This is a genomic window from Burkholderia sp. Ax-1724, from assembly GCF_011752995.1.
Classification (GTDB): Bacteria; Pseudomonadota; Gammaproteobacteria; order Burkholderiales; family Burkholderiaceae; genus Paraburkholderia.
In genome coordinates, this window is record NZ_VWWL01000001.1 from 229,258 (window position 1) to 286,928 (window position 57,671).

49 protein-coding genes (2 of these 49 only partly in view) are annotated in these 57,671 nt (G+C 65.1%); 37 read left to right on the top strand and 12 right to left on the bottom strand.

Features of this window, described 5'->3' with window-relative positions:
• A protein-coding gene (locus F3J19_RS00950; protein ID WP_167036283.1) for a hydroxymethylpyrimidine/phosphomethylpyrimidine kinase crosses the window boundary here: on the bottom strand, positions 1-59 show its 5' portion. Its footprint begins 802 nt before the window's first position; only the first 59 of its 861 coding nucleotides appear in the window; it begins with the start codon at positions 57-59; its stop codon lies beyond the left edge, outside the window.
• Between the two features lie 374 nt (positions 60-433).
• Here F3J19_RS00950 and F3J19_RS00955 point away from each other — a divergent pair, with 374 nt between their 5' ends.
• The 8 genes from F3J19_RS00955 to F3J19_RS00990 all read left to right on the top strand — a co-directional run bounded on the left by F3J19_RS00955 (position 434) and on the right by F3J19_RS00990 (position 8,076).
• Positions 434-604, top strand: a complete 171-nt coding sequence (locus F3J19_RS00955) for a rubredoxin (RefSeq protein WP_006047743.1) — start codon at positions 434-436, stop codon at positions 602-604.
• A 483-nt stretch (positions 605-1,087) separates the two neighbouring features.
• Complete coding sequence (locus tag F3J19_RS00960) at positions 1,088-2,521, top strand: hypothetical protein (protein WP_167036286.1); 1,434 nt, start codon at positions 1,088-1,090, stop codon at positions 2,519-2,521.
• Positions 2,522-2,991: 470 nt separating this feature from the next.
• Positions 2,992-3,570: a YqgE/AlgH family protein gene (locus F3J19_RS00965; RefSeq protein ID WP_167036289.1), complete on the top strand. Its 579-nt coding sequence runs from the start codon at positions 2,992-2,994 to the stop codon at positions 3,568-3,570.
• Between the two features lie 10 nt (positions 3,571-3,580).
• Entirely contained in the window at positions 3,581-4,021 is a 441-nt protein-coding gene (ruvX, locus tag F3J19_RS00970) for a Holliday junction resolvase RuvX (protein WP_167036292.1), read from the top strand.
• Positions 4,008-4,535, top strand: coding sequence for a bifunctional pyr operon transcriptional regulator/uracil phosphoribosyltransferase PyrR (gene pyrR / locus F3J19_RS00975; RefSeq protein WP_167036295.1), 528 nt, complete (start codon positions 4,008-4,010; stop codon positions 4,533-4,535). The genes ruvX and pyrR overlap by 14 nt, the downstream gene beginning before the upstream one ends.
• 271 nt (positions 4,536-4,806) lie before the next feature.
• The gene (locus tag F3J19_RS00980) at positions 4,807-5,832 is read left to right on the top strand and encodes an aspartate carbamoyltransferase catalytic subunit (protein ID WP_167036298.1); all 1,026 of its coding nucleotides are present in this window, start codon (positions 4,807-4,809) and stop codon (positions 5,830-5,832) included.
• 70 nt (positions 5,833-5,902) lie between these two features.
• Positions 5,903-7,183, top strand: coding sequence for a dihydroorotase (locus F3J19_RS00985; RefSeq protein WP_167036301.1), 1,281 nt, complete (start codon positions 5,903-5,905; stop codon positions 7,181-7,183).
• A 56-nt stretch (positions 7,184-7,239) separates the two neighbouring features.
• Positions 7,240-8,076: a lysophospholipid acyltransferase family protein gene (locus tag F3J19_RS00990; RefSeq protein ID WP_167036304.1), complete on the top strand. Its 837-nt coding sequence runs from the start codon at positions 7,240-7,242 to the stop codon at positions 8,074-8,076.
• Between the two features lie 86 nt (positions 8,077-8,162).
• Here F3J19_RS00990 and F3J19_RS00995 read toward each other — a convergent pair whose 3' ends face one another.
• Positions 8,163-9,032, bottom strand: a complete 870-nt coding sequence (locus tag F3J19_RS00995; RefSeq protein WP_167036307.1) for a symmetrical bis(5'-nucleosyl)-tetraphosphatase — start codon at positions 9,030-9,032, stop codon at positions 8,163-8,165.
• Between the two features lie 196 nt (positions 9,033-9,228).
• On the opposite strand from F3J19_RS00995, the gene F3J19_RS01000 reads away from it, so the two are divergent.
• The 13 genes from F3J19_RS01000 (at position 9,229) to F3J19_RS01060 (ending at position 24,008) form a co-directional block, all read left to right on the top strand.
• Positions 9,229-10,140, top strand: a complete 912-nt coding sequence (locus tag F3J19_RS01000; protein ID WP_167036310.1) for a GDP-mannose 4,6-dehydratase — start codon at positions 9,229-9,231, stop codon at positions 10,138-10,140.
• A 319-nt stretch (positions 10,141-10,459) separates the two neighbouring features.
• Positions 10,460-11,521, top strand: a complete 1,062-nt coding sequence (gene rfbB / locus F3J19_RS01005; RefSeq protein ID WP_167036313.1) for a dTDP-glucose 4,6-dehydratase — start codon at positions 10,460-10,462, stop codon at positions 11,519-11,521.
• 20 nt (positions 11,522-11,541) lie between these two features.
• The gene (gene rfbA / locus F3J19_RS01010; protein ID WP_167036925.1) at positions 11,542-12,435 is read left to right on the top strand and encodes a glucose-1-phosphate thymidylyltransferase RfbA; all 894 of its coding nucleotides are present in this window, start codon (positions 11,542-11,544) and stop codon (positions 12,433-12,435) included.
• Positions 12,420-12,971 (top strand): dTDP-4-dehydrorhamnose 3,5-epimerase, encoded by a 552-nt coding sequence (gene rfbC, locus F3J19_RS01015; RefSeq protein ID WP_167036316.1) that lies wholly within the window; start codon positions 12,420-12,422, stop codon positions 12,969-12,971. Before rfbA ends, rfbC begins: the two co-directional genes overlap by 16 nt.
• A gap of 11 nt (positions 12,972-12,982) precedes the next feature.
• Positions 12,983-13,909 (top strand): dTDP-4-dehydrorhamnose reductase, encoded by a 927-nt coding sequence (gene rfbD / locus F3J19_RS01020; protein ID WP_167036319.1) that lies wholly within the window; start codon positions 12,983-12,985, stop codon positions 13,907-13,909.
• A gap of 332 nt (positions 13,910-14,241) precedes the next feature.
• The gene (locus tag F3J19_RS01025; protein WP_167036322.1) at positions 14,242-15,657 is read left to right on the top strand and encodes a mannose-1-phosphate guanylyltransferase/mannose-6-phosphate isomerase; all 1,416 of its coding nucleotides are present in this window, start codon (positions 14,242-14,244) and stop codon (positions 15,655-15,657) included.
• Between the two features lies 1 nt (position 15,658).
• The gene (locus F3J19_RS01030) at positions 15,659-16,477 is read left to right on the top strand and encodes an ABC transporter permease (protein WP_167036325.1); all 819 of its coding nucleotides are present in this window, start codon (positions 15,659-15,661) and stop codon (positions 16,475-16,477) included.
• Positions 16,478-16,481: 4 nt separating this feature from the next.
• Complete coding sequence (locus F3J19_RS01035; protein WP_167036328.1) at positions 16,482-17,258, top strand: ABC transporter ATP-binding protein; 777 nt, start codon at positions 16,482-16,484, stop codon at positions 17,256-17,258.
• Positions 17,259-17,515: 257 nt separating this feature from the next.
• Positions 17,516-18,898, top strand: a complete 1,383-nt coding sequence (locus F3J19_RS01040; protein WP_167036331.1) for a phenylacetate--CoA ligase family protein — start codon at positions 17,516-17,518, stop codon at positions 18,896-18,898.
• Positions 18,895-20,472, top strand: coding sequence for a polysaccharide deacetylase (locus tag F3J19_RS01045; RefSeq protein ID WP_167036333.1), 1,578 nt, complete (start codon positions 18,895-18,897; stop codon positions 20,470-20,472). The genes F3J19_RS01040 and F3J19_RS01045 overlap by 4 nt, the downstream gene beginning before the upstream one ends.
• Positions 20,469-21,590 (top strand): UDP-N-acetylglucosamine 2-epimerase (non-hydrolyzing), encoded by a 1,122-nt coding sequence (gene wecB, locus F3J19_RS01050; RefSeq protein ID WP_167036335.1) that lies wholly within the window; start codon positions 20,469-20,471, stop codon positions 21,588-21,590. Before F3J19_RS01045 ends, wecB begins: the two co-directional genes overlap by 4 nt.
• 61 nt (positions 21,591-21,651) lie before the next feature.
• Complete coding sequence (locus F3J19_RS01055) at positions 21,652-22,872, top strand: glycosyltransferase (RefSeq protein WP_345890992.1); 1,221 nt, start codon at positions 21,652-21,654, stop codon at positions 22,870-22,872.
• On the top strand, positions 22,869-24,008 hold the full coding sequence (locus tag F3J19_RS01060; protein ID WP_167036338.1) for a glycosyltransferase: 1,140 nt from the start codon (positions 22,869-22,871) through the stop codon (positions 24,006-24,008). The genes F3J19_RS01055 and F3J19_RS01060 overlap by 4 nt, the downstream gene beginning before the upstream one ends.
• Before the next feature lie 5 nt (positions 24,009-24,013).
• On the opposite strand, the gene F3J19_RS01065 is transcribed toward F3J19_RS01060, so the two are convergent.
• From F3J19_RS01065 to F3J19_RS32485, 4 genes are all read right to left on the bottom strand, one after another.
• On the bottom strand, positions 24,014-24,427 hold the full coding sequence (locus tag F3J19_RS01065) for a GtrA family protein (protein WP_345890990.1): 414 nt from the start codon (positions 24,425-24,427) through the stop codon (positions 24,014-24,016).
• Positions 24,420-25,370 carry a glycosyltransferase family 2 protein gene (locus F3J19_RS01070; protein ID WP_167036341.1) on the bottom strand — a complete coding sequence of 317 codons (951 nt, stop codon included), beginning with the start codon at positions 25,368-25,370 and terminating at the stop codon, positions 24,420-24,422. Before F3J19_RS01070 ends, F3J19_RS01065 begins: the two co-directional genes overlap by 8 nt.
• Positions 25,371-25,556: 186 nt before the next feature.
• Positions 25,557-27,794 (bottom strand): YfhO family protein, encoded by a 2,238-nt coding sequence (locus tag F3J19_RS01075; protein WP_167036344.1) that lies wholly within the window; start codon positions 27,792-27,794, stop codon positions 25,557-25,559.
• 143 nt (positions 27,795-27,937) lie between these two features.
• Positions 27,938-28,156 (bottom strand): hypothetical protein, encoded by a 219-nt coding sequence (locus F3J19_RS32485; RefSeq protein WP_240158608.1) that lies wholly within the window; start codon positions 28,154-28,156, stop codon positions 27,938-27,940.
• A 366-nt stretch (positions 28,157-28,522) separates the two neighbouring features.
• On the opposite strand from F3J19_RS32485, the gene F3J19_RS01085 reads away from it, so the two are divergent.
• From F3J19_RS01085 to F3J19_RS01100, 4 genes are read left to right on the top strand one after another with little or no spacing between them, the layout of a single operon-like run.
• Positions 28,523-29,512, top strand: a complete 990-nt coding sequence (locus F3J19_RS01085) for a glycosyltransferase family 4 protein (RefSeq protein ID WP_167036347.1) — start codon at positions 28,523-28,525, stop codon at positions 29,510-29,512.
• A gap of 49 nt (positions 29,513-29,561) precedes the next feature.
• Positions 29,562-30,590 carry a glycosyltransferase gene (locus F3J19_RS01090; RefSeq protein WP_240158610.1) on the top strand — a complete coding sequence of 343 codons (1,029 nt, stop codon included), beginning with the start codon at positions 29,562-29,564 and terminating at the stop codon, positions 30,588-30,590.
• 5 nt (positions 30,591-30,595) lie between these two features.
• On the top strand, positions 30,596-31,186 hold the full coding sequence (locus tag F3J19_RS01095; RefSeq protein ID WP_167036353.1) for a histidine phosphatase family protein: 591 nt from the start codon (positions 30,596-30,598) through the stop codon (positions 31,184-31,186).
• The gene (locus F3J19_RS01100) at positions 31,183-32,073 is read left to right on the top strand and encodes a hypothetical protein (protein WP_167036356.1); all 891 of its coding nucleotides are present in this window, start codon (positions 31,183-31,185) and stop codon (positions 32,071-32,073) included. The genes F3J19_RS01095 and F3J19_RS01100 overlap by 4 nt, the downstream gene beginning before the upstream one ends.
• 73 nt (positions 32,074-32,146) lie before the next feature.
• On the opposite strand, the gene F3J19_RS01105 is transcribed toward F3J19_RS01100, so the two are convergent.
• The 4 genes from F3J19_RS01105 to F3J19_RS01120 all read right to left on the bottom strand — a co-directional run bounded on the left by F3J19_RS01105 (position 32,147) and on the right by F3J19_RS01120 (position 39,204).
• Positions 32,147-33,196 carry a glycosyltransferase family 4 protein gene (locus F3J19_RS01105; RefSeq protein ID WP_345890991.1) on the bottom strand — a complete coding sequence of 350 codons (1,050 nt, stop codon included), beginning with the start codon at positions 33,194-33,196 and terminating at the stop codon, positions 32,147-32,149.
• A 71-nt stretch (positions 33,197-33,267) separates the two neighbouring features.
• Positions 33,268-35,958, bottom strand: a complete 2,691-nt coding sequence (locus F3J19_RS01110; RefSeq protein ID WP_240158612.1) for a glycosyltransferase family 4 protein — start codon at positions 35,956-35,958, stop codon at positions 33,268-33,270.
• Positions 35,959-36,055: 97 nt separating this feature from the next.
• Positions 36,056-38,227: a glycosyltransferase family 2 protein gene (locus F3J19_RS01115; protein WP_167036365.1), complete on the bottom strand. Its 2,172-nt coding sequence runs from the start codon at positions 38,225-38,227 to the stop codon at positions 36,056-36,058.
• Positions 38,224-39,204 (bottom strand): glycosyltransferase, encoded by a 981-nt coding sequence (locus F3J19_RS01120; RefSeq protein WP_167036368.1) that lies wholly within the window; start codon positions 39,202-39,204, stop codon positions 38,224-38,226. Before F3J19_RS01120 ends, F3J19_RS01115 begins: the two co-directional genes overlap by 4 nt.
• Before the next feature lie 537 nt (positions 39,205-39,741).
• Between F3J19_RS01120 and F3J19_RS01125 the strand changes: the two genes are divergently transcribed.
• From F3J19_RS01125 to F3J19_RS01135, 3 genes are read left to right on the top strand one after another with little or no spacing between them, the layout of a single operon-like run.
• A complete protein-coding gene (locus F3J19_RS01125) occupies positions 39,742-40,701 on the top strand; it encodes an NAD-dependent epimerase/dehydratase family protein (protein WP_167036371.1) in 960 nt (319 codons plus the stop codon).
• A gap of 48 nt (positions 40,702-40,749) precedes the next feature.
• The gene (locus tag F3J19_RS01130) at positions 40,750-41,772 is read left to right on the top strand and encodes a glycosyltransferase family 4 protein (RefSeq protein WP_167036374.1); all 1,023 of its coding nucleotides are present in this window, start codon (positions 40,750-40,752) and stop codon (positions 41,770-41,772) included.
• Between the two features lie 11 nt (positions 41,773-41,783).
• Complete coding sequence (locus F3J19_RS01135; protein WP_167036376.1) at positions 41,784-43,664, top strand: nucleoside-diphosphate sugar epimerase/dehydratase; 1,881 nt, start codon at positions 41,784-41,786, stop codon at positions 43,662-43,664.
• 163 nt (positions 43,665-43,827) lie between these two features.
• Here the strand turns inward: F3J19_RS01135 and F3J19_RS01140 are convergent, their stop codons facing one another.
• Positions 43,828-44,928, bottom strand: a complete 1,101-nt coding sequence (locus F3J19_RS01140) for a glycosyltransferase (RefSeq protein WP_167036379.1) — start codon at positions 44,926-44,928, stop codon at positions 43,828-43,830.
• Positions 44,929-45,272: 344 nt separating this feature from the next.
• On the opposite strand from F3J19_RS01140, the gene F3J19_RS01145 reads away from it, so the two are divergent.
• From F3J19_RS01145 to gmhB, 6 genes are all read left to right on the top strand, one after another.
• Positions 45,273-46,853: a methyl-accepting chemotaxis protein gene (locus F3J19_RS01145; protein WP_167036382.1), complete on the top strand. Its 1,581-nt coding sequence runs from the start codon at positions 45,273-45,275 to the stop codon at positions 46,851-46,853.
• A 796-nt stretch (positions 46,854-47,649) separates the two neighbouring features.
• Positions 47,650-48,786: a DegT/DnrJ/EryC1/StrS family aminotransferase gene (locus tag F3J19_RS01150; RefSeq protein WP_205192457.1), complete on the top strand. Its 1,137-nt coding sequence runs from the start codon at positions 47,650-47,652 to the stop codon at positions 48,784-48,786.
• A 343-nt stretch (positions 48,787-49,129) separates the two neighbouring features.
• On the top strand, positions 49,130-50,164 hold the full coding sequence (locus F3J19_RS01155; RefSeq protein ID WP_167036936.1) for a dehydrogenase: 1,035 nt from the start codon (positions 49,130-49,132) through the stop codon (positions 50,162-50,164).
• On the top strand, positions 50,161-50,748 hold the full coding sequence (locus F3J19_RS01160; RefSeq protein WP_167036385.1) for an SIS domain-containing protein: 588 nt from the start codon (positions 50,161-50,163) through the stop codon (positions 50,746-50,748). Before F3J19_RS01155 ends, F3J19_RS01160 begins: the two co-directional genes overlap by 4 nt.
• Entirely contained in the window at positions 50,745-51,482 is a 738-nt protein-coding gene (locus tag F3J19_RS01165; RefSeq protein ID WP_167036388.1) for a nucleotidyltransferase family protein, read from the top strand. Before F3J19_RS01160 ends, F3J19_RS01165 begins: the two co-directional genes overlap by 4 nt.
• On the top strand, positions 51,472-52,101 hold the full coding sequence (gene gmhB, locus F3J19_RS01170) for a D-glycero-beta-D-manno-heptose 1,7-bisphosphate 7-phosphatase (RefSeq protein ID WP_167036391.1): 630 nt from the start codon (positions 51,472-51,474) through the stop codon (positions 52,099-52,101). Before F3J19_RS01165 ends, gmhB begins: the two co-directional genes overlap by 11 nt.
• On the opposite strand, the gene F3J19_RS01175 is transcribed toward gmhB, so the two are convergent.
• On the bottom strand, positions 52,079-53,383 hold the full coding sequence (locus F3J19_RS01175; RefSeq protein WP_167036394.1) for a hypothetical protein: 1,305 nt from the start codon (positions 53,381-53,383) through the stop codon (positions 52,079-52,081). The genes gmhB and F3J19_RS01175 overlap by 23 nt on opposite strands.
• A 176-nt stretch (positions 53,384-53,559) precedes the next feature.
• Here F3J19_RS01175 and F3J19_RS01180 point away from each other — a divergent pair, with 176 nt between their 5' ends.
• The 3 genes from F3J19_RS01180 to F3J19_RS01190 form a co-directional block, all read left to right on the top strand.
• Complete coding sequence (locus tag F3J19_RS01180) at positions 53,560-55,767, top strand: polysaccharide biosynthesis tyrosine autokinase (protein WP_167036397.1); 2,208 nt, start codon at positions 53,560-53,562, stop codon at positions 55,765-55,767.
• Between the two features lie 93 nt (positions 55,768-55,860).
• On the top strand, positions 55,861-57,297 hold the full coding sequence (locus F3J19_RS01185; RefSeq protein ID WP_240158617.1) for a DUF6418 domain-containing protein: 1,437 nt from the start codon (positions 55,861-55,863) through the stop codon (positions 57,295-57,297).
• Positions 57,294-57,671 carry the beginning of a hypothetical protein gene (locus F3J19_RS01190; RefSeq protein WP_167036401.1) on the top strand. Its footprint extends 858 nt past the window's final position, so the window shows 378 of its 1,236 coding nt (coding positions 1-378); its start codon is at positions 57,294-57,296; the stop codon falls past the right edge of the window. Before F3J19_RS01185 ends, F3J19_RS01190 begins: the two co-directional genes overlap by 4 nt.

The following is a 57,671-nucleotide window of genomic DNA, read 5'->3' on the forward strand; positions in this document are numbered from 1 at the left end:
CCGCCGGTGGGGTCGGAAAGGCCGAAGGTGAGAACGATCGGAGGCGTATCGCTGGGCATGAAATGGATAAAAAGAGGCAGGATTCCGGCGCGCAGTGCGCAATTGGCTCAATTATGCGGCCTAAACCGGCGCGGGAGCTTTTTTTCGCACGTCGCGCGAGGTTCGTGGCGGCAAGCAGCACAGCGGCGTACGGTTTGTGCGCGTCGCGCAATCCTGGGCATGAACGGGCTGCTCTCAAACACGGGCGGGCTCGCGAGCCCGCCCGTCATCCGCTGCCGCCGATGTTCACGCACCCGCGCGCGGCACCGCCACGGCCGCCCGGCCACAGGCCGGCGCACGCTACGGTTGCGCGTTTTCGATTGCTAGGCATGGGGGCGGCAACACGGTACCATCATGGCTCCCGTTTCCACGGACTCAACGACGCGACACAAGAATGGAATATCAAAGCTGGATGTGCCTGATTTGCGGCTGGATTTACGACGAGGAAGCCGGGTTGCCGGACGAGGGCATTGCGCCGGGCACGCGCTGGGAAGACGTTCCCATTAACTGGACCTGTCCCGAGTGCGGAGCGCGCAAGGAAGACTTCGAGATGGTCCAGATCTGAGATTTGGGAAACCGCCGGCCTGGGCCGGCGGTGTCGTCTGGATTCGCTGGATCGTGCGGTTTCACGGGCTTCACTCACCGGTTTCGTTGAACGCCGGGGAGCCGTTGGAGCAGGGAGCCTGCCACGCTTCCTGCTGAAATTGCCTTGCCGAGGCCGGCTCCGCAAACCGGCTTCGGACATGGGCCACTGGGGCCCGCGGTCTGGAGCCGCTGTGCCGGCGACGTCCGCGGGAGCAAGTCCCGAAAAGTCCGGTCATGCCGGTCGCGAAATCGGGCAGCGCGCCTGTTCCTGATTTTTTGCGGGCTTCTTCCGGGCGCAATTGTCCGCGGCACCCGGCATCCCATTCGCCGCGCCGGTGGGGAGCATCGCCGGAATGCCGTGCCGGTAGAGAGTTTGTCCTTGTCCTGTCGCCCGTTTGCGCGTTGGCCGATCACTCTGCATGCGGCGCGCAGCGACAGCCCGTCAGCTTCGTGCCGTCTGCCCATGACTCTTCGATCCGCTGCATCCGTTTCCATCGACGCCCTGCCGAATCCGCGCGGCGGCGCGGTCCGTCCCGCGGAACTGGCGCTCGCCGAGGCGTCGCTCGCGTTCGAGCAGCGCGAGGAAAGCGGTGCGGCGCTGCTGCGCGCAGCGCAGGCGTTGCGCACGGCCGGCTGGCTGAGCGCGCAGCGTTTCGCCGATGCGCTCGTGCGGCTCTCGCCGCTCGCGAGCGAAGAACCCGCCGAGGCGCCGGCTGGCGCGCAACGCGTGCGGCCGCTGTTCGGTGCCGCGCTGCGCGACTTCCGCGCGGCGCTCGAACGTCACAATCTGCGCGAGCTGTCCTGCTCGCCGACGCTCTTCAATCACTACCACGCACTGTGTTCGCAACTGGCCGAGCACGCGCCCGGCACGACCGTCGCTTTCGAAGACCTCGCGTTGTGTGCGCGGCCCGTGCCGCCGGCGTCGCTGCACGCGCAATCCGCCGCTCAGCTTGCGCATCTGCGGGCGCGCTACGAGCGCGCGCTGCTGCCGGTCCTGCGCTCGCAGGTCGACACGGGCAGCGCGGTCGCGCTCGCCGTCACGAATGCCGCGCTCGACGAGCTCGATGCCGTCTTCGTCGAACTTGCCGGCCCCGACCCCTACGACTTCTGGCGTCTCGCGCGGGCCTGTGCGAAGGCGCTGCGCGCAGGCGGCCATGCGGCTCGCGATACCGACGCGCGGCGCTTCTACGCGCGCTGCAACCTCGCGCTCGCCGATCACGCGCGCGGCATCGAGCGCGCGCCGCGTTCGCTCGTGCGCGCGACGCTCGCGCTCTTGTGGCGCGACTATGCGCTGTTCGGCGCGGCTGCCGAAGATGCGGCGCAGGTCGAGGTGCTGCGCGACTATGGCCTGAGCGTCGACTGGCATGTCGCGGGCACGCAGGCGTCGGAAATGCTTTGGGAAGCGGGCGCGCTCGAAGCGCACTCGCGCGGCGCGCTGCACGGTTCGCTGTCGCGCGATCTGGGCGTGCTGAGCGTCAACGCGAACGCCTACGAAGACTTTCTGCAGACCGCCGACGCATCGATCCAGGCGCTTAGCGCACATGCGCGCGCGGCCGATCAGCCGGAGAAGGCCGATCCCAGCGAGGCGCTGCAGGCGGGCGATGCCGCCTATCGGCTCGGCTCGGCGGCGTGCGCGCTCGGCCTCGGCCATGTGGCGCTACTGGCCGATGCACTCGGTCTCGCGTGGCGCCGTCGCGCGCACGCGGGCGTGGCGACGCCGGCGGTGCGCGCGCATGTGATCGTCGGCGCGCCGGCCGCGGATACGCTCGAACAGGCCGCCGAAGCCTTGCGCGCGACGCTGCACAAAGTCGCGGCCGGCGTCGGGCCGGCCGGCGGCAGTCTTACGCAGGCAGCGCTTACTGCACTGACGCGCGCGATCGAGCAGGGCGGCGCGTGAACCGTGTCGTCGCGGCAGCTGATCGGTGCCGCAATCGATGCTGCAATCGATCCAGCCCGCGCACGGCGCATGCCGCGTTGCCGGAACACAAAAGTCGCCCCGCGATAAAAGCAGCATGAACCGCGATGCGTCCGTTGCGATAAGACACAATCCCTCAACATCGAGCAATGTCCGGCGATCTGCGCGCGGGCACGCCTGCCTCGACCGCATGCTGCGCTGCCCCCGAGCGGTACATGAGCCCTCCATAAGCCATCCCTAAGCGGCTTCATGAAACGATCCATGCGCGGGCGCATGAACGGCGCATAAACGCTGTGCTGGCACGCTCCAGGCCCCGCCCGATTGGCACGTCGCCGGGGCCGCGCATGATAGAGTGCAACCTGATCCGGCGTCGATGGCAGGCGGCACGGCGCGCATCGCGCGACCTCGCTCAAAGCCCGCCATCCCGCATCGTCTTTGCTAAAATCCCAACTATGTCCAAGAGTACCGATCGCATCAATCTGACCAACCAGTTCCTGATCGCCATGCCCAACATGGCCGATCCGACGTTTTCAGGAACGGTGGTCTACCTTTGCGATCACAGTGAGCGCGGCGCGCTCGGCCTCGTCATCAACCGGCCGACCGATATCGACCTGCAGGCGCTCTTCAATCGCATCGATCTGAAGCTCGAGATCGAACCTCTTCTCCATGTTCCCGTGTACTTCGGCGGCCCGGTGCAAACCGAGCGCGGCTTCGTGCTGCACGACCCGAAAACCGGCGGCGCGTATACGTCGTCGATGTCCGTGCCGGGCGGCCTCGAAATGACCACCTCGAAAGACGTGCTCGAAGCGGTCGCGAGCGGCAACGGCCCGGAACGTTTTCTGCTGACGCTCGGCCACGCCGGCTGGGGCGCGGGCCAGCTCGAAGACGAAATCTCGAAGAACGGCTGGCTCACGGTCGAAGCCGATCCGAAGATCGTTTTCGACGTGCCCGCCGAAGAGCGTCTCGAAGCGGCGCTCGCGCTGCTCGGCGTGTCGCTCTCCATGCTTTCGGGCGAGGCCGGGCACGCATGAGAGGCCGCGCATGAGCCTGCCGCACGGACGCGAGGCGACGCTGCTCGCGTTCGACTACGGTGAAAAACGCATCGGCGTGGCGGTCGGCAATTCGTTGACGCGCCGCGCGCGGCCGCTCGTCGTCGTGCAGAACCGCAGCAAGGACTATCGCTTCGAAGCGCTCGGCAAGCTGATCGCCGAGTGGAAGCCCAATGCGCTCGTGGTCGGTTTGCCGATGTATCCGGACGGCACGCCGCACGAACGCACCCAGCTCGCGAAGCGCTTCGGCAACCAGCTGAACGGCCGCTTCAATCTGCCGGTGACATGGGTCGACGAGCGCTATTCGTCGGTCGAGGCCGAGGCGGAAATCCGCGCCGGCAACGGCCGTGCCGACATGCTCGACGCCGAGGCCGCCAGCATCATCCTTCAGCAATATCTAGACGGACTTTCCGACGATCATGAGTTCCATTGACGCCGAAGTGCTGTATCGCGCGTTGCTCGACCAGATTCGCGCGGCCTATGGCGATCAGCTGGGCGGTGCGGAAGGCGCGGTGCTGGCCGGTATCCATAGCGGCGGCGCGTGGCTCGCCGAGCGGCTCGCGCGCGACCTGAAGCTCGCGAGCTTCGGCGTGGTGAACGTCGCGCTGCATCGCGACGACTATGCGAAGAAAGGGCTGCACTCGCAGGCGAGCCCGACCTCGCTGCCATTCGCGGTCGACGGCCGCCGTATCGTGCTCGTCGACGACGTGCTGTACACGGGCCGCACGATCCGCGCGGCGCTCAACGAGCTATACGACTATGGCCGTCCGGCTTCGGTCGAACTCGCGGTGCTCGCCGATCGCGGCGGACGCGAGTTGCCAGTGGCGGCGCGCTGCGTCGGCGGAATGGTCGACGTGCCCGCCGACGCGACGCTCGTGCTGGCCCGCGAAGACGACGGTGCGGGCCGCACGCGCTTTGTTTTTCACACCGAAGCACGCGCCGATTGAAACTCGCGCGGGCGGCGCGACGGCGAAGCGTAGAGCGCGAGCCATGAATGAGCATGCACCAGCATGCCGTTCGAACGCCGCAGCCCGAGCCGGCTCGCTCAGGCTCGCACCGGCTTGAGCTCGATTCGCGCCGCGCAAAAACCGCGCAGCCTTTCGCCGCGCCGTGACGCGCGCGGACGGCACGGAAATTGTCACCGAGCATCGCAGAACGTCACACGCAGTGCGCATCGACATCGATCACGTTGAAGCCCGTATTTGAAGCAGGTACACCATGAACACCGCCACCCAGGCTCCGCAGGATTCCTCCGCTAGCGCGTCCGAGCGCTTTCGCTACGGCTTCCTGAAGGGCAACCCGCAGCTCACGAAAAACGGCGAGCTCAAACATCTGTTGTCGATCGAGGGCTTGCCGAAGTCGATCGTCAATCACATTCTCGATACCGCCGACCAGTTCGTCAGCGTGACCGATCGCGAAGTGAAGAAGGTGCCGCTTCTGCGCGGCAAGTCGGTGTTCAACCTGTTCTTCGAGAACTCGACGCGCACGCGCACGACCTTCGAAATCGCCGCGACGCGGCTGTCGGCCGACGTGCTGAACCTGAACATCAACGCGTCGTCGACGAGCAAGGGCGAGTCGCTGCTCGACACGATCAACAATCTCTCGGCGATGCACGCGGACCTGTTCGTCGTGCGTCATGCGTCGAGCGGCGCGCCGTATCTGATCGCGCAGCATTGCGCGCCGCACGTGCACGTGATCAACGCCGGCGACGGCCGTCATGCGCACCCGACGCAGGGCCTGCTCGACATGTACACGATCCGCCACTACAAGAAGGACTTCACGAAGCTGCGTGTGGCGATCGTCGGCGACATCCTGCATTCGCGCGTCGCGCGCTCCGACATTCACGCGCTGACCACGCTCGGCGTGCCCGAAGTGCGCGCGATCGGTCCGCGCACGCTGTTGCCGGGCGGGCTCGAACAGATGGGTGTGCGCGTGTTCCACAACCTCGACGAAGGTTTGAAGGGCGTCGACGTCATCATCATGCTGCGCCTGCAGAACGAGCGCATGAGCGGTGCGCTGCTGCCGTCGTCGCAGGAGTACTTCAAGAGCTGGGGGCTCACGCCCGAGCGTCTCGCGCTCGCCGCGCCCGATGCGATCGTGATGCACCCGGGACCGATGAACCGTGGCGTCGAGATCGACTCGCAGGTCGCGGACGGTCCGCAGTCGGTGATCCTGAACCAGGTCACGTTCGGCATCGCGGTGCGCATGGCGGTGATGGGCATCGTCGCGGGCAACAACGATTAAGCAGCAATTAAGCCGCGACCGGGCAACGGCCGGGCATCAGGCTGAACCACGGGTTTAACAAAGGCAGCGCATGAAGATTCATATTCAAGGCGGCACGCTGATCGATCCGGTCGCGGGCACCGAACAGCAGCAGGACATTTTTATCGACGCGGGCAGGATCGCCGCGATCGGCCACGCGCCGGCCGGCTTCCAGGCCACGCAGACGGTCGACGCAACCGGCCTCATGGTCGCGCCGGGGCTCGTCGATCTGTGCGCGCGTCTGCGCGAGCCGGGCTACGAGCACAAGGCGACGCTCAAGTCGGAAATGGCCGCGGCGCTCGCAGGCGGCGTGACGAGCCTCGTGTGTCCGCCGGACACCGATCCGACGCTCGACGAGCCGGGCCTCGTCGAAATGCTGCGGTTCCGCGCGCGCAACCTGAACCAGGCGCACGTGTATCCGCTCGGCGCGCTGACGGTCGGCCTCAAGGGGCAGGTCATTACCGAGATGGTCGAGCTGACCGAGGCGGGCTGCGTCGGTTTTTCGCAGGCCGATACGCCGATCGTCGATACTCAGGTGCTGATGCGCGCGCTGCAATACGCGAAGACCTACGGCTACACCGCATGGCTGCGTCCGGTCGATGCGTATCTCGGCAAGGGCGGCGTCGCCGCGAGCGGCGCGGTGGCGTCGCGGCTCGGTTTGTCGGGCGTGCCGGTGGCCGCCGAAACGATCGCGCTGCATACGATCTTCGAACTCGTGCGCGTGACCGGCGCGCGCGTGCACATCCCGCACGTGTCGTCGGCGGCGGGCGTCGAGCTCGTGCGCGCGGCGAAGGCCGAGGGTTTGCCGGTGTCGTGCGACGTCACCGTGAACCATCTGCATCTGATCGATCTCGACATCGGCTATTTCGACGCGCAGTTCCGGCTCGATCCGCCGCTGCGCCAGCAGCGCGATCGCGAAGCGATCCGCGCGGGCGTCGTCGACGGCACGATCGACGCGATCTGCTCGGCCCACACGCCGGTCGACGACGACGAAAAGCTGCTGCCGTTTGGCGAGGCGACGCCGGGCGCGACCGGGCTCGAACTGTTCCTCTCGCTGACCGTGAAATGGGCCGACGAAGCGGGCGTGCCGCTCGCCACCGCGCTCAACCGCATCACGACGGCGCCCGCGCGCGTGCTCGGGCTCGCAGCGGCCGGCAGCGTCGCGGTCGGTGCGGCGGCCGATCTGTGCGTGTTCGACCGTCGCGCGCACTGGTTCGTCGAGCCGCGCGCGCTGAAGAGCCAGGGGCACAACACGCCGTTCCTCGGATACGAACTGCCGGCGCGCGTGCGCGCGACGATCGTCTCCGGCCAGCTCGCGTACGAGCAGCGCTGAGCGGTTCCGTTCAGTACGCCGCCGCGCCCGCCGTCCAGTCAAGGAAAGCTCCGACAATGAAGCTCGCGTTACGCAAGATCCGACTCATCGCGCATCTGCTGCACGGCATGTGGACCGTCGCCACGCGCTTTCCGAAGGCGAGCGCGGAACGGCGCCACGCACTCAACCGCGCGTGGTCGCTGAAGATGCTGCGCTTGTGCGGCATGCGCCTCGTGGTCCATAACGACGCTGCGCGGCTCGATCGCGGCGCGCTCGTGGTCGCCAATCACGTGTCGTGGATCGACATCTACGTCATCAATGCGTGGCGGCCGACGCCGTTCGTCTCGAAGGCGGAGATCCGCCAATGGCCGGTGGTCGGCTGGCTCGCGCAGCAACTGGACACGGTGTTCATCCAGCGCGAGAAGCGCAGCGACGCGAAGCGGATCATGCACGAACTCGCGGATCGCCTGAGCACCGGCGAGCTGATGTGCGTGTTTCCCGAGGGCACCACCTCGAACGGGCTCGCGCTGCTGCCGTTTCACTCGAACATGTTCCAGGCGGCGGTGTCGGCCGGCGTGCCGGTGCAGCCGGTGTGCCTCATGTACGAGGATGCGCAGGGCCGGCAGTCGACGGCGCCCGCGTATATCGACGATCTGTCGCTGGCCGATTCGCTCGACATGCTGTTGCGCGGCGGCCCGCTGACCGCGCATGTGTACGTGGGCGAGCCGCTGGCGGCGGGCGCGGACCGGCGCACGCTGGCCGCGCAGGCGCAGGAGTCGATCGCCGGTGCGTTGCGGCAGATGCAGCACGGCACTGCGAATGCAGGGGCGGCCGTGGCGGAAGAGGTCGTTTCGTCGGACGATTCGGCGGGCACGCTGATCGAGCCGGCCGACCGTTCGGGCCATTCGGCCTGACGGCGGTTTCGACGCTCCGGCGTCGTGCGGGTCGGGCTGATCGGGCGGGAGCGTAGGGCGCGGACTTCAGCGCCTCTAGTGCGCCTCTAGTTGCCGCCGGCCACCCGGCACGATTCGCAATCGACCTGCGTCAGCGTGCGTTCCGCGGGATTGCTCGCGAGCCGCACGGCGGACAACTGCTCGCCCCACACGCAACCCGAGTCGAGGCCGATCAGGTTGTCGCGCAGGATCAACCCGAGCGCGGCCCAATGGCCGAACACCACGGTCACGTCCTCGGTCTTGCGCGACGGCGCTTCGAACCATGGAATGCAGCCGGCCGGCGCCGAACCGAGGGTGCCGCTGCTGCTGAAATCCATCGTGCCGTTCGCGGTGCAGAAGCGGATGCGCGTCAATGCGCTACAGGTCACGCGCAGCCGGTCGATGCCTTTCAGGTCAGGCTTCCAGCGGTTCGGCTCGTTGCCGTACAGGCCCGCCAGCGTTTCCTTCCAGTTTGGCGCGCGCAGCGCGCGCTGCAACTCGTCGGCCAGCTCCATCGTCATGCTCGCGTCCCATTGCGGCAGCACGCCGGCATGCACCATCAGCATGCCGTTTTCGAAGTGCGCGAGCGGACGGTGGCGAATCCAGTCGAGCAGATCGGCGGCATCGGGCGCGGCGAGGATGTCGTCTATCGTGTCGCCTTTTTTCGATTTGCGAATGCCCGCCGACACCGACAACAGATGCAGATCGTGATTGCCTAGCACCGGCACCGCACGATCGCCTAGCGCGATGACGTCGCGCAGCGTGGCCAGCGACTCGGCGCCACGGTTGATCAGATCGCCCGCGAACCAGAGCGGCGTGCCGTCCGGCGGCGCGGCCTTGGCCAGCAGTTGCTGGAACGGTTTGCGGCAGCCCTGCAGATCGCCGAACGCGAGCGGTACCAGGGGAGGCGAGATGCCGGAAGTGGTGGAGGGGGTCATCGGATGAATCGGCGCGGTTCGAAATTTGTGGTAATAGACATGCATGCTGCATTTGGCGGTGCAACATGTCGGCCTGACATAATATCCGGTTTGAATTGCCGGTATCGTCATTGCCGGTATCGTCGAGGGCCCGCACTCGGCGCGAGTTCGCAACCCCGGCGGGATATTGGCGCGACGAACAGGAGCAGAAGAAGGCATGCCGTTTTCGCAGTCGACGCAGCCCGTGCGCACGCTCGTGACCGGTGCGAGCGGTTTCACCGGCCGATATCTGGTCAGGAAGCTGCGCGCCCGTGGCCACACCGTGATCGAGACGGTGGGCGACCCCGGCGCGACGGCAACGCCGACCCGGCTGCCGCTCGACATCGCCTCGCCCGATGCGTGCCAGCGCGTGATCGAGCGCGTGCGGCCCGACTATATCGTGCATCTGGCCGCGATCAGCTTCGTCGGGCATGACGATCCTCTGGACTTCTATCGCGTGAACGTGGTGGGCACGCTGAATCTGCTGGAAGCGTGCGCGCACGCCGGCCATACGCCGCGCAAGCTGCTGATCGCGAGCAGCGCGCACGTCTACGGCAACGTGACCAGCGACGCGATCGACGAAAGCTTCCCGTTGCACCCCGTCAATCACTACGCGGCCAGCAAGGCGGCGATGGAAACGATGGTGCGCACCTGGTTCGACCGGCTGCCGATCCTGATGGTGCGGCCGTTCAACTACACCGGCCGCGGGCAGGCCTCGAACTTCCTCGTGCCGAAGATCGTCGAGCACTTCGCGCGCCGCGAGTCGTCCATCGAACTCGGCAATATCGACGTGGCGCGCGATTTTTCCGACGTGCGCTACGTGGCGAGCGTGTACGAAGCACTGCTCGATTCCCCGGCCGTGTCCGAAACCGTCAACGTCTGCACGGGCACGCCTTATACGCTGCGCGACATCCTCTCGGCGGCGAGCGAGCTGACGGGGCACGAGCTGGAAATCCGCGCCAACCCCGCGTTCGTGCGGAAAACCGACGTGAAGATGCTCGTCGGATCGCCGGCCAGGCTGCGCGCGCTGGTGCCGGCCATCGCGTCCATCCCATTTATCGAGACCCTGGGCTGGATGCTCGCAGCCTGACTGGCTCGTTTGCGTCCTCCCGCCGCCCCCGCGTCCGCCACCCTCGGCAACCACCCTCGGCAACCACCCTCGGGCGCCCTCAAAAAAATAATCCGGTTAGCCCGATACCAATTTTGTCAAGCTGTTTCAAGTTGTTAGGGTTCTAGTTTTTGCACCGGGCGGCTTTATAATTGTGCCTTCATAAAATCGGCGTCTGAGTGTCTATCGGTTGTACGGAAAGGCGCGACGGGCGGCGGCAGAAGCGGACTCCACCACTACGCGGGGTGCACGGGCCGGCACAGTCACAATGGCCTGTCACTAACATCTAGAAGGGAATTTCATGATCCTGGTAACGGGCGGCGCCGGCTTTATCGGTGCCAATTTCGTGCTCGACTGGCTCGATGCGTCGGACGAAGCGGTGCTCAACGTCGACAAGCTCACCTACGCCGGCAATCTCGGCACGCTCAAATCGCTACAGGGCAATCCCAATCACGTTTTCGCGCGCGTCGACATCTGCGAGCGCGCCGCGCTCGACGCGCTGTTCGCCGAGCACAAGCCGCGCGCCGTGCTGCATTTCGCGGCCGAAAGCCACGTCGACCGCTCGATTCACGGCCCGGCCGATTTCGTGCAGACCAACGTGGTTGGCACCTTCACGCTGCTCGAAGCCGCGCGCAGCTACTGGAACACGCTGGGCGAGGCCGAGCGTGCCGCCTTCCGCTTCCTGCACGTATCGACCGACGAAGTGTTCGGCTCGCTGTCTGCCACTGACCCGCAATTCTCCGAAACCACGCCGTACGCGCCGAATAGCCCCTATTCGGCCACCAAGGCCGGCTCCGATCACCTCGTGCGCGCCTACCATCACACGTACGGCCTGCCGGTGCTCACCACCAACTGCTCGAACAACTACGGCCCGTACCAGTTCCCCGAAAAGCTGATCCCGCTGATGATCGCCAACGCGCTCGCGGGCAAGCCGCTGCCGGTGTACGGCGACGGCCAGAACGTGCGCGACTGGCTGTACGTCGGCGACCATTGCAGCGCGATCCGCGAAGTGCTCGCGCGCGGCACGCCCGGCGAAACGTACAACGTCGGCGGCTGGAACGAGAAAAAGAATCTCGAAGTCGTGCATACGCTGTGCGATCTGCTCGACACGCTGCGCCCGAAAGCGGCCGGCTCGTATCGCGACCAGATCACCTATGTGAAGGACCGTCCGGGCCACGACCGCCGTTACGCGATCGATGCCCGCAAGCTCGAACGCGAACTCGGCTGGAAGCCGGCGGAAACGTTCGAAACGGGTCTTGCCAAAACGGTCCAGTGGTATCTGGGCAATCAGGCATGGTCCGACGAAGTCGCTTCGGGTGAATACCGGAAGTGGGTCGAAACCAACTACGCGCAACGCGCGTGACGGCACATAAGGGCACGGCCATGGCGCGCAAAGGCATCATTCTCGCGGGCGGTTCGGGCACCCGCCTGTATCCGATCACACATGTCGTCTCGAAGCAGCTGCTGCCGGTCTACGACAAGCCGATGATCTACTACCCGCTTTCCACGCTGATGGTGGCGGGCATTCGCGACGTGCTGATCATCTCCACGCCGCAGGACACGCCGCGCTTCGAGGCGATGCTCGGCGACGGCAGCCAGTGGGGCATGAACATCCAGTACGCGGTGCAGCCGTCGCCGGACGGGCTCGCGCAGGCGTTCATCATCGGCCGCGAGTTCGTCGGCAACGATCCGTCGGCGCTGATTCTCGGCGACAACATCTTCTACGGCCACGATCTTGCGAAGCAGCTCGAGCGCGCCAACGACCAGACCGACGGCGCGACCGTGTTCGCGTATCACGTGCACGATCCGGAGCGCTACGGCGTGGTCGAATTCGACGAGCAGTTCCGTGCGCTGTCGATCGAGGAGAAGCCCGCGAAGCCGCGCTCGCACTACGCGGTCACGGGCCTCTACTTCTACGACAAACAGGTCTGCGACATCGCCGCGGACATCAAGCCGTCGCCGCGCGGCGAACTCGAAATCACCGACGTCAACTCGCGCTATCTCGCGAACGCGGCGCTCAACGTCGAGATCATGGGCCGCGGCTATGCGTGGCTTGACACCGGCACGCACGATTCGCTGATCGAGGCCGCGACCTTCATCGCGACGCTGCAAAAGCGCCAGGGTCTCGTGGTCGCGTGTCCGGAAGAGATCGCGTACCGCCGCAAGTGGATCGACGGCGAACAGCTGCTCGCGCTTGCCAGGCCGCTCGCGAAGAACGCCTACGGGAAGTACCTGCAAAACATTCTTACGGATCACGTCGCATGGCCATCCAGGTAACCGCTACGGCACTGCCCGAAGTCAAGATCATCGAGCCGAAGGTGTTCGGCGATGCGCGTGGTTTTTTCTTCGAGAGCTTCAATGCGCTCGAATTTGCCGAGAAGGTCGAGGCGGGCGTCGAGTTCGTGCAGGACAACCACTCGCGCTCGGCCAGGGGCGTGCTGCGCGGTCTGCATTATCAGATCCAGCATGCGCAGGGCAAGCTCGTGCGCGTCGTCGAAGGCGAGGTGTTCGACGTGGCCGTCGACATCCGCAAGAGCTCGCCGAATTTCGGCAAGTGGGTCGGCGTGACGCTGTCGGTCGAGAATCACCGGCAACTGTGGGTGCCGCCTGGTTTCGCGCACGGCTTCGTCGTGCTGTCGGAGTCCGCGCAGTTCCTCTACAAGACCACCGACTACTGGTTCCCCGAGCACGAGCGCAGCATCGTGTGGAACGATCCGGCGATCGGCATCGAATGGCCGATCGGCGTCGAACCGCTGCTCGCGGCGAAGGACGCGGCAGGCAAGCGCCTCGCCGAGGCCGAAGTTTACGCATAAGGGACAGCCGCATGAGCGCACAGGATGCGAAGCGCACGATTCTCGTCACGGGCGTGAACGGCCAGGTCGGCTACGAACTCGCGCGCACGCTGCAGGGCCTCGGCAACGTGGTGGCAGTCGACCGCTCGCGGCTCGATCTGTCGAACCTCGATCAGATCCGCGCGGTGGTGCGCGAGGTACGTCCCGCGCTGATCGTCAACCCGGCGGCCTATACGGCGGTCGACAAGGCGGAGCAGGAAGCCGATCTCGCGATGCGCATCAACGGCGAGGCGCCGGGCGTGCTTGCCGAGGAAGCGAAAAAGCTCGGCGCGGCGCTGATCCACTATTCGACCGACTACGTGTTCAACGGCACGAAGCAAGGCGCCTACGTCGAGGACGATCCGACCGATCCGCAGAACGCCTACGGCCGCACCAAGCTCGCGGGCGAGCAGGCGATCGCGGCGACGGGCGTCGATCACCTCGTGCTGCGCACGAGCTGGGTGTACGGCACGCGCGGCAAGAACTTTCTGCTGACGATGCTGCGGCTCGGCGCCGAGCGTCCCGAACTGAAGGTCGTCGCCGACCAGTTCGGCGCGCCCACTTGGTGCAACACGATCGCGACGCTGACCGCGCATCTGTGCGCGCAGGCCTTCGCCGCCGAACACGGCGCGACATGGTGGCACGAGCGCTCGGGCATCTATCACCTGTGCGCGGGCGATTCGACTTCGTGGCACGGCTTCGCGTCGGCGATCTTCGAGCTCGCAGGCCTGCCGAACCGGCCGAACACCCTGCCGATTCCCGCCGCGGATTACCCCACGCCGGCGCAGCGTCCAGCCAATTCCATAATGTCGAACGAGAAGCTGGCGCGCGTGTTCGGGCTTGCCGCGCCGCATTGGCGCGACGCGTTGCGCCTGTGTCTGACGGACGGTTTTCCGAAGTCGCCCGCGGCCTGTTCCTGAGGCTGTTTTTGCGGCAGCCCGCGCGTGCTCTCATGGCGCCCAGACGGTACACGGACGCATCGGGAGACGCAGCGCGCTGCCCGTCCGCGCACGGCTTCCCCGAACTAACGAAGCCTGACAGTGGTGAAAGGGGGCGGCGGTAGAATGTCGCGATACGAACGTGCCACCGGGCGCTTCTCCGGTGCGGCGCATGATAGCGGCGCCGCGCGGGCAAAGCGCACGCAGGGTGGCGCAATTCGTGCTGGACGTGCCGAATGGATCGTGCCGATGAATTCGCCTCAGTGCGCCGCCGTCGCGCGGTCACGTAATAAGTACGAAATCGAGAGGAAGCTGTGAGTTTGTTACCGATCATTCTGTGCGGCGGAGCGGGATCGCGGCTTTGGCCGGTGTCCCGCGAATTGCATCCGAAGCCGTTCATCCGTCTCGCGGACGGCGAAAGCCTGCTGCAGAAAGCCTTTCTGCGCGCGGTGGCGCTGCCCGGCGTGCAGGAAGTGCTGACGGTGACGAACCGCGAGCTGTTCTTCAAGACCGAAGACGATTTCCGCGAGGTCAACGAGAAGGGCGTGGCGACCTCGTTCATTCTCGAACCGTTCGGCCGCAATACGGCCGCGGCGGTCGCCACGGCGGCTTTGCATACCGCGAAGGCGCACGGCGAAGACACGGTGATGCTGATACTCGCCGCCGATCATCTGATCGCCGATCAGGCCGCGTTTGCGGCGGCGGTCGAGCGGGCGCGCACGCTCGCGCAGGCCGGCAAGGTCGTGACCTTCGGCATGCATCCGGAGACGCCCGAAACCGGCTACGGCTATATCGAAGCCGATGGCGAGCGGGTCGTGCGCTTCGTCGAGAAGCCGTCGCTCGACAAGGCCCGCGAATATCTCGCCTCGGGCAAGTTCGTGTGGAACTCGGGCATGTTCTGCTTCACCGCGGGCACGATCCTGAAGGAAATGCGCGAGCATTGTCCGGACATTCTCGATGCCGCGGCCGCGTGCATGGAGAAGTCGCCCTCGGCCGAGGGCGCGACCGGCGCGCAGGTGCGGCTCGAACCGGGCAGTTTCGGCGCGGTGCCGGAGTTGTCGATCGACTACGCGGTGATGGAGAAGTGTGCGCACGCGGCGGTCGTGCGTTGCGACATCGGCTGGACCGACGTCGGTTCGTGGACCGCGCTGTCCGACCTGTCGCCGGCCGACGCGAGCGGCAACCGCGTCGAAGGCGAGGCGCTGCTCGTCGACGTGAAGAACTCGTATCTGCGCAGCGGCGGCCGTCTGATCGGCGCGGTCGGCATCGACAATCTGATCGTGATCGACACGCCCGACGCGCTGCTCGTCGCGAACAAGGCGCGCGCGCAGGACGTGAAGCAGATTTTCGCGGAACTGAAGTTGCGCGGCCACGAGACGTACAAGGTGCATCGCACCGTGCATCGGCCGTGGGGCACGTACTCGGTGCTCGAAGAGGGGCCGCGCTTCAAGATCAAGCGCATCGAGGTGAAGCCGGGCGCGAGCCTGAGCCTGCAGATGCATCATCACCGCAACGAGCATTGGGTCGTGGTGAGCGGCATGGCGAAGGTCGTCAACGGCGAGCAGGAATTTTTCGTGTCGACCAACGAGTCGACCTACATCCCGGCCGGTCACAAGCACCGCCTCGAAAATCCGGGCGTCGTCGAGCTCGTGATGATCGAAGTGCAAAGCGGCGAATATCTCGGCGAAGACGATATCGTCCGCTTCGAGGACATTTACGGACGTACTTGAGATGGATATCAGTTTTACCAACGACTCCGAAGACCTGACGCGCCACAACGAGCGCGACGATCTGTTTATCGGCATGAAGGCGCTGCGCGTGTGGGGCACGCTCGGCTGGCACGACATCCGCCAGCGTTATCGCCGCTCGGTGCTCGGGCCGTTCTGGTTCACGCTCAGCACGATCATCATGGTGGTCGTGCTCGGCGCGCTGTACTCGACGCTGCTGCACCAGGAAATCGCGAACTACCTGCCGTATCTCGCGGTCGGGCTCGTCGTGTGGGCGTACCTGGCGTCGGTCGCCAACGAGGGCTGCCTCGCCTTCATCGGCTCCGCCTATCTGATCAAGCAGATCAGGCTGCCGCTCACCGTGCATGTGTGCCGCATCGCGTGGCGCAACTTCGTGATCCTGCTGCATAGCCTGCCGGTGGTGGTCGTGCTGCTGATTGTGTTCGGCCACTGGCCGGGCTGGGAAATCGCGCTGGTGCCGTTCGCGCTCGTGATCCTGCTGCTGCACGGCGTGTGGCTCGGCGTCACGCTCGGCGTGCTGTGCGCGCGCTTTCGCGACATTCCGCCGATCGTCACGAACCTGATCCAGGTCGTGTTCTTCTTCACGCCCGTCATGTGGTCGCCGGAAATTCTCAAGGACCGCGCGTGGGTCGCCGAATACAACCCGCTCTATCACCTGATCGAAACCGTGCGCGCGCCGCTCACCGGCCGCCCGACCCATTGGGAGTCGTGGGCCTGGTCGATCGGTCTCCTGATCGTCGGCTTTGCGTTCGCGCAGATCCTGATGAAGCGTTTCCGTAATCGCGTTCCTTACTGGCTTTGATATTGTGAGTTCCTCATCGATTGTCGCTCGTAACATCTCCGTCGAATTTCCGATTTACGAGAACTCGCATCGTTCGCTGAAAAAGGCGGTGCTCAATCTGACGACGGGCGGCCGGATCGGCCAGGACGCGGGTCGCCATGCGATCGTCCGCGCGATCGACGACCTCAGCTTCACGTTCGGCGAAGGCGAGCGCATCGGCCTGATCGGCCATAACGGCTCGGGCAAGACGACGCTGCTGCGCACGCTGTCGGGTGTCTATGCGCCGGTGCGCGGCGAGCTGAAGGTGCAGGGCAAGATCGCCTCGCTGCTCGACGTGTCGATGGGCCTCGACCCCGACGCGACCGGCTTCGAAAACATCTATCTGCGCGGCATTCTCGACGGGCTGAAGCCCGCGCGCATCCGCAGCAAGATCGACGAGATCGCCGACTTCAGCGAACTCGGCGACTACCTGAATCTGCCGGTGCGCACCTATTCGAGCGGGATGATGCTGCGCCTCGCGTTCGCGATCTCGACGAGCGTCGAAGCCGACATCCTCATCATGGACGAATGGCTTAGCGTCGGCGACGCCGAATTCAGCGTGAAGGCGGCCGAGCGGCTGGAAAGCCTCGTCGGCAAGGCGGCGCTGCTGGTGGTGGCGTCGCATGATCCGAAGCTCGTCGCGCGCGTGTGCAACCGCAAGATCTCGATGGAGCACGGCAAGATGATCGCCGACGAAGCCGTGCTGCCGCCGGAAGAAACCGACGAGCCGCCCGTCAGCCACACCGCGCAGTTGCCGCACTGAGCGTGCGCGGGCGGCCGTCGCGCCGCGCGTGCATGACCGTCGGGCGTCGCGACGTGAGCCGCATTGGCGCGGCGTAATGCCTGGCGTAGTGTGGCCGGCCTGTCGCGGCGTGGCGCGGTACCGTGCATGGCGCACGGCGCGCCGTCGAGCGTGACGACACCGCGAGACACCGCGACCCGGCGGCGCAATCATCCGGACGCGCGGTTCAGTAACACCGCTCGGGGCTCGTCCCCGAGGCGCAACAAGGTTCGAATTTCATGCGAGCTAATCACCCATTCCTGCGCTACTCCGAATCCCTGCTCGTGCGTCAGCCGTTTCGCACGTTGAAGGGTTTTGCGGGCGGCTATATCGCCTATCCGATTGCCGAGAGCGCCGAAAAACGCAGCGTGCGGCCGAAAATCCGCGAACTGCGCGAGCACTACACGCTGCCGATGCCGCATCGCCGCCGCATCGCGCTCGAACGGCTCGCCAACATGCTCGAATTCGCCGGCGCGAAGGTGCCTTACTACCGCGATCTGTTTCTTGCGAGGCAGTTCGAGCCGGCCAGGGTCAAGGACGACCCGCGCTATCTGGAAGAGCTGCCGTACCTGACCAAGGACATCATCCGCGAGCAGGGGCCGCGTCTGCTGTCGGGGCCGCTCGTGGCGGGCCAGCACCATGCCTGCAAGACCGGCGGCTCGACCGGGCTTTCGACGACGATCTACTACGACCAGCAAGGCGCCGATTATTCGTCGGCGGTCACGAACTATTGCCGCGAGCGGATCGGCAAGCTGCGCCATCGCTCGGAGCTGCACTTCGCATGCCGTTTCCCCGATCAGGCCGTGCCCGAGTGGCCGTCGCGCGAAGACTTCAAATGCTTCGCGATGAATCGCAGCAACATCTTCTTCGACCGCATCGACGACCAGGGCCTCGAGGAAATGTGGCGCACGCTCAAGCGCCGCCGGCCGTATCTCGCGCACTCGCATCCCTCGACGATGTACGCGCTCGCCTGCTACGTGCAGCGCAAGTACGGCGGCGGCAAGGCGTTCCAGGTGTTCGAATCGAGCGGCGAGCTGCTCGAACCGCAGGCGCGCGAGATGATCGCGAAGGCGCTGCGCTGCCGCGTGATCGACCGCTACGGTCTCGCCGAACTCGGCGTGATGGCCTACGAACTCGACGGTCATGAAGGCGGCTTCCAGATTCTCGAATCGGAAGGCTGGCCGGAAAGCCGCGTCGCGCCCGATAACCCCGACGGCGCGCACGAACTCGTGTTCACGGGTTTTCGCAACCGGCTGATGCCGCTGATCCGCTACACGACCGGCGACCTCGCGCGCGTGCAGGAAACGGAAAAGGGCTTCTTCCTGACCGACGTGGTCGGCCGGATTCACGACGTCGTGCCGATCAACGGCGTCGCGCATCCGACGCACCATATCCAGGACATGCTCGATCACCGCGTCGGCGGGATTCAGGAATTCCAGATCGACTTGCGCACGACGCCGCCCACGTTGCGCATCGTGCTCGAACCGCATGCGAACGCGGAAGAAACGACCGCGAAGCTGCGCCACTTCTGGCAGGACGCGTTCACGATCGCCTACGTCGGTCACGACGACTTCGTGCGCGTGGGCAGCCGCGCCAAATTCCGTCACGTGGTGGGCGCATGATCGGCGTCGCGTGTCCCGAGGCGCGCGCCGAGGCCGGCCAGTATGTGCTGGCGGCGCTGCGGCGCTCGGTCAGCACGACCCAGGCGCAGGCGATCACGCGCAACGTGCTGCACGAGATCGCGCCCGACGTCGTGGTCGCCGTCGACGCGCCCGATGCCTGGAGCGCCGACCTGATCGCTTATGTGAATGCGCGGCCGCGCAAGCTGATCGTGTTCGGCCATATGCCGATCGCGCTCGCGGACTATCTGCGCTATCGGCCCGCGGCTTTGCCGTCCGGGCTCGGCGCGGCGAGCCGCAGTGCCTCGGCGCCGGCGGGCGAGTCGCGCGAAAGCGCGGCGGCGGTGCGCTATGGCGCGTTGGCACAAACACTCGGCGGCGCGCAGTGGCATCGCCCGTTCGAACGCTTCGACTTCACTGACGAGTGGAACAACCTCGGCTACGGCGCGATTCGCGCCGACGGCTCGATCTGGGCGCTCGCGGAAGCGCCTCAAGTGCCGGCCGAAGCGGAGCTGGCGTCGGTCGTCGTGAACGGCGAGCGGCAGTTCGCCTACGCGGCGTTGTGGGAGGCGGGTGCCTCGGCCGTGCTGTGGTTCAACCGGCCGGCCGGCCCGTGCGATTCGTTCGAATGGCGCCTCGTCGAGCAGTTCCTGTCGGGCTACCGGGCCGATGCGCTGCCGTGTCAGCCGGTGCTGAGCGAACTGCCGTGGGGCTATGACGCGGCAATCACGTCGCGGCTCGATTGCGACGAGGACGTCGAATCGGCGCGTCCGTTGTGGCAGGCGTACCAGCGGCTCGGCGTGCCGTTCTCGCTCGCCGTGCATACGCAGAACCTGCAACGCGGCGGTCAGCACGAAATCCTGCGCGAACTGCTCGCCGACCGGCAGCAGGGCGCGGTGCTGTCGCATACGGCGACGCACTCGCCGAACTGGGGCGGCAGCTACGACACCGCGCTCGCCGAAGGCGCGCAATCGGCCGAACTGCTCGAACGCGCGACCGGCGTGCCGGTGCGCTACGCGGTGTCGCCGTTTCACCAGTCGCCGCCGTATGCGATGCGCGGCCTCGTCGACGCGGGCTACGCGGGCTGCGTCGGCGGCATCATCCGCAACGATCCCGAGTTTCTGACGGCGCGCGGCGGCGCGCTGGCCGGCTTGCCGGCGGGTTTCGTCGGCCATAGCCAGCAATGCATGCTGCACGGCGACTGCATGCGCAAGGACGGCGATCCGCTCGCGATCTTCAAGCAGGCCTTCGACATCGCCTACGCCACCCACACGCTGTTCGGCTACCTCGATCATCCGTTCTCCGAGCGCTACGCCTACGGCTGGTCCGACGAGGCCGCGCGCATCGACGCGCACGAGCAGTTCATCGCCTATATGCGCGGCAAGGCGCAGCGGCCGCTGTTCCTGCACGAGGAAGACGCGCTCGACTTCCTGCGCTTCAGGTCGCTCACGCACATCATCGAAGAGGACGGCGCGTTTCGCGTCGTGACGCCGTCCACGCACACGCTGCCCCTGACGCTCGGCGTCGAGTTCAAGGGCACTCACCAGCAGGTCAAGGCGGGGAACGCATTGCAATGAAAGTCATGGTCGTGATGGGCACCCGGCCCGAGGTCATCAAGCTCGCGCCGGTCGTGCGCGCGTTGCGCGGCGAGTTCGAAACGATCGTCTGCGCGAGCGGACAGCATAAGGACATGGCCGCGCAGGCGCTCGAATTCTTCGGCATCGAACCGGACATCACGCTCGATACGATGAGCCCGGGGCAATCGCTGAACGCGTTGTCGTCGCGGCTCATTGCGGCGCTCGATCGCGCGCTCGACGAAACGCGCCCCGACTGGGTGATCGTGCAGGGCGATACGACGACGGCGTTTTGCGCGGGCTTCGCCGCGTTTCATCGCGGCATTCGCGTCGGCCACGTCGAAGCGGGGCTGCGCACCGGCGATCTCGCGAGCCCGTTTCCCGAGGAAGCGAACCGCAGCCTGCTCGGCCGCATCGCGACGCTGCATTTCGCGCCGACCGAACGCGCGCGGGAGAGCCTGCTGGCCGAAGGCATCGCGGCGCAGAAGATCGTCGTGACCGGCAACACGGTCGTCGATGCGATCGCCGAAGTGCGCGCGAGCTGGAACGTCGCGCCGCCCGCGAGCCCGCTGCCCGAATGGCACGGCGCGCAGCAGCAGCATGTGCTCGTGACGTGCCACCGGCGCGAGAATTTCGGCGACGTGCTGCAGGACATCTGCCGCGTGCTGCGCGATCTGTGCCAACGCTATCGCGATTACCGCTGGGTGTTTCCGGTACATCTGAACCCGGCTGTGCGCGGCCCCGTGCATCGCGAGCTCGACGACATCGCGAATCTCACGCTGATCGAGCCGGTCGACTATCCGACGAGCCTCTATCTGATCAGCGGCAGCGCGGTCGTGGTCAGCGACTCGGGCGGCATTCAGGAAGAAGCGCCGACCTTCGGCGTGCCGGTGGTCGTGATGCGCAATCACACCGAGCGCCGCGAGGGTGTCGATGCCGGCTTTGCGACGCTCGCGGGCCAGAGCGCGGCCAGCATCGAGAGCGCGGTGATCGGCTGGCTCGACGACCCGGCGCGGCGCGCGGCGCTGCGCAATCGCGCGAATCCGTACGGCGACGGGCTGGCTTCGCGGCGCATCGTCGAGAGCCTGCAGGGTAGGCCGGTCGAGGTGTTCGTTGGCTGACGGTACACGGGGTACGCAGGGTACGCACGGCCAGAACGGCGCGCTCGCCGCGCACGACTGCGTGCTGTTCTCGACCGCGGACTGGGACGAACCGTACTGGACCAACAAGCAGCACACGGCGAGCATTCTCGCCGCGCGCGGCTGGCGGATTCTGTACGTGGAGAGCGTCGGTTTCCGGGCCCCGAAAGTCGGCAGCGGACGCGACTGGTCGCGGCTATGGCGACGCCTGTGGCGCGGCGTGCAATCGCTCGTGCTCGGGCCGCCACAACGCGCGGACAACCTCTGGGTGCTCTCGCCGCTGCTGGTGCCGGCCGGTCATCACCTGCCGTTCGTGCGTTCGCTGAACCAGGCGCTGCTGCGCTTTTCGGTGAACCGTTTCGCGAAGTCGCATCGCTATGACAAGCCGGTCGTCTGGACCTACCACCCGTACATGCTCGATGCGATCGCGACGCTGCCGCGCGGGCCGCTGGTGTATCACTGCGTCGACGACATCGCGGCGATTCCCGGCGTCGACGTCGAGGCGTTCCGCAACGCGCAGCACGATCTGCTCGGGCGCTGCGAGGCGGTGTTCACAACCGCGATGTCGTTGAAGGAAGTGTGCGAGCCGTTCAACCGCAACACGCATTTCTTCGGCAACGTCGTCGACGATACGCACTTCGGCACGGCGCTCGACGACGCTCCGCTGTCCGCTGAATTACCTGCCGAACTGGCCGCGATCGCCGAGCCGCGGCTCGTCTATCACGGCGTGCTGTCGGACTTCAAGGTCGACTTTCCGCTGCTCCTGCAAACGGCGCAGGCGCGGCCGCAATGGCAGTGGGTCATCATCGGCGAGGAACGCGAAGGGCAGCGCAGCGAACTGCTCGCGCAGCTCGCGCGCCTGCCGAACGTGCACCTGCTCGGCTATCGCCCGTACGGCGTGCTGCCGCAGTATCTGCGCGGCATGCGGGTGGGCGTGCTGCCGACGCTGCTCAACGAATACACGCGCTCGATGTTTCCGATGAAGTTCTACGAATATCTCGCGGCGGGTCTGCCGGTCGTGTCGACGCCGCTCGATTTCGCGAAGGAGCCGCGCGCCGGTCTCGAAGTGGGCGGCGACGCGCACGCGTTTATCGCGGCAATCGAAACGCAGCTCGCGCGCGGCAAGCTGAGCGCCGACGAAGCGCGCGCGGCGGTCGGCGAGAACACCTGGGAGACGCGGCTCGACAAGATGCTGGCGATCACGTTCGCCGGCGAGCCGGCTGGCGGCGGCGCGCGGGAACCTCGCGCGGAGGTGCGCGCGTGAGGGTCGTTCATGTCTACCGCACGTATTTCCCGGACCCGCCGGGTGGCCTGCAGGAAGCGATCCGCCAGATCGCGCTGTCGACGCGCGAGCGCGGCGTCGAAGCGCGCATCCTGACCTTGTCGCCGAACCCGGTGCCGGACATCGTCGACTATCCGGAAGGGCAGGTGATTCGCGAGAAGTCGTGGGCTGCGCCGGCGTCGTGCGATCTCGGCGGACCGTGCGCGGTGATGAAGTATCGCGAGATGGCCGCGTGGGCCGACGTCGTGCATTTTCATTTTCCGTGGCCGTTCGCGGACGTGCTGCATCTGCTCGGCCGCACGCGCAAGCCGACCGTGATGACCTATCACTCCGACATCGTGCGGCAGAAAGCGCTCGGCGCGATCTACGGGCCGCTGATGCGACGCACGCTGCGCAGCATGTCGGCCGTGGTCGCGACGTCGCCGGCCTATGCGCAAACCAGCGAGACGCTGGCCGCGTGCGTGTCGAAGGCGCGTCTGAAGACGATTCCGCTCGGCATCATCGATTACCGCGACGAGACGCTGCCCGATCGCGTGCAGCGCGACGTCGAAAGCCGGCTCGGTCTCGCGGATGGTGAGCCGTATTTTCTCGCGCTCGGCGTGCTGCGCTACTACAAGGGGCTGCATACGCTCGTCGAGGCCGCGCCGGGTATCGGCGCGAAGCTCGTGATCGCCGGCTCGGGCCCGGAGCGCGAGCGTCTTGAGGCTCTCGCGCGGCAGCACGGCGCGCGCAACGTCGTGTTCGCGGGGCAGATCACGCATGAGGAAAAGGTCGCGCTGCTCAAGGGCTGCCGCGCGATGGTGCTGCCGTCGCATCTGCGCTCGGAAGCGTTCGGCATGGTGCTCGTCGAGGCCGCGATGTTCGGCAAGCCGATGGTGTGCTGCGAGGTCGGATCGGGGACTTCGTTTGTGAACGAGGATGGGGTGACGGGGTTCGTCGTGCCGCCCGAGTCGCCCGCGCGGCTGGCTGCCGCGATCAACCGCTTCGCGCTCGACGAAGCGTTGGCGCGCACGATGGGCGCGGCGGCGCGGGAGCGGTATGAGCGGCTCTTTTCCGGGCCGGCGTTGGGGAGTGCGTATCGGGCGCTGTATGAGGACGTGATGCGCGGCGGTGTTTGAGCCGCCTACTTCGTGCCCTTTTGCGGCGCGGTTCTGAAGACCCACAGCTTGGCCGTCGCGAAGTTCACGAACATGCCGGCGACAGAGCCGGCCGCGACCGCCAGCAAGGGGCTCGCCGGACCGTGCGGCAGCAGATGCAACGCGAGCACGTAAGCGCCGTAATTGCATGCGCCGCCGAGCGACATCGCGGCCAGATACTGACACCATTCGCGCCACAGCGACGTGCCCGCCGCCGCGGTGAACGTGATGCGCCGATTGATCTGCCAGGTGACGAAGGCGGCGCACAGGAACGAAATCGCGCGCCCCGCATAGGGACCGCAACCGACGGCCAGGGCGGCATAGAGCACGCCGGCATCGACGGCAAAGCCGACCGCGCCGGCAACCGCGAACCAGATGAATTCGCGGTGCAGCTTAGCCACCTTGGCTCCGCGACTTCAGGGCGGGGATCGCGAGATAGGCGATGCGCTTCAGTTCGTTCCGGCCGCGCGTGACTGTGTCGAGAACGATGCCGCAAATCAGCAGGATCGCACCGAGCAGCATCAGCACCGTGCTGAGAATGAACGTCGGGATGCGCGGCACGAGGCCGGTTTCGACATAAGTCGTGAGGACAGGGATCGCCAGCACGATCGACAGCAGCGTGCAGATCGCGAAGCCCGTCGTGAAAAACGCGAACGGCCGCTCCGACTTGAAGAGCTTCAGGATCATCATCAGAATCCTGAAGCCGTCGCGGTAAGTGTTGAGCTTGCTTTCCGAGCCTTCGGGGCGCGACGAATAGCGCGTTTCGACTTCCGCTACGGGCATGCGCATGCCGAGCGCGTGGACCGCGAGTTCAGTTTCGATCTCGAAGCCCTTCGAGTGGGCCGGGAAGGTCTTCGCATAGCGGCGCGAAAACACGCGATAGCCCGACAGCATGTCCTTGAAGGTCTTGCCGAAAATCGTCGCCGCGCATTGCGTGAGCAGCACGTTGCCGAAGCGGTGGCCGAGCCGGTACGCGGTTTGCTCGTCGCTCAGACGCGAGCCGACGACCATGTCGAGCTTGTTTTCGATCAGCAGATCGACGAGGGCCGGAGCGGCGGCCGCGTCGTAGGTCGCGTCGCCGTCGACCATCACGAAGACGTCCGCGTCCACGTCCGCGAACATGCGGCGCACGACGTTGCCCTTGCCTTGCAGCGGCACGGAAATGACCTGGGCGCCCGCCGCGCGGGCGACGTCGGCCGTGTTGTCCTTCGAGTTATTGTCGAATACGACAATGTCGGCGTCGGGCAGGCTTTTGCGGAAGTCGCCGACGACGGTGCCGATTGCAGCCGCCTCGTTGTAGCAGGGAATGACGACGGCAATTCGAACAGCAGGGGTGTCAACCATATTCTTGAGGTCTTTTGCGGTAGCGTCTCGTCGCATGCAAGACGGCTTGCCAGTGATTAAAAGGCGCCGGAGAGATCGCCCCTCTTTGGGCAATTTTACCTGAAGCCGTATGACCTCCCTCGGCCCGCCCTGGGCCGCATGCCGCGCGCGAGGTGCGCGGCATGCGCAGACGGATGGCACACGGGATCAGCGGGGCTTGCCGCTCCGGTAGCCGCGCAGCGCATCGAACGCGAACACGAGGCAGCCGAGCAGCAGCGCGAGATAGGCCCACTTCATATGCGGCGGCAGGAAGCGGAACTGGATGTCGGCGTGACCGGCGGGCAGCTCGACTTCCTGGAAGATCTCGCCGCTGCGCGCGATCGGCGCCTCGTTGCCGTTGACCGTGGCGCGCCAGCCGGGCATGAACAGTTCGAGACGCGACAGCTTCGAGGGCGCGTCGCATTGCACGTGGGCCGCGTCGCGATCCTGCGGCGTGATCGTGCAGCCGGGCGCGCTGAAGTAGGGGGCCGGCGCGGACAGTTCGAGAATCCGCATCACTTCGTCGCGGTAGACCTCCTTCAGGTCCTGATTCGGCGGTCCGGCGAGGTAATCGCGCAGCTTCCTGAAATCCGGCGCATCGATATTGCTCGGCACGAGCGCATAGCGCACGCCGATGCGCGCGTAGGCCTCCCGGTTCGCGACGAGGCTATCGGCCGCGGACGGTCCGTTGGGATCATGCCGCGTGACCCCGGGAATCGGGTCCTGGTTGCTGTCGAGATGCGCGTTGACGTAGTGCGTCCAGTCGGACGGCGCCGGCAGATCGTTGTAGTTGATCGAGGCAATGCCGAAATACGAGCCGTAGTTCGGTGCGATGGGGCCGAACGTCGCGAAACGGTTCAGGCCCAGGTTGTCTTGCAGATAGCGCACGCCGGCGAGATGAACGGTCGAGTGGCGCGGGTGGCTGAGCGTGGGCACGAGGAAATTGACCACGCTTTCGACGATCAGCACGGTGGCGAGCGCCGTGGCGGGCGACCGGAGCACATCCATGCGCCACGCGACGACGGCGAGAGCCAGGAGGACCGCGAGGCCGAAAACGGCGCCGCCATGCGCGATCATGCCCGTGGGCACGATGTGATGCTGGATCATCGGGATGAGGCTGAGCAAACAGGCGAGCGCCGTGGCGGCGACCGCGAGCTTCAACCGCGCCGGGCGAGGCTGCGAGCCGATATCCGTCAACGCAAGCGCCGACAGAACGCACAGCGCGAGTTCCCACGACGGCGGGAAATAGCGGAAAAACGCGGCGTACTTGACGCCCGGGATGATGCGCGCGAGCGCATGAATGCCCGGTACGCCATACGTCATGCCGAGCGTCACGAGCACCCAGACGGCGAGCGCGATGCGCAGGCCGCGCAGCCGCTTGCCGCACATGCCGTACAGCGCCAGCACCGACAGGGCGATGCCGGCATAGCCCCCAATGGCGCCCCAGAAGCCCTCGATTCCCCGAAGCTGGAAGATGCCGCCGAACGCATAGGGCATCCAGGTGCCGAGCAAGGTCGAGCGTTGCATGACCACGCCCGCGAAGCCGTCCCCCGCGTGACCGCCCGTGTCCGAGAGCGGCAGGTAGTCGAAGAACGCGAGCACGATCGGAGCGGCAATCGCAAGCCCGACCAGCCCCCCCACCGCGACGTGCATGACGAAGCGCCCACGCGTCGCGCCCGGCACCGAGGCCGCGCGCACCAGCGTCCAGACGACGATCAGCAGGCCGTTCAGATACGCGACCTCGGGAAAGCCGGCATAGAGCGAACCAGCGATGCCGATGGCGATCCATGCCGCATTGCCACGTCGTCCTTCGGCGATATGCTCGCGGAGATTTTCGACGCCGAGCAGCACCATCGGCAGGAACGGCACCGGGTTGACGATCGCGTTGGCGAGCCAGGCAAACGTGCCGTTGAATTCGAAGGCTAGCGCACCCGCCAGAGCCGCGAGCGGGACACAGCCGAGTTTGCGCAGCAACGCCCATGTCGACAGCCCGGCGATGATCTGCAAGGACAGATGCATGTACAGCTGGCCGTTCGGCAGCGCGAGCAGAACGTTGAGCGGCGACAGCGCCGCCGCCTGCATTTCGCCGGCCAGCGGCACGCCCACGCCTTCGTAGTGATTCCACCATGGCAGATGGCCCGACAGAATGTCGAGCGCCGCGCGATGGCCGAGCGTATGGCTCGTAAACGCGATATTCGGATCGATGGTCGGCATCGGCGGGAAGCCGCCGAACGGACCCGGCAACACGTTGGTGGCGATGCCGCTATAAAGCGCGAGCGGGTCGGAAATCAGAATGCCGAGCAATAGTGGCGCCTTGACCAGCAGGGGGGCGAGTATGACGATCGCGACGCAGATCGCGAGCTGCCGGCGTTGCGATGGTTGCTCGGCAGGTTCAATAGGGGGCATGTGCTGCGCTCGAATGGGTGGTAATAGCGCGCCATCCTAGCATTTCAAAGTCTTGACGGCAGCATCGGCCCCACCTTCCTTCCCTTTCCGGCGGCCTTCCTCGCGTGTTGCCGATATGCCGTAAAACGCGGTCCGATGCGGGCTTAACGCGCCTTCCTGATCCGGAAACTCGCGCCGGGGTTGCGCATGAAAAGCGGTATGCGCGCGTTCATCAGGTCGGCGTGGAAGTGGCCCATGAACGTATGCGTGCGCGCGACGTTGCCGAAGAGACGTGCTTCGTTCTGCTGGATATCCGGAATCGACGGAATTGGCGAATAGTCGTGGCCGGGCGGCACGTCGCCGAGATTCGAAAAATGCGGCATGCCGGTTGGCAGCGAGTCGCGATATCCGTGACGCTCGGCAATGAGTGCTGCGACTTCGGGATGTTGCGCCGCCCTTTACGGTTGCTTACAAAATATTCGTCGTCGCCAAGGGCAGCGCGCGAAGCCGGTGCGGCCACTGCGGCAAGGTGCGGCGCCCGCTATCGCGAGGCGCTTCGATAAACGTGACGGACGGCCTCGCGGCGAGAGCGCTGGCGCGCCGCGACAGCGGCCGTTTGCACGATGTTTTGGCGTAAAATCGAGCCCCTGCCGACAACGGTCCGAGCCTCTCCCGCTGACGACCGGCGCCGGGACTGCGCAGCGTCCCGCGGAAGGCCAAAGCCCACGATTCGGGACGGAGCCCGCAATATGCATTTCAAGATTCTCCTGACCACTCACAGTACCGCGTTCATGACGAGCGGTGGTGGTGAGTCGGAGCTCGTGCAGGTCGCCGAACTCCTCAACGATTCGGACGTACAGGCCGACATTTACGGCATCCGCAGCCGCCCGCTGCGCTTTTACGACGCGGTCATGCACTTCTCCGTTCATGCGGACGGCGAGGCGATCGTTCGCGAGACGGTCAATCACGGCAAGAAGCTCTTTCTCTGGCCCAACGTCTGGTGGCTGAGCCCGCCCGACGCCGCCGAAATCAGCCGGATCGGGGCGTTCGTGCGGCGTGCCGACCGGCTGCTCTTCAAGTCCGCGACCGAACTCGCTCATTTCAACGCGCATATCGCCGTCGATGCCGACAAATGCGTGGTGGTCGGCTCCGGTATCTCCGACCGGTTCCTCGCGCCAGCCGACAAGGATTTGTTGCCCACGGTCTGCGATGTCTCGGACTACGTGCTGTGTCTCGGCCTGATCGAGCCGGTCAAGAACCAGCTCGAACTGATTCGCGCGCTGAACCGCCTCGAACTGAACGGGCTCATGGTCGGCGGCTTCCGCGACGAGGAATACAACCGGCAATGCATGAGCGAGGCGCATCGCGGCATCCACTTTCTGCCGTTCATCCAGCCATGCAGCGCGCTGCTGCGCTCCGCGCTCGCCAACGCGCTCGTGGTCGCGGAGCCGAGCTTCGATCCGCCGGGCCGCTCGTGTCTCGAGGGCGCATTCGTGAAGAAGCCGCTCGTCATGGTCGATGGGGAGTGGCAGCGCGAGCACTTCGGCGGCAATGTCTGGTACGCGGCTTCCACCCGCGCGACGGACATCGTTCCCGCGCTTCAGGCAGCCCTTTCCGACACGGAGCGGGATGCGAAGATTGAAAGCAATTACGAACGGGTCTATGCACGGCATTCGTCGAGCACGGTAGCCGCAGACCTCATCAGACACCTGATCGATGCCGGCCTCACACACTCCTAAGATTCCTCGCCTGCTGGTGGTCCAGCGGCGCTCCATGACCGATGGGCGGATGAGTTCGCGCACGATCGGCGCGCGGTTCGCGCCTTTGCTGTCGTATATGCAGCGGCATCAGATGATCGAGTGGGAGCAGATTTCGGAAGCGGACGTCGGCGTGAGCCATCTGCATCGCTTCGACGTCGTGCTGTTCAACAAGCACGTCTCGAACCTGTCGCTGCAGATCATGCGGATGGCGAACGAACTCGGTCTCCATACGATCTACGATCTCGACGACTGGCTGCTCGATCTGCCGTCGTGGAGCGTCCTCGAAATGAACGAGGACGTGCTCTACAACGTGCTCGCGATGATTCGCGAGGCGAGCGCGGCGACCGCGTCGAACCCGCTGCTGCAGGAGCGCATGCGCAAGGTGCGGCGTTCCGACGACGTGCTCATTATCCCCAACGGTTTCGATCATCAGGCTTTCGATCTTTCGCCCGAATTGTGGACGGAAGCGCAGCCGCCGAAGATCATCTTCTCGAACCTCGACGGCATCAAGCTCGTTCATTTCCGCAAGGATTTCTTCGCGACGCTGAGAAGCTTTCTCACGCGCAACGAACACGTCCTGATCGATTTCTGGGGCGATCCGTTTCCCGAGCTTCATTCGATTCCGCGGGTGACGCATCGCGGCAGCCGCAGCAATATCGAGTACAAGAAGGCGATTCGCGACGAAGGCTATACGTTCGCGATCGTTCCGCTCGGCGCGGAAGAAGACCCCGAGACGCTGTTCTTCAACTCGTGCAAGTCGCCGATCAAATACGCGGATTACGGCAGCCTCGGCATTCCGAGCATCTATTCCGATTGCCCGACCTATCGCGAGAACGTCAGGCATCGCGTGACCGGCTATATCGCGCCGAATACGGCAGAGGGCTGGGCCCAGGCGCTCGAAGACATGCTGCATGACGCGCCGCTGCGCCAGGCGATCCGCGAGCATGCCTATGCCGACGTGTTCGACCGCTTCAGCGTGCGGCGCATTTCGGCGATGTTCCTGAAGGCATTGCCCGACCCCGCCTCCAACCCGTCTTCCAGGTCTTTGCGTAACTAACTTTTATGGATCTTCTTCTGATTCGCCACGGCCAGTCGTTCGCCAACGTGGCCGGGCTGCTGAACTCGACCGAGCAGGACGAGTTGACCGAACACGGCCTCGACCAGGCCGCGAAGCTGCGCACGCTGATGGAAGGCCGCGGCCTCGTGCCCGATCGCGTGTTTTCGAGCCCGTGGCGCCGCGCGCTGCAAACCACCGAAGTGCTGTTCAAGGACCGGAGCGACTGGACCGTCGACGCGCGTCTCGGCGAAACCAATGCGGGTCGCTTCGCGACCTGGAAGGCCGAGGATTTTCGCGTGGCGTTTCCCGACTGGGGCAAGCATCTGTCGGACCGTTACGAAGGCGGCGAGTCGCATCTCGAACTGGCCGCGCGCTCGGTGAACTGGGTCGAGGAAGAAGTGCTGCGCCATGCGGACAAGCCCGGCCTGATTGCCGCCGTCTGCCATGCCGGACCGATCTCGGTGATCTCGCAGTACCTGCTGAACGTTCCGCTGTCCCGATTCCCCAACGTGCTGGTGCCGAACGCATCGATCACGCTGTTCCGGCAGAACCCGCATAACGGAAACTTCTATCTGCAGATCGCGGGGTTGTCATGAGTGCATCGATCCGGATTTTCGAGCCGCTGTACGCGCCGGGGCAGGTGCTGTCCGAACCGGCTTTTCATCCGCTCGTGCTGCGCAACAACGAGCACGCGGCCTGGCGCGAGTTCTACATTCTCGTCGACATGTACCGCAAGGGCGTGCATTTGCAGCAGGACTTCACGGCGCTCTTTTCGCCGAAGTTCGCGTTGAAGGCGCGCATCGACGGCAGCCGTTTTCTCGAGTTCGTGCAGGCCAATCTCGATGCCGACGTCTGCATGCTTAACCCGTTTCCGCAGCTCGCCTATTTCTCGTACACCGCGTGGATGCAGGGCGAGCATGCGCACCCGGGGCTCGTCGAGCGCAGCCAGGCGTTGCTCGACGCATGCGGGATCGGCTGGAATCTGCGCGAGGCGCCGCGGCAGTCGGCGGATACGCTGTGCTATTGCAATTTCTGGGTCGGCTCGCAGTCGTTCTGGGAGAACTATGTCGGCAAGGTGCTCGAACCGATTGCGACCTTCCTCGAAACGCAAAGCGACACGGAAGCCGCGCGCGGCGTGCTCGAACCCACGATTCATTCGGATGACGCACCATTCCTGCCGTTCGTGGCGGAGCGGCTTTTCAGCACGTATCTGTCGCTGCATCGCGACGTGAAGGTCGCCGCGTATCCGATCGAGGGCGATGCGGTGCTCGACTATTGCGTCAGCGATTTCGAAAAGGACATCGTGCGCTATATGCAAAAGCCGATCGAGGCCGCCGACCGGGAGGCCGTTTTTCCGGCCGGGCAGATCGAGTTGATGAACCTGCTGTGCACGCTGTCGCAGAAGTACGTGCGCGCGCACTTTTCGTTCACGCCGCATCCGCATACGGGGCAGCCGATCGACTTCGAGCGGCGCGGCAAGTAACGCCGCGCGGGAGCGGGGCGGGGTGCCTGGGTTTGCCTCGACTCGGCCTCGATCGATAACGCGCCGTTGCCGCTTATTTCTTCGCGACGTGCAGTGCGGCCGCAACCGCCGCGTGCGGCCGCGCCGGCGAACGCGCAGCCGCGCTCGCCACACCGATAGCAGCGAAAATCGTGCTCCAGACCTCGTCGCTGGCACGTTGCAGCACGCCGTCGGCGTGCTTCACATAGTCCATGTCGACGGAACAGCGCCCGCCCGCCTGGCCGAGGCGCTGCATCAGCGGCGCGACCCACGTTGCGAGTTCGGCCTCGGCGTCGAACACGCAGTCGGGCGGACAGATCTCGTGGGCGGCCGTGCCGCCGCGTACGAACACGGGCTTGCCGTAGTGCATCGCTTCGAGTACCGGTACGCAGAAGCCCTCATGGCGGCTCATCGCGAGCAGGCCGTTGGTGCTTTCGTAGCATTCGAACAGATCGGCGTCGTCGAGCATGCCCTTGAAGTCGACCTGTTCGAGCACGCCGAGGCTGCGCGCGTGATTGATCAGGAACTTCAGATAATCGTAGTTCGGCGTGCTGCCGACGATACTGAGCGTCGCGTTGAACTCGCACTGCTTGAGCAGCGCGAGAATGCCGATGCCGTCCTCGATGCGCTTGTGCGGCACCACCCGGCCGACCATCAGCAGATTCGGCGCGGGCCTTTTGCGGCTCTTGTGCGGCGGCTCGCGCCGGAACACGTACATGTCGGGAAAGACCGGCGGCACGATCCTGATTGCGCTCGCCGCGACGTTGCCGGCGAGGCTTTGCGCGGTGTTGAGCGAATTCGCGACCACCATGTCGAAGCGCGCGAGCAGCGGCAGCTGCGCGAGCGCCTGCTCGCACAGCTGCGCGGTGCGCGGTTCGAGCGCGCGCAGCAGTTGCGGATCGGTCACGCCGTGGAAGTAGCAGATTTTCCGGCAGTCGAGCGCGAGAATCCGTTCGAGATACGGATCGAAGATCGAGTAGCTGAGCAGGACCACGTCGTCCCGGGCGACTTCGTCGAATAACGCGTCGAGCGGGCGTACTCCGTGGGTTCCCTCGTCGAACCCGCTGGCATACATCTCGGCCGGCATGCCGAGACGTTCAGCCATTCGAACGAATCCGATGCAGTGGTTGCCCACCGCATCGCCCGAGAAAATGTCCGGAGCACACACTCGTAGCGTCATTTCGCTGTTACCTCGACAATGTCGGCCAATCGTCGGGCATAGGCGCGCGCAACTGCTTCGACCGAGTAATCGCGCTCGATCCGCGCCTTGCCCGCCTGTGCGATGCGCTCGCGGAGCGGCGCATCGTCGATCATACGTTTGAGCTGTTCGGCCGCGATCGATACATCCGGATCGCACCAGTACTGGCCTTCGGCGAACAGATAGTCGCCCGGGCGCAGCGGAACGAGTTCGCCGTCCACGAGAAAGGCGGTGTCGGGCTCGCAGAAGTCGACGTTGCCCGAGAAGTTCGTGACCACGACCGGCTGGCCGAGCGCCATTGCTTCGGCGATCACGCGGCCGAAGCCCTCGCTGCGATGCAGGGAAATATAGGCGTCGCAGCAGGCCATGAAGTCGGTCGAATCCTGCCGGCTCAGACGCTCCGAGACGATGTGGATGCGGCTGTCGCCCGCGGCCAGATCGAGCACCGCGCGCCACACGGGATCGTCGTCGCGCACGTTCATCGCCTTGACCACGAGCCCGACGCCCGGCGAGCGCTCGCCGAAGGCCTGCTTGAACGCCTGCACGCCCGCGAGCGGGTTCTTGCGGCTCAACCACGAGTTGCCGTCGAACATCAGGTAGAACAGAAACTCGTCGCCCGGCAGGCCGAAGCGTTCGCGTTGCGCGGCCAGCGGCGCGGGCACCTCGACCGCCATCGGCATGTGATAGACCGGCGTGTTGCCGAGCCGGCTGTACACGCTCTGCACGAAGCGGCTCTGCGCCCAGATTTCGTCGACCATGTGATGCACGTTGCCGAACGCGTCCGGCCAGTGGGGCAGTTCCCACGGCCACGCGCCGATCTTGTGGGTCGGCGCGTCGATCAGCTTGCGGCCGCCTTCCAGCGCGAGACGCACCATCTCCGGCGCGGGCAGGCAGATCAGGCTCACGTTGTACTTCAGTTCCTCGCTGATCAGATGATCGACCGAGTTGTCGAGCCGTGCCGGTCCCGCCATCGGCGCATTGACCAGCGTAACCGGCGTGGACGAGAGCTGCAGCACGCGCGCGGCCATGCGCGCGTCTTCGCCGAGGCCGAGCACGCCTTGCGGAAAGCCGATCACGTTGACGCCGAACTCGTAGGCCCCGGCGACGCGCGCGTGATAGCGGGCCGGTTCGGGCCTGCCGTCAGCGCTGTCGTCGTCCTCGTCGGAACCGTCGGCGCTGTCGGCCCACTGCACCTTCAGCGAACCGACGAGCGGGTATTCGGCCGATCCGCACTTGTTCCACCAGTGCACGAGCTGATCGCGGCCCTGCGCGGTGTTCAGGTCGTACACCTCGCGCAGATCGGGGCGGTCGCTCGCGATCATCGTGAGGAAGCGCGGCAGCAGCGTATCGTCGGCCGGCTGCTCGTCGTCGATTCGCGCGAGTTCTTCGGCGAGATGGGTCGGCGACCATTGAAGCGCGTAATACTCGTCGTGGCCGTGCTTGTCCCACCACGTAATGAAGCCGAGCCTCGCGCTGAAGCTGTGCAGATCGAACGATCCCTGCAGGTCGGGACGCTCGTTCCAGATCAGCAGCAGGAAGCGCGGCAGCAGCGGCAACGCGCCCTGCGCGCCGGCTTCGAGGCTGAACAGGGCGTCCGGCAGCGGCGGGATGGTCCAGCGCAGCACCGGATATTGCTGCTGGCCGTGCTTGGCCCACCACGACAGGCACTTCAGGCGTCCGGTGAAGCTGTCGAGCGAGCAGAGCGCCTGCAGGTCCTCGCGCTCGCCTTGCAGAAGCCGCAGGAAGTGCGGCACCGGCAGCCAGTCGGGGTGCGCGCCCCATTCGGGATCGAACATCCGCGCGGGCGTCGTGGGCGGCACCCAGCGGGCCGCGCCGTACTGCCGCTGGCCATCTTCGATCCACCACGACAGGCAGTTGAGCCGCCCCTTGAGCGAATCCAGGTCGAAGGACGCCTGCAGGTCCGGCCGTTCCCGATAGATTTCGGCGAGGAAGTGCGGCACGTAGGGACCGCCGTCGGCGGGAATCCGCTCGGGCTCGAGCATCGCGCCGCCGATCGGCGGCAGCGACCACTTGATGCGCGGATATTCGCGCTGGCCGTGGTCTTCCCACCAGCTCAGGCACGCGAGCCGCGACGTGAAGCTGTTCAGGTCGAAGGCGGCGCGCAGATCGGGTCGCTCGGTCGTGACGAGCGCGAGAAAGCGCGGCAGCGGCATCGCGCCGGAACCGGGCGCGTCGATCGGCGCGAGCAGCGCGGGCCACTCGACCGGCGGGCGCCACGTGACGCGCGGACAGTCGCGCTGGCCGTACTCGTCCCACCAGTTGAGGGCGTTCAGATAGCCGGTCAGCGTATCGAGCCTGAACGCCTGCGAAAGATCGCCGCGATTGCGCACGATCATCGTCACGAGCTTCGGCAATTGCAGGCCGGCTTCCGCGAGCACGGTTTCCGGCTCGAGCAGCGTTTCGCTCAGGTGCTTGGTGTCGAGCACGCTCGGCCTCGTCGAGCCGAGCCAGTACGCGACGGCGCTCGGGTGACGCTCGATCAGCGTGTCGTTGTCAAGCTGACGCAGATATTCGAGGTCTTCGTGCCGCAGCACCCAGTTGAAGTCCGGATACGTTTCCCGTGCCGACATTTCCCACCAGAAGTACAGCGTGATCCGGTCGTCGAGCGCTTTGGAATTGAAGCGCGCGAGATCGCCTCTGAATTTCATCAGAAAGTAGATCGCGCTCGGCAGGCAGAAAAGTTCCCCCGGCGACGGGTGGCGATATTCCGCCAGCCATCCGGTCTTATTTTTTTTTGGTCCCAGATTAGTCAAAATTTGCAACCCTTGAAGGCCAGGCGAAGGAAAAGTCGTCGGCAGTCAGTGTCAGATTGGGCGAGTAGCACGGATCGTTCATCAGCAGATGCCCCCAGCGCTGTCTGACCAACTCGGATTCCTGGTTAAAGCGGCTGATTTTTTCGGGTGTGTCTTCGGCGCCGCGAGTTGCCGATTCGTGATGATAAAGCTCGGCGTAGGGCGTCCACACATTGCGGTAGCCCGCCTGCCTCACGCGTAGGCAAAAATCGATGTCGTTGTAGGCGACGTGTAATTGTTCGTCGAGGCCGCCGACCTCCTGGTAGATCGACTGGCGGATCAGCAGGCACGCGGCGGTCACGGCGCTCATCGTGTTGCGCAGGCGCGCGCGCGCGAAATAGCCCGGGTTCGAATTGGGGAAATGCTTGTGCGCGTGGCTCGCGATGCCGCCGACGCCGAGCACGACGCCGCCGTGCTGGATCGTGTCGTCCGGATACAGCAGCTTCGCGCCGACCGCGCCGACGTTCGGCTGCAGCGCGAGCGCCACCATTTCCTCCAGCCAGTCGCCGTTGATCACTTCGATGTCGTTGTTCATCAGGCAGACGAAGTCCGCCGTGCTCGCGAGCGCGACGCGATTGTTCAGCGCCGAGTAGTTGAACGGCGAATCGTCGCGCACGATGCCGATGCGCCCGTCTTCCCGCAGGCGCGCGAACAGGTCGTGCGTTTCCTGCTTGACCGAGCCGTTGTCGATGATCGTGATGCGGAAGTTCGGGTAGCTCGATTTGCGCCGCACCGATTCCACGCATTGCTCGACGAGCCCTGCGGAATCGCGCGTCGGAATGATGATCTCGACCGACGGCAGCGTGTCCGGCAGGTCGTAGGCGACCTTGTTGAACGCGTCGGTGCCCGGCGCGTGCTCGGTGTGCGCCTTGATGCCGTTGCGCGCGAGGTGTTCGTCGAGCGCGCGCATCGCCGCGATGTGCGCATACGGCTTGGCTTCGTGGCCGGCCGCCGTGCTTTCGGGAATCATGCGCCAGTGATAGAGCGCGCGCGGCACGTGGTGCACGCTGTGATGACCGGCGCGGTCGATCACGCGCAACGCGAGGTCGTAGTCCTGCGAGCCCTCGAAGCCGGTGCGAAAGCCGCCGACTTCCTTCATGACCGACGTGCGGTACACGCCGAAGTGCGAAATCATGTTCTGGCTCAGAAACAGATCGTAGTTGAAGTCGCACTTGAAGTACGGGTCCGAGCGCACGCCGTCGATCGAGATCTTGTCTTCGTCGCTATAGATCACCGCCGCGTCGGGATGCGCGTTGACGACCTCGGCGATGCAGTAGAGCGCGAGCGGATGCAGTTCGTCGTCGTGATCGAGCAGGCCGACGAATTCGCCTACCGCCAGTTCGAGCGCCGTATTGCTCGAGGTGCTGATATGGCCGTTCGTCGCGCGGTACGCGACCTTGATGCGCGGGTCTTGCGCGACGTAGCTGTCCAGCACCTGCTTCACTTCGGGCTTCGTCGAGCAGTCGTCCGCGATACAGAACTCCCAGTTCTCGTAGACCTGGTCGATGACCGAATCGATCGCCTTGCGCAGCCACTTCGCCGGCGTGTTGTAGGTCGGCATGACGATGCTGATGAGCGGTTGCCGCGCCCACGTTTTCGAGCGCGCGCGCAACTCCGGGTAGAGCGAGGCGGGCGGCTCGTGCCGCTCGATCCACTCCTGATACGTATGGCCGACGCTCGGCGGCGGCGCCGGCTGCGCGCCGCCGCCCCACGCGGCCATCCGGCGCGCGCGTTCGAGCAGTTCGGCCGGGCAGTCGCCGTCCGCCACGGGTTCGAGCCTGAAGTTTTTCAGCGAGAACAGTCCCGAGCGCGCGATCGGGTCGAGCCGCAGCGGGCCGGCGAGCGGCGGGAACGCCACGACCTGGTCGACCTTGCCGTCGGCGCCGACCGCGAGGCTGATCGTCGTATGTTCCGACATGCCCGCGCCCGCGTCGAAATAGATCAGGCACGGCGAGGCCGGCATGTCTTCTTTAACGAGTTCGAACGAGATGCGCGCGGCGCGCCCCGACAGTTCTTCCCAGCCCGTCAGCTCGAACTGCGGATCGCCATTGGCCGCCTTCCATGCGAACCCGGGATTCGGGGAGGTCTCGACGTTATTCAGAGGACGAAGTTCGAAATTATTCATTTTGTCAGCAGGGAATCGTAGAGAGCTTTCAGGGGCGACAGCACGGCCTGCCAGGTCAGATCGCGCACCGTGCCGCCCGGGCGAGGCGCGCCGCCGCGCGGTTGCGCGAGCGCCGCGCGCAGCGCCGCCGCGATGCTGTCGACGTCGGACGGATCGAGATAGGCGACGTGCTGCGCGAAGTATTCCTCGGTCGAGCCGACTTTCGTCACAGCAATGCGCGCGCCCGCCGCATGCGCTTCGAGCGCGGCCAGCCCCGGCGTTTCGAGCGTGCTCGGCAGCACGAACGCTTCGCAGGCCGCGTAGGCCGAGCGCAGCACCGGCGAATCGTGCGCGAGCGTGCCCGCGTAGACGAGCTGGGCGCCGCCTTCGGCGAAGCACGCCCGCGCATATTCGGGGTCGCGCTGATGGCCGATCAGCACGAGCTTCAGTTCGGGGAACGACTTCATCGCGCGGATCAGCGCGAGCTGGTTCTTGCGCGGCTCGATGTTGCCGACGTTGAGAACGAAGCGGCCGTCGATGCCGGTTTCGCGGCGGAACAGTTCGGGCGCGACCGGCTCGTAAAAGCTCTGCTCGACGCCGTTGAGCACGCTGACAAATTTCTCGCGCGGCAGATCGAAGATGCGCGCGAGCGTGTCGCACTCGATTTCCGAGTTGGCGACCACGCGGTCCGCGAGAAGAAACTGCTGATGGATTTCGCCGATCGGATAGAGATGCTTCGTTTCTTCCGTCACCCAGAGGCTCGACGACACGACGAGCGGCAAGCCGAGCTGTTTGACGAAGTTGCAGAAGTGCACCGAGCCGCCGACGCACGAGAAGAAATGCACGACGTCGTGCTCGAGAAAACGCGGATTCCACGGATCGAACAGCGTGACGTCCACGCCGTGCGCGGGCAGATGCTTGCGATACGCCAGCAACTGGATCTCTCCGCCGCCTGGGGTATGGAAAGCCATCGGGTAAGTGGCGAACAGCACTTTCATAGGTGGCGCTCTTTTGGCTCAAACAGGTTCTTGTCTTCAGACGCGCGCGTGGTGCCGCGCATGTCCTGGGTTGCGGCCGCCCCGCGCGGGTGGCCTCATGCCGGCGCTCGCTCCGGCGCGCGGGCGGTTGTCCGCTCACGCGGCCCGGCGGCGGGCCTGCTTGTGCTGTTGTCGAGCACGTTGGATCGATACCACGAATTCCACATGCGCGAATATGTTTGAGTTGTTACGAAGTGTACGAACGGGGCGCCAGCGGGTACACGTCCGTTTTATCATCACGGCCCGAAGCGTCGGCCTCGCGTCGGACGCTACCGGTAGCGCGGCCATTCTAGCGCCTCGTGCCCGCGCGCCGGAGCCGTGGCGGGCGTGGCCCGCATACCGCATACAATACGTTCCCAACCCGACTTCCGAGAAAGCCCCGTCGATGCCAGATTGTATCGTGTCTGATCCGCGTTTCCTGCCGCATGCGGCAGGGGCGAGCCTTGATGGCGCGCACTCGCGCGCGCGGTGCGGGCCGGATGCGAGCGGAGCTCGCCGATGAGCCTGCTCGTTCTCGTGACCGGTGCCAACGGCTTTGTCGGCAAGGCGGTGTCGCGCGCGCTGCTGCGGCGCGGCGACCGGGTCGTCGGCGCGGTGCGCCGCGCGCAGACGGCGGCCGTCGGTGTCGACGAATGGCTGCTCGATACGCACGACTTCGAGGGCATCGAGCAGCGCTGGCCGGTCGCCCTGCATTGCGATGCGGTGGTCCATCTCGCCGCGCGCGTGCATGTGATGAACGAGACCGTGGTCGATCCGCTCGCGGCCTATCGTGCGACCAACGTCGAAGGCTCGCTGCGCGTCGCGGCCGCGGCGCGGCGCGCGGGCGCGCGGCGCTTCGTGTTCGTGAGCAGCGTCAAGGCGATCGGGGAAGCCAGTCCGGGCCGGCCGCTCGGCGAAACGGACGAGGCCGCGCCATCCGACCCGTACGGCATCTCGAAACTGGAAGCCGAGCGCGCGCTCGTCGACTATGGCCGCGCCTCGGGGCTCGAGATCGTGATCGTGCGGCCGCCGCTCGTCTACGGACCGGGCGTGCGCGCGAACTTCCTGCAACTGATGAACGCGCTCGCCAAAGGCATTCCGCTGCCGCTCGGCGCGATCACCGCGCGCCGCAGCCTCGTGTTCGTCGACAACCTCGCGGACGCGCTCGTGCACTGCGTGACCGATCCGCGCGCGGCCGGCGAGACCTTCCACGTGACCGACGGGCGCGACCTCAGCGTGCCGGAACTCGCGCGCGCGCTCGCGACGCCGCTGCATGCGCCCGCGCGGCTCGTGCCGGTGCCGGCGGGCGTGCTGCGCCTCGCGGGCCGCATGACCGGACGCTCGGCGCAGATCGACCGGCTGATCGGCGAATTGCGCCTCGACAGCTCGCATATCCGCGAGCGTCTGAACTGGTATCCGCCGCATACGGTCGAGCATGGGCTGCTCGAGACCGCCGCGTGGTATCGCTCCACGCACTGAGCGCGCCTCGCATTCGCACCGAGCCCGCGCCGAACTCATTCACTATCGATGCCGACCGCTTCGCACTTCGTTTCTGCTCTCGTCCCGCTGCTGCCCTGGGGCCTCGCCGCGTTCGGCGCCTGCGCCGCGATCCTCTGGGCGCTGCTGCGCACCGGCTTCGCGTGGCGGCTCGCCACCGACATCCCCAACGACCGCTCGCTGCACACGCGGCCGACGCCGCGCGTCGGCGGCTGGGGCATCGTGCCGGTGGCGGTGTTGCTGATCGCCGTCGCGGCTCCGGCGCTATGGCTGCCCGCGCTGGTCGCCGCACTGCTCGCCGCGCTCTCGCAGATCGACGATCGCCGCGGCCTGCCCGCGCGCGTGCGTTTCGGCGGCCATGCGGCGGCGGTGGCGGTGCTGGTCGCGCTCTATCCGGCCGACGTGCCGTGGTGGGCGCTCGCGGGCATGGCGGTGCTGCTCGTGTGGCTCGTCAATCTGTACAACTTCATGGACGGCTCCGACGGCCTCGCGGGCGGCATGGCGCTGTTCGGCTTCGGCGGCTATGCGGTGGCGGCGTCGCTGGCGGCGCATCCGGACGCCGCGCTCGCGGCGGCGAGCGTGATCGTGGCGGGCGCGGCGCTGGGCTTTCTGCTGTTCAACTTCCACCCGGCGCGCATCTTTCTCGGCGATGCCGGCTCGATCCCGCTTGGCTTTCTGGCCGGCGCATTCGGCTACTGGGGCTGGCGCGAGGGCGCGTGGCCTGTGTGGTTTCCGGCGCTGTGCTTCGCGCCGTTTATCGGCGATGCCTCGGTCACGCTCCTTAAGCGTTTGCTGCGTGGCGAAAAATTTTGGCAGGCGCACCGCGAACACTACTATCAAAGACTGGTGCAGTCGGGTTTAGGCCACGCGTCGACCGCTTGGATTTGGTATTTGTTTATGACGGCGGGCATAATGCTTGCTGTTTGGACGCTACAGTTCGATCTGCTGCATCAATGGCTGGTTGTCGTCGCATGGGCTGCCGTGCTCGTCGTCGCGGGGCTGTGGATTGATTGCCGCTGGCGGCGCCATGTGTCCGGTTCCGGGCAAATCTGAGGTTCTGCGCAATGAAAACATTCAAAGCCCGATGGCTTTCGTTCAGTGCGTTTGCGTTCGACCTGTGCGCGGTGGCCATGGCCTGGCTGCTCGCTTATGTGATCCGCTTCAACGGTCCGGTGCCCGCGCCGTTCTGGTCGAGCGGGCTGCATGCGCTCGTGTGGGTGCTGCTGATCTACGCGGTGATGTTTCGCAGCTACGGGCTCTATCGCGGCATGTGGGTGTTCGCGAGCCTGCCCGATCTCGTGCGGATCGCCAAGGCGATCGGCGTCGGCGCGCTCGTCGTGATGATCGGCTCGGCGCTGCTGCAGCCGGTGCCGATCGTGCCGCGCTCGGTGCTGGTCGTCTCGCCGATGCTGCTGTTCCTGACGATGGGCGGCTCGCGCGCGCTCTATCGCGCGGCCAAGGAGTTCTACCGCTACGGCGGCCTCGTCGGCCAGGGCAAGCCGGTGCTCGTGCTCGGCGCCGGCAATGCCGGCGCGAACCTCGTGCGCGAGCTGAAGCGCTCGGGCGAATGGCGCCTCGTCGGCCTGCTCGACGACGATCCGGTCAAGCAGGGCCGTGAAATCTACGGCTACCGCGTGCTCGGCACGATGAGCGATCTGCAGAAAATCAGCGCCGACCTGAAGGTCGAGCACGTCATCATCGCGGTGCCGTCGGCCTCGGTGGAAGCGCACCGGCGCATCGCGACGCTGTGCGTGCGCGCCGGCGTGCGGGCCATGACGCTGCCCGCGCTGACCTCGCTCACGCAAGGCCAGGCCTTCCTCTCGCGGGTGCGCCAGATCGATCTCGAAGACCTGCTCGGCCGCGATCCGGTGATGATCGACACCGAGCACGTCGAAGCGCTGCTGAAGAACCGCGTCGTCATGGTGACGGGCGCGGGCGGCTCGATCGGCTCGGAACTGTGCCGGCAGATCCTGCGTTTCGGCCCGGTGCAGCTGGTCGCGTTCGACATCTCCGAGTTCTCGATCTATCGCCTGAACGAGGAGCTGCGCGACAAGTATCCGGAAGTCTCGGTGGTGCCGCTCATCGGCGACGTGAAGGACTCGCTGCTGCTCGACCAGGTGATGGGGCGCTACTGCCCGCACATCGTGTTCCATGCGGCCGCCTACAAACACGTGCCGCTGATGGAAGAGGTCAACACCTGGCAGGCCGTGCGCAACAACGTGCTCGGCACGTATCGCGTGGCGCGCGCGGCGATCCGCCACGACGTCGCGCATTTCGTGCTGATTTCGACCGACAAGGCCGTCAACCCGACCAATGTGATGGGCGCGAGCAAGCGGCTCGCCGAGATGGCGTGCTCGGCGCTGCAGCACCAGGGCGCGCGGCGCACGCAATTCGAAACCGTGCGCTTCGGCAACGTGCTCGGCAGCGCCGGCAGCGTGATTCCGAAGTTCCAGGAGCAGATCGCGCGCGGCGGGCCGGTCACGGTCACACATCCGGAGATCACGCGTTTCTTCATGACGATTCCCGAGGCGTCGCAACTCGTGCTGCAGGCATCGAGCATGGGGCGCGGCGGCGAAATCTTTATTCTCGACATGGGCAAGCCGGTGCGTATCGCCGATCTCGCGCACGATCTGATCCGCCTGTACGGCTTTACCGAGGAGCAGATTCGCGTCGTGTTCACGGGCCTGCGGCCCGGCGAAAAGCTCTACGAGGAACTGCTCGCGGACGACGAAACGACCACGCGCACGCCGCATCCGAAGCTGCGCATCGCGCAGGCGCGCGAGGTGCCGGACAGCCTGATCGACAATCTGCTGCCGTGGCTCATGCAGCACCGCGTGCCGTCCGACGACGAGGTGCGGCGCGATCTGCGCCGCTGGGTGCCCGAGTATCAGCCGGCGACGGCGGCGACGCTGCGCAGCGTGGCGCCGGCGACGCGGGTGTCGTAGCGCGGGCGCGGGCATCGGCATTTCGCCGGTTGTTTCGCGCCGGACAAAGCCGCGGTCGTTCGTGCCGAATCGGCGAAGCCGGAATCAGCGAAGCCCGCAGAATCGAAGCCAAAAGAAAAGGCGCCCTCGGGCGCCTTTGTCGTTTCCGGTTGCAGCTTTCCGCTCAGTGCTTCGTCTTCCTCACCACCATCCACCTTGGCGACTTGAAACGCACGATGCTCACATAAAGCCACACATACGTCGCCGCGAACACCACGACGAAGCAGAACAGATGCAGCGTGTGCCGCCAGAACAGCGTCGCCGGCACGACCGCGATCAGGCACAGCAGCCACAGGTACGGCGAGGTCAGCGAGTTGCGCCGCGTCAGCTCGCGCGCGGTGCGCGCGCCGACCGCCCAGCGCATCAGGCGCTTGTAGACCAGCATGTGCAGATGCACGCCGTCGGGGATGCCCGGCGACATGCCGCGAATGAACTTCTTGCGGTAGATCGAGAAGCAGGTCTCGAAGATCGGGTACATGAAGAGCAGCACCGGATACCACGCGGACACGTCGCGATTGCGCATCACGAGCAGGATCGACAGTTCGGCGAGCATGAAGCCGATGAAGTAGGCGCCGCCGTCGCCGAGAAAGATCAGCCCCGCCGGGAAGTTCCAGATGAAGAAGCCGAGCACCGCGCCCATCATCATGAACGAGGCCGACAGCACGACCGGATCGGACACCTGGAACGCGACGTAGGCGAGCGAGGCGAACATCATGAATGCGACCATCGAGGCGAGGCCGTTGAAGCCGTCGATGATGTTGATTGCGTTGGCGAGCGCGGCGACCGCGAGCACCGTGACCGCGAACGAGATCGCCGCGTACGAGAGCAGGAAGTCGAGTGGCGGCACGCTGATGCGCGTGACCGCGATGTCGAGCAGCAGGAACGCGAGCGCGGCGGCCGCCATCGTGCAGACGAGACGCGCGAGCGGCGAGACGCGCTTGGTCAGGTCCTCGACGAGGCCCGAGCCGAACGCGGGCATGCCGCAGGCGACCAGGCCGAGGATGCCGCCCGAGACGGCCGGATACGCGTGATGCAATTGCACGGCCGAGACGATCAGCCCGATCAGGATGCCGGTCCCGCCGATGCGCGGCACCGGGCGCGCGTGGAATTTCTGCACGCCGGCGAGATCGCTATCGGTCGAGAATTTTTCATGCAGATGCGCATAGCGCACGATCAACAGCGTGATCAGCAGAGAAACGAGAAAGCCGAGCGCAAAACTGAGCATGAAAGTGGGCCTGAGCGAAGACGCGGAATTATACAAACGAAACCGCGGCCGACCCGCGTGCGACGCGGCCGCGAAGCTTTCAGCGGTGGCGCGAAAAAATCCCAGATAGTGAGGGGAAGGCGCCCGAAAACGGGCCGCTGAGGCCCGTCAGTGCTCGCTTCTCATGGATTCCCCTAATGCGCCGCACGCGCCGCGCGACCGTAAACCTTGGATGCGGCGAAGTGTAAGTCGCGCGCAACAACCGGTGGCCGGCTGGCGTTCGACGCTCCTCGACCGGTCGCGCGGCGGCGCGTGCGCTGGCCAACCTGGCTCGCCGCGATGAAGCAAGACGTTCCGGAGATTCCATGCTAAACAACATCACCATTCGTGGCGGCCTGACGCTCGTCATTAGCGTATTCGTCGCTTTTCTGCTGACGGTGATCGCCGTCGGCTACGGCGCGCTCAAGCTCGCCAACAACAGCCTCGACGACACCCAGCGCAGCGAGATCGCGCTCTCGCATCTGAAGGCGAGCTCGGAGAAGCTTCTGCAGGTACAGCTCGCATTGGGCACCTATCAGACGCTCTTTAGCGTCGGCAAGCAGACCGACGATCTGCTGCCCGCCGCGCACACGCTGCTGGTCGAGTCGAACAACGACTTCCGCAACTACATGGCGGGACCGTTCGCGAGCGACGCCGAGCGCAAGCTCGCGCAAAGCGTCGGCGAGACGCGCGCCGCGCTCGTCGACAAGGCGATCGAACCCGAGTTCAAGGCGCTCACCGACTTCGACTTCAACACGTTCCGCAACATTCAGGGCGATACCGCGAACAGCTACTACACGACCTACTCGAAGGCGATCGACGCGCTCGAAAACGCGCAGGTCGGCAATCAGCATCGGCAGGCCGCGACCGGCACGCAGCGTTTCCGGCTGGCGACGGCGCTGTTCGTCGCGATCGGCGCGCTCGCGCTGGTGATCGCCGTGGGCGCGCGCATCGCGCTGTCGGCGGCGCTGATCAAGCCGGTCAACGTGACGGTCAAGCACTTCGAGCGTATCGCGGCCGGCGATCTGAGCAGCACGATCAAGGTGCGTTCGCGCAACGAGATGGGCCAGTTGCTCGGCGCGTTGGCGCGGATGCGCGACGGCCTCGTCGACACCGTCGCGAAGGTGCGCGGCAGCACGAGCGCGATCACCCAGGGCGCGAACGAGATCGCCTCGGGCAACGCGGACCTGTCCGCGCGCACCGAGCAGCAGGCGGCCGCATTGCAGCAGACCGCGGCGAGCATGGAGCAGCTTTCTGCAACCGTGAAGCAGAACGCCGACAACGCGAGGCAGGCGAGTCGTCTCGCGCACGGCGCGCTCGATACGGTGACGCGCGGCGGCAAGGTGGTGTCGCGCGTGACGGAGACGATGGACGGCATCAGCGCATCGTCGCGCAAGGTCACGGAGATCATCGGCATGATCGAGGGCATCGCGTTCCAGACCAACATCCTCGCGCTGAATGCGGCCGTGGAAGCCGCGCGCGCGGGCGAGCAGGGGCGCGGTTTCGCGGTGGTGGCCTCCGAGGTGCGCAGTCTCGCGCAGCGCTCGGGCGCGGCGGCCAAGGAGATCAAGGATCTGATCGGCGAATCGGCGGCCAAGGTCGGCGAGGGCGCGACGCTGGTATCGGATGCGCAGAAGACGATTCATGAGGCGATGAGCGCGGTCGAGCGCGTGACCGGCGTGATGAACGAGATCGAAGCGTCGGCGCTCGAACAGAGCGACGGCATCGAGCAGGTCAACAAGGCGGTCTCGCAGATCGACGAAGTCACGCAGCACAACGCGGCGCTCGTCGAGCAGGCGGCTGCCGCGGCGAAGTCGCTGGAAGAGCAGGCGATCATCCTGAAGGACGCGATCGCGGTGTTCCGCCTCGAGGCAGACGAAGCGACGAGCCATGACGCGACGCTCTAGCCGGTCCAGTCTCTGAGCGCGGGGCGGCAAAGCGGTCAAATATCCGACGATTCCACGGGACTGTGCTCGCCGGGTTCAGGCAGACCCGAGCGTGGGTTCAAGCGAGTTCAAGCGCGGGCTCCGCGAGACAGTCGCTGCTTTGCCACACCATTTTTCTTTATTGCCGGGACCGGATGTTCGCAGTGTATAGCGCACCTATCGCGCACCTATAGCGCGGCCACGGTCCCGTTTGCATTAATTGCCTGAGCGGCATTAAGCCGATCGGCTTCCCGCCCGCCACTGTCGGCTTTTCCCGAATGCATGCCGATTATGTTCGGTAATGCCGCATCGATTTCTTCTCCATAGCCGCATCGAAATACATGCCGATTTAATTCGCGGCGGTAATTCATATTGTGTTGTACAGCGCACGGATCGCGCGGAGATCGAACCTTAATCTAGCTGCTAACGGAAGCGCGGGCGCGAGCGGTCGGGAGCGACCCGACGCATGCATCAGGCTTGTCGTCATTCGACCCGGATTTCGCGGGGACCGGGTGAAACGCAGAACCCATCTCTTCTGCCTGAGGCTGACCGATCGGTGCGGGCGCATGCCAGATTCGAGCATGCATTCGCGACCCATCTTCCAGCCGCCGCAGTGGAGATAACGACAATAACGTCAGTCCGTCAAGACGAACACGATGCTCGAAGTCCGGACAGACGGGGCGGCGGGCGTTGAGAGAGCGGTCATGATAGCGGGCTTCTGGCTGCTCGGGCATGTCTTCCTATCGTTGGTTTCAGCCGTTGATAATAGGAAACAACTATGAACATCCGATATCCCGTCTACGCTCCGTACCTCAATGGTCGGGAGAAGGCGCTGGTGATGGACTGTCTCGACTCGACGTGGATTTCGTCGAAGGGCAAATACGTCGGGCAGTTCGAGGAGACATTTGGCGCGTGGCTCGGTGCGCGGCACGCGATTACCGTCAGCAATGGCACCGTCGCGCTGCATGTTGCGCTGGCCGCCTTGGGTATCGGTCCGGGCGACGAGGTCCTGGTTCCGACCTTGACCTACATCGCGTCGGCGAATGCGGTGAAGTACACCGGTGCGGACGTGGTGTTCGTCGACAGCGAGCGCGCGTACTGGCAGATCGACATCGAAGATGCCGAGCGCAAGATCACCAGCCGCACCAGGGCGATCATGGTGGTGCATCTCTATGGCCAGACGACCGACATGGATGCGGTCATGGCGCTCGCGAAAAAGCACTCGCTGTATGTGATCGAAGATTGCGCCGAAGCCATCGGCACGCGGTTCGACGGCAGGCACGTGGGCACCATCGGCGACATCGGCAGCTTCAGCTTTTTCGGCAACAAGACGATTACGACCGGCGAAGGCGGCATGGTGGTGACCAATAACGCCGAACTCGACCGGAAGATCCGCCATCTGCGCGGCCAGGGCGTGAGCAGCGAGCGCGAGTACTGGCACGACGCGATCGGCTTCAACTATCGGATGACGAATCTGGCTGCGGCGATCGGCTGCGCACAGATGGAATCCATCGACGACCTGATCGCGAAGAAGCGGCAAATCGCCGAATGGTATCGGCAGGGCCTTGCCGGCTTGCCGTTGCAGGTGCATGGCGTCCATCCGCGTACGCTGCACAGCTACTGGATGGTCTCCATCCTCCTCGACGACGCCGGCGACCGCGACCCGTTGCGCGATGCGCTTCGGGCCGACGGTATCGAAACCCGGCCGGTCTTCTATCCGGTCCATCAAATGCCGATGTATGCGGCGCCGGGCCAGCATTTCCCGATTGCCGACGAGATCGGGAGCCGCGGCATCAACTTGCCGAGCTATCCGGCGCTGATGCGCGACGACATCACGTTCATCTGCGAGCGCGTGCGTGACTTCCTCGTCAGGCAGGACTCGAAATTGGAGATTTCGATGGAAACAAAAGTCTGAAAACCCGCTCGCGGACGACGGTTCCGGTTGCGGCTCGGGTTATGACATTCACGTATCGAGGCAGCCAGGCCGCACGCCCGCGCGGATTCCGTATCGATCAGGCCATCGAAGTGGCGGTGCCACGAGTTCGATGTCATTCGTTTTACTAATGCATTTGATTGCGGTCTGGTTTCGAAGAAGTGGCTTCAAATCAGTATTGGACAGACAGATAAGCGGGTTGCGAGGCGGCGCATGCGAATCGATTGCCAAGCATTCCTTATCTATTGGCCGATTGCTGACTGAATGGCGCTGTCTTTTTGTAACTGGTTCACATGGCCGCTCTATTGCCGAGAAAGGACAAATCATGGCGCACTTTATCGCCCGCTCCCGTGCACCCCTGCGGCTTGGACTGGCGGGAGGCGGAACCGACGTCTCCCCTTACTCCGACCGGTTCGGCGGACTGACGCTCAACGTAACCATCGACCGGTTTGCCTACGCGTCGATCGTGCCGCGCGACGACGCGCGCATCGAGCTGACCGCCGCGGATACGCAGGTGCGCTGGATCGGAGAAATCTCTCCCGAACTGCCGCCCATCAAGGGCCTCGGTTTGCATGTCGGCGTGTACAACCGGATCGTCAAGCAATTCAATGGCGGGCATCCGCTGGCCGTATCGATCACTACGCATTCCGAAGCGCCCCCGGGGTCCGGCTTGGGTTCGTCGTCGACCGTGGTGGTGGCGCTCGTGGAAGCGTTCTGCGAGCTGCTTTCGCTGCCGCTCGGCGAATACGACGTCGCGAAACTCGCTCACGACATCGAGCGGGTCGATCTGGCGCTCGCGGGCGGCAAGCAGGACCAGTATGCGGCGACCTTCGGCGGCCTGAACTTCATGGAGTTTTACGGCGACAAGGTCATCGTGAATCCGCTGCGCATCAAGCAGGATACGAAGGCCGAACTGGAAGCGTCGCTCGTGCTGTTTTACACCGGCGTATCGCGCGAATCGGCCAATATCATCAAGGAGCAGAGCAACAACGTCACCGAAAATCTGACCGATCCGCTGGCCGCGCTTCACGAAGTCAAGGCGGAAGCGACACGGATGAAGGAGGCGGTGTTGCGCGCCGACTTCGCCGGCATCGCCGCCTCGATGAGCGACTCGTGGGAGGCGAAAAAGCGCATGGCCAAAGGCATTTCCAATCCGTCGATCGACGAGTTGTGGCGCGTCGCCACCAATGCGGGCGCCAAAGCCGGCAAGGTTTCGGGCGCGGGCGGCGGCGGCTTCATGATGTTCATCGTCGACCCGATCGATCGTCCGGCCGTGACGCGTGCGCTGGCCAGCCGCGAGGGTCAGGTCATGTCCTGCACGTTCACCGAAAGCGGTGCCCAATCCTGGAGAGTATCGTGAGCATTTCCGTCACCAACGAGATCGAAAAGACCGTCGCGGTTCTGAGCGCGCTTGCCAACAGTCCGCAGGTGATCGGGAACGTCGAAGCGCTCGCGCAGCAGGTCACGAAAGCGCTGCGCGCCGGCAACAAGGTCTTGCTCGCCGGCAACGGCGGCAGCGCGGCCGACGCGCAGCATATTGCCGGCGAATTCGTCAGCCGATTCAATTTCGACCGGCCGGGATTGGCGGCGTTCGCGCTGACCGTCGATACTTCCGTGATGACGGCGATCGGCAACGACTACGGCTACGAGAAGCTGTTTGCGCGGCAGATCGAAGCGGTGGCCCGCCCCGGCGACATCTTCTGGGCGTACTCGACCTCCGGCCGCTCGCCGAACATTCTGCATGCGCTCGATGTCGCGAAGGAGCGCGGCATGTTCCGCGTCGGCTTCACGGGCAGCCATCCCGAGGGCGCGGCCATGATGCGCGCCCGCACCGAGCTGTGCATCGAGATTCCGTCGACGTCCACGCCGAAGATCCAGGAAGGCCATCTGGTGTGCGGCCATATCGTGTGCGGCATCGTCGAAGAGAACATCTTCGCGTCATGAGCACGATGCTGCCGTGCATGATCCTGGCGGGCGGCCTGGGTACGCGATTGCGGCCGGTGCTCGGCGAAGGCCTGCCTAAAGCGATGGCCAGCGTGGACGGCCAGCCGTTTCTCGCGTGGCTGCTGCGCTGGCTCGAGCAGCAGCGGGTGACCGACGTCGTGCTGTCGCTCGGTTATGGATGCGGCGAGATCACCGGCTGGCTCGCGCGGCAGTCGCTGGGATTGTCCGTGACGGTCATCGAAGAGGACAAGCCGCTCGGCACGGGCGGCGCGATCATGCATGCGCTGCGCCGCTGCGGCGCACCCCGGATGATCGTGCTGAACGGCGACACGATCACGGACCTGGACCTGTCCGGCTTCGCGGAATTTTTCAACGCGGCGGGTGCCGATCTCGCCATTGCCGCGACCCGCGTGTCCGATGCGTCGCGATATGGCGCGCTCGAATTCGACGCCGGCTCGAAGCGCCTGATCGCATTCGAAGAAAAGCGGCCTGTGCAGGCGCCGGGGTTCATCAATGCCGGCGTGTACGCGGTCGATGCCGCGCGCCTGCTCGGTTTCGAGCTGCCCGAACGGTTTTCATTCGAAGACGATTTCCTGCGCCGCCAGATCGACGCGCTCGACATCCGGGTCTTTCCCGAGATCACCGAGTTCATCGATATCGGCATTCCGTCGGACTATGCGCGAGCCCAGCGCGTGGTGCCGCTGATGTGCGAACAATCCGCCCATGACTCGTAAAGCGCTGTTTCTCGATCGGGACGGCGTCGTCAATATCGACGTCGGCTATCTGCACAAGGCGGACGAATGCGTGTTCCTCGCAGACATCTTCGAACTCGTGAGGATGGCGAATCACGCGGGCTATGTCGTGGTGCTCGTGACGAATCAGGCGGGCATCGGGCGCGGCTATTACTCAGTCGATCAGTTTCAGGCGTTCACCGACTGGATGCTCGGCGAATTCCAGAGCAGAGGAGCGCGCATCGACCGGGTCTATTACTGCCCGCACCATCCGGAGTTCGGTATCGGCGAGTACCGGCAGGCCTGCGCGTGCCGCAAGCCGCAACCCGGCATGTTCGACCAGGCGCGCGCGGACTTCGATCTGGACATGGCCGGATCGCTGATGATCGGCGATAAACCGTCGGATTTGCAGGCCGCGTCGCGCGCCGGCGTCGCGCATCGTTTCCTGCTGGCGCCGGCGGGTGAGTACGAGCACGAACTGACCGCCTCGCTTTGCTCGCGCATCGACAGCTTGTCCGAACTGTTCGACCGGTTCGGGCAGACGCGCTCAAGCGAGCCGCGGCGTCGGCCGGACGTCATTGCGGACGTTGTTGCGGACGTCACTCCGCCCGCCCGGGCGTGATCGGCGCGGAGACGACATTCTTGAAGAAAGGCTTGCCGACCGCTTTCAGATAGAGCGTGCCGGAAGTGCCCGCGGGCAGCGCGATCGTGGACGTTGCCGCTGCGTACCGGTTGATCAGACGAAAGTCGCCGTCCGCCAGCGCCTGATAAAGCTCGAGATGATCGACGGTCGCGGCATGGGTCAGTTCGACGGCGAGCGTAGTGCCGGAAAGATGTGTCTGCAGCGTGACGCAGTTGTCGATCCCGGGCTCCAGCGCCGTGCCTTCCTCGTAGTCGTTCCAGGTGATCAGCTGAAGAAACGGCAACTGGTTCGTCGCGCTGTACTCCTCGTTGACGAGAGCGAAGGTTTCGAGCCAGGTATCGCCACAGGCTTGCGGCATGTAATGCTTTTCGTTGGGCTTCGCCCATGCGGCCAGCAGATCGTCGAAGCCCTTGAAAACGCCGCCGGTTGCGATCTTCGCGGGCTCCGTGTGCGCATATCGATAGAACTCCTTCAGTTGCGATAAATCCGCGCTGCCGGTTTTCCGCGACGCGAGGCCAGGGGCGACCCACACGAAGGCGCCCGCGCTGTCGTCCCGGTCGAAACCCTGCTTGTGGATGTGAACCCAGGCTATCTCGGGATGCGCGGCCTGAATACGCGACCAGTCGACTTTGCCGGCCCAGTCGAGGCCGAATTCGTAGACCACCGGATGGCCGTCATACCTTAGATATTGTCGGGAGGAAAAGTAGGCGCGGGACAAATAATCAAGCTGGGAAAGGACGGTCTGAGTTACGTCGCAGCCCTTGCAATGATTGAAGTTGTAAGTCCCGGCGTCGACCATGATCGAGAACGACATGTCGGGGAATTTTTCCAGTTCCGGCATCGACTTGCGCCACGCGACGTCGATCGGTTCGGGTTGGCCGTTTGCATCGTGCTGACCGTACCAGTCGACGATTACGCCATCGACGCCGCGCGCGTGCATGTCCTTGAAGGTGCGCAACGCCTGCGCCGGATCGTCCGAGCGATAGCCGACCGCGACACCGCGCGATTCGGGGTTGAACCACCACGGCAAATAGTGCGCAAGCACCTTGGTCGTGTGCCCCGGATAAAGCAGCGTATGAATATTGACGTCGGAAACCGAGGTCGAGCCGCCGAGATTGCCGTTGCGCGTCGCCTCGAAAGTACGGCTCGCCGACGTATTAGGCGGGGCCAGATTCGGCGGCGGCTCTTCGCAATGTGCTGTGAGGGCTACCGCACTGAAACAGAGGGTTAACGCGGGCAGTATCCGTTTAACTGTTCTCATAACCGATCGCGTGGACACGAAGTCTGTATTGATGAGTTATCCGCTGACGTTGGCATTCTAGTCCAGTAGGACCTCTTACTGTCAGTTCTATCTTCCGGACGCATCGGCACGCAAGCCCTGGTGTCCCGGGCACCACCAGGCGCCAGAACAGCGTCTTCAATCTTTGGAGTTTGCATATGCGTAACGATGTCGGTCGCGAACAAAGCCCCGCTATTGTTCAGGATGTGTCGGCACTCCCGGTGTTCGATCTGCTCGAAAACGTCCTGAATTATCGCCGTCTATTTTTCAGCGTCCTGTTATCGGGTTTGCTGCTGGGATGCCTCTACGTGCTGATTGCCACGCCGATGTACTCGGCCAACGCATTTATCCAGATCGAAGACAAAAAGAGCAGTGCGCTCGGTTCGTTGTCCACGGTGACGCGCGCGCTCGATGTCAATGGCTCTCCGATTCTCGGCGAGATCGACGTCGCGCGTTCGCGCACGGTCGTCGCCGAGGCGGTCGATGCGGCGGCCGCGCAGACGAGCGTCACGGTCAAGAACACCTTCCCGGTATTGGGCCGCTGGCTTGCCACGATTCTGCCGCGGAACCCGGATGGACTCGCCGGCGCGCCGCTCGGCCTCACGCACTGGGCATGGGGCGGCGAGAACCTGACGGTCGGCTCGTTCGATGTGCCCGCGGCCCAGATGGGCAAGCGGCACGTGCTGGTGTACGAGGCCGACGGCAAATGGACGCTGCAGGATCGTAACGGCAACGAAGTGCTGAGCGGGAAGGTTGGCGAACTCGCCGTCTCGGGCGACTACCGGCTGCTGCTGAAAGCCGTGGCGGCGCGCCCGGGCACCGAGTTCGTCCTCGTCAGGCACGCGACGCAGGCGACCGTCGACCAGATTATCAAGAAGCTCAACGTGGCCGAAACCAAGCGGGACTCGGGCGTCTTCGAACTGGAATACAACGAAAGCAATCCGTTCTATGCCGCACGCCTCGTCAATGCGATTGCCGACGCGTATCTGACGAACAACGTCACGCGCCGCGCGCAGGAGTCGGAACGCAGTCTCAGCTTCCTGAATTCGCAGATCCCGACTGTGCGCGCGCGGCTGCAAAAAGCGGAAGAAGCGCTCAACACGTTTCGTCTGCGTGAAGGCAGCATCGATGTGAACGGCGAAATCAAGGTTTTGCTCGACCAGTCCGCCGCGATCGAGAAAGCCCGGCTGGAAACCAACCTGACTTACCAGGACATGCGCTCCAAGTTTCAGCTCGGTCAGCCGCCGCTGGATGCCGTGCTGGGAAAACTCAAGCAGCTCGACGTCGCATCGCATCAGCTGTCTGAGCGCATCGCGCAACTGCCCGGCTTGCAGCAGGAATACCTGCGGCTCTCGCGCGATGTCGATGTCGAGAACCAGCTGTATGTGGGCCTGATGAACAACGCACAGCAGTTGCAGATCGCGACTGCGAGCAATGGCGGCAACGCGTCGATCGTGGATTACGCGGAAGTGGCGGAAAAGCCGAGCCGTCCGAATGCGATGCTCGCCATCGTGCTGGGTGGCGTGGCGGGTGCGCTGTTCGGCTTTATCGCCACGCAGCTCAAGGCACTCGGTGCGGGCCGGATTCGCGACCCGAAGCGGCTGGAGGCGGTCGTCGGTATCGATACGCTCGGCATCCTGCCGATCTCGCCGGCCCAGCAAATTGCGGCGGGCAAGCCGGAACATACCTTCCTGATCAGCGCGGAGGAAACGGAAACGCCGATCATCGAAGCGATGGAAAGCCTTGCGCTAGCCGTGCAATGCTCGCTGGCCGAGAAGGGCGACGGCAAGGTCGTGCTGATTACCTCGGCGGTGCCCAACCAGGGCAAGTCGTTGATCTCGGCCAACCTCGCGTATCTGCTGGCCGAAAAGGGACTCAAGACCCTGCTGCTGGATGCCGATATGCGCAAGTCCAAGGTTCATCGCTATCTTTCCGGCGATACCAGCGACGGCTTGTCCGGCGTTCTCGAGGGCGCGTTCGAGCCGGCCGATGTGATCTCTCGCCCGACCGACAATTTCCACGCGCTGCCGGCCGGCAAGAAAACGAGCAAGGCGGCCAAGCTGCTGAGCGCCGACAACTTCGGACCGGTGATCGCGTCGCTGCGGGAAGAATACGACGTCGTGATCGTCGATTCGCCGCCGGTGCTGCCGGTACTCGATGCGGCCGCGCTGTCGAGATTCGCGGACATGACGCTGTTCGTCGCGCGCCACGGAGAAGTGAGTTACGCCGAGGTCGCCGAATCGATGTCGCGGCTCGGGAAGGTCGGCACGACGGTCGATGGCCTCGTATTCAATGGCTTCGTCCCCTCGCCGCTGCGTTACGGGTATTACTCGAATGCTTACCGGTACATGTCTGAGCAGAGCTGAATAGTTTCCACTGGCCGTGCCTGATCGCGAGGACCGCGCGTTCAGGCTGCGGACGGCCAGCACACATCTGCGGAATCAAACAACGGACAGGCCATGCAAATGCAACAGGCTAGCGAGCCGACCATTTCCCTGACCCACCTGATCGTTCCGGTCGTGGCCCTCGTCGCCTTGCTGTTCAATACGGCGCTGCCATCGCTCGGCTACGCACAGGCGAGCGCGACATGGACCTTCGTGCTGGCAGCGATCGCGGTTATTTATCTGGTGGCGACGCGACCGCTGTTTTCGGTGTCGATGCTCTATTTCATGATGATCGGCATGACCGCGTTCGTCGCCGGCATCGGCATCGAGGCGGGCGGTCTGATGATCGAAACGGCGGTCCGGGGCGAACCGAACGGCGCGTTTAGCCGGCTCCTGCTGTTCTATGTCGTATTCGTCAGCTGTGCGCTCTACGGCTTCGATCGTTTCCTGAATATTCGCGCGCCGAGCGTGCCGGTCGCGCTGATTACCGCCGACTCGCGCAGCGTGATGCTCGGATTTTCATTGGCACTCGCGATCATCGGCGCCGGTGTGGCGGCGGGCCTGACGCAAGGTTTCGCGCTGATCAACGGCGTGAACCGGTACACGATCCGGAACGACAGTACCGGGACCGATAGCGTGCTGTTCAACACGTTCCTCAACAACCAGACCTTTCTCGCCCTGATTCTCGGCGCGCTTGCCACCAGCAGGAACCCGCTCGTCAGATGGTTTTCGGTCGCACTGATCGTCCTGACGACAGGTCTCTACATTCTTCACGGCGAGCAGTTCATGTCCGTGCTGCACTTCGGTCTCTCGGTGCTCGCTCCGGTGATCGCGGTGCTGCTGATGAGAGGCAAGCCGGTGCTGCGATATATGGCGATCGGGGGCGGCGTCGCGTTGATCATCGGGATCGCTTCGGTATTTTCCGCCTATCAGGGGCAGGGGCTCGACGTCAAAAACACGATAACGGACCGCTCGCTATTGCAAGGGCAGGTCTGGTACGTGGTCGACTACGACGCGCATCTGTTCAGCGCGCCCGCGTTGGGCGGCGCACCGGCTTTCCGGCGCTTCGCCGAATCGCTGCTGTCGCTGACCCAGCCGGGTTTCGACGACGCCATTGGCGTGAGCGGCCTGCGCGACGTCATGGTCGCCTACGGCGAGCCGCATCTGATTTCGACCTATATCAAAGACGACGTCACCTTCACGATGGGACAGATGGCGGTCCCCGTGTTCTGGTTCGGCCTCGTCGGCGGCGCGTTGTTCGTTGCCTTCACGGGCGTGATATACGGGGCGCTTTGCGCATTGCAGATCGTGTTCGCGCTGCGTGGCGGCGTCATCATGCTCTGGCTGATCGTCAAGCTGCTGAGCTATGCGAACTCCGGAATCCAGCAAGGCGACTATTGGTCTTTCTTCAGCGTCCGCACGTTGCTGTACGTGGCGATGACGTTCCTCTGGTGGAGGCTGGTTGATTCGCGGGCCGCGCCGATCAAACTGAAACGGCTGGTGGCACAGTGAAATCTTTTCGAACCCTGCTGTTTTCCTCGCTGTCCGGCGTCGTATGCGAAAAGGCGATCGGCGCGCTCGCGGCGGTCGCGAGCAACCACCTGTTCGCCACGCTGTACGGTGCGCGGTTTTTCGGCGAATTGCAGTTTGCCTTATCGCTCGCCTATGTCGTCAGTAGTGCTGCATTGATCTTCAGCGCCCAGGCCGTGTCGCCGATCTTCGGCCGACATCCGCGGCTGCGGCACCTCGTGTTCTATCGCGCGTTCCGTTTGCGTCTGGGCTCCACGCTCAGCGTGACGCTGCTGTTTCTGGTTGTCGTCGCCTTGCTGACGCAGTCCTCGAACAACGCGCTGATGCTGGTCGCCGGACTCGTGATGCTATGCGAG

Excerpts from the sequence above, each read along its gene's own strand:
- F3J19_RS00955 (WP_006047743.1), top strand. The coding sequence starts at position 434 with ATGGAATATCAAAGCTGGATGTGCCTGATTTGCGGCTGGATTTACGAC.
- F3J19_RS00960 (WP_167036286.1), top strand. The coding sequence starts at position 1,088 with ATGACTCTTCGATCCGCTGCATCCGTTTCCATCGACGCCCTGCCGAAT.
- F3J19_RS00965 (WP_167036289.1), top strand. The coding sequence starts at position 2,992 with ATGTCCAAGAGTACCGATCGCATCAATCTGACCAACCAGTTCCTGATC.
- ruvX (WP_167036292.1), top strand. The coding sequence starts at position 3,581 with ATGAGCCTGCCGCACGGACGCGAGGCGACGCTGCTCGCGTTCGACTAC.
- pyrR (WP_167036295.1), top strand. The coding sequence starts at position 4,008 with ATGAGTTCCATTGACGCCGAAGTGCTGTATCGCGCGTTGCTCGACCAG.
- F3J19_RS00980 (WP_167036298.1), top strand. The coding sequence starts at position 4,807 with ATGAACACCGCCACCCAGGCTCCGCAGGATTCCTCCGCTAGCGCGTCC.
- F3J19_RS00985 (WP_167036301.1), top strand. The coding sequence starts at position 5,903 with ATGAAGATTCATATTCAAGGCGGCACGCTGATCGATCCGGTCGCGGGC.
- F3J19_RS00990 (WP_167036304.1), top strand. The coding sequence starts at position 7,240 with ATGAAGCTCGCGTTACGCAAGATCCGACTCATCGCGCATCTGCTGCAC.
- F3J19_RS00995 (WP_167036307.1), bottom strand. The coding sequence starts at position 9,032 with ATGACCCCCTCCACCACTTCCGGCATCTCGCCTCCCCTGGTACCGCTC.
- F3J19_RS01000 (WP_167036310.1), top strand. The coding sequence starts at position 9,229 with ATGCCGTTTTCGCAGTCGACGCAGCCCGTGCGCACGCTCGTGACCGGT.
- rfbB (WP_167036313.1), top strand. The coding sequence starts at position 10,460 with ATGATCCTGGTAACGGGCGGCGCCGGCTTTATCGGTGCCAATTTCGTG.
- rfbA (WP_167036925.1), top strand. The coding sequence starts at position 11,542 with ATGGCGCGCAAAGGCATCATTCTCGCGGGCGGTTCGGGCACCCGCCTG.
- rfbC (WP_167036316.1), top strand. The coding sequence starts at position 12,420 with ATGGCCATCCAGGTAACCGCTACGGCACTGCCCGAAGTCAAGATCATC.
- rfbD (WP_167036319.1), top strand. The coding sequence starts at position 12,983 with ATGAGCGCACAGGATGCGAAGCGCACGATTCTCGTCACGGGCGTGAAC.
- F3J19_RS01030 (WP_167036325.1), top strand. The coding sequence starts at position 15,659 with ATGGATATCAGTTTTACCAACGACTCCGAAGACCTGACGCGCCACAAC.
- F3J19_RS01040 (WP_167036331.1), top strand. The coding sequence starts at position 17,516 with ATGCGAGCTAATCACCCATTCCTGCGCTACTCCGAATCCCTGCTCGTG.
- F3J19_RS01045 (WP_167036333.1), top strand. The coding sequence starts at position 18,895 with ATGATCGGCGTCGCGTGTCCCGAGGCGCGCGCCGAGGCCGGCCAGTAT.
- wecB (WP_167036335.1), top strand. The coding sequence starts at position 20,469 with ATGAAAGTCATGGTCGTGATGGGCACCCGGCCCGAGGTCATCAAGCTC.
- F3J19_RS01070 (WP_167036341.1), bottom strand. The coding sequence starts at position 25,370 with ATGGTTGACACCCCTGCTGTTCGAATTGCCGTCGTCATTCCCTGCTAC.
- F3J19_RS01075 (WP_167036344.1), bottom strand. The coding sequence starts at position 27,794 with ATGCCCCCTATTGAACCTGCCGAGCAACCATCGCAACGCCGGCAGCTC.
- F3J19_RS32485 (WP_240158608.1), bottom strand. The coding sequence starts at position 28,156 with ATGCCGCATTTTTCGAATCTCGGCGACGTGCCGCCCGGCCACGACTAT.
- F3J19_RS01085 (WP_167036347.1), top strand. The coding sequence starts at position 28,523 with ATGCATTTCAAGATTCTCCTGACCACTCACAGTACCGCGTTCATGACG.
- F3J19_RS01090 (WP_240158610.1), top strand. The coding sequence starts at position 29,562 with ATGAGTTCGCGCACGATCGGCGCGCGGTTCGCGCCTTTGCTGTCGTAT.
- F3J19_RS01095 (WP_167036353.1), top strand. The coding sequence starts at position 30,596 with ATGGATCTTCTTCTGATTCGCCACGGCCAGTCGTTCGCCAACGTGGCC.
- F3J19_RS01100 (WP_167036356.1), top strand. The coding sequence starts at position 31,183 with ATGAGTGCATCGATCCGGATTTTCGAGCCGCTGTACGCGCCGGGGCAG.
- F3J19_RS01105 (WP_345890991.1), bottom strand. The coding sequence starts at position 33,196 with ATGGCTGAACGTCTCGGCATGCCGGCCGAGATGTATGCCAGCGGGTTC.
- F3J19_RS01110 (WP_240158612.1), bottom strand. The coding sequence starts at position 35,958 with ATGAAATTCAGAGGCGATCTCGCGCGCTTCAATTCCAAAGCGCTCGAC.
- F3J19_RS01115 (WP_167036365.1), bottom strand. The coding sequence starts at position 38,227 with ATGAATAATTTCGAACTTCGTCCTCTGAATAACGTCGAGACCTCCCCG.
- F3J19_RS01120 (WP_167036368.1), bottom strand. The coding sequence starts at position 39,204 with ATGAAAGTGCTGTTCGCCACTTACCCGATGGCTTTCCATACCCCAGGC.
- F3J19_RS01125 (WP_167036371.1), top strand. The coding sequence starts at position 39,742 with ATGAGCCTGCTCGTTCTCGTGACCGGTGCCAACGGCTTTGTCGGCAAG.
- F3J19_RS01130 (WP_167036374.1), top strand. The coding sequence starts at position 40,750 with ATGCCGACCGCTTCGCACTTCGTTTCTGCTCTCGTCCCGCTGCTGCCC.
- F3J19_RS01135 (WP_167036376.1), top strand. The coding sequence starts at position 41,784 with ATGAAAACATTCAAAGCCCGATGGCTTTCGTTCAGTGCGTTTGCGTTC.
- F3J19_RS01140 (WP_167036379.1), bottom strand. The coding sequence starts at position 44,928 with ATGCTCAGTTTTGCGCTCGGCTTTCTCGTTTCTCTGCTGATCACGCTG.
- F3J19_RS01145 (WP_167036382.1), top strand. The coding sequence starts at position 45,273 with ATGCTAAACAACATCACCATTCGTGGCGGCCTGACGCTCGTCATTAGC.
- F3J19_RS01150 (WP_205192457.1), top strand. The coding sequence starts at position 47,650 with ATGAACATCCGATATCCCGTCTACGCTCCGTACCTCAATGGTCGGGAG.
- F3J19_RS01155 (WP_167036936.1), top strand. The coding sequence starts at position 49,130 with ATGGCGCACTTTATCGCCCGCTCCCGTGCACCCCTGCGGCTTGGACTG.
- F3J19_RS01165 (WP_167036388.1), top strand. The coding sequence starts at position 50,745 with ATGAGCACGATGCTGCCGTGCATGATCCTGGCGGGCGGCCTGGGTACG.
- gmhB (WP_167036391.1), top strand. The coding sequence starts at position 51,472 with ATGACTCGTAAAGCGCTGTTTCTCGATCGGGACGGCGTCGTCAATATC.
- F3J19_RS01175 (WP_167036394.1), bottom strand. The coding sequence starts at position 53,383 with ATGAGAACAGTTAAACGGATACTGCCCGCGTTAACCCTCTGTTTCAGT.
- F3J19_RS01180 (WP_167036397.1), top strand. The coding sequence starts at position 53,560 with ATGCGTAACGATGTCGGTCGCGAACAAAGCCCCGCTATTGTTCAGGAT.
- F3J19_RS01185 (WP_240158617.1), top strand. The coding sequence starts at position 55,861 with ATGCAAATGCAACAGGCTAGCGAGCCGACCATTTCCCTGACCCACCTG.